Raw genomic sequence first — 57,335 nt, forward strand, 5'->3', positions numbered from 1 at the left:
CGGCCCCGGCGGCCCCGGCGGCGCCGGCGGGCGGCGGGCCGCTCGGCCTGGTCGTCGTCGGAGGCGACGCCGGTGTCGTCGTCCTCGTCCTCGTCGTCCTCCTCGTCGTCGGTGTCCTCGTCACGGGGGAACGTGACGGGTTGCGGCGCGACGAACAGCGGCAGGTAGTCGGCGCGTTCGACGACGGTGGTCTGCACGACCGTGGTCTGCAGCTCGGTCTCGAGGAGGGTCCGCGACTCGGGTTCCTCCTCGCCCGGCGCCTCGTCATCGGCCGGTTCGGCGAAGACCACGGGCTCGGGTTCGGGCTCGGGTTGCGGTTCGGCAGGTGCGGTCACGGCCGGCGCCGGATCGGGCGCGGCGGCGGTTTCGGCATCGCCGTCCCTGGCGGCCAGCGCGTCGCGGACGCGTTCGGCCTCGCTCTTGTCGACCGTCGAGTGGGCACTGCGGGCGCGGCCGTCGAATTCCGCCAGTGCGTCGAGCACCCGCCTGCTGGTGGTGCCGAGCACCCGGGCCAGCGAGTGGACCCTCAGGCGCTCGGGAAAACGCTCCCTGGCCTGCGAGTCTTCTGATGTGTGGGCTTGAGTATCGTCACTGTCGGCCACGTATTCTCCTCAAGCCCCCGGGCGCGTCTTGGTGTCGACGCGGCCACGCGAGGGCTTCCGCTGTTATGCCCGGTAACGACTTCTCCGGGCTTGTTGTGGTCTCGCTCCGAGCGGCCCCAGGTCGCGGAACCCACTCGGTGCCTGGCGAATGATGGCTGGACGGTCGGCGCCGCACCGCGGGTGGCGGTGGTCGCGCACGTCGAAGTCTTCATTCGGGCGACGGACTCCGGTTGAAGTCCGGCTACCCGCGACCAGTATCCCATACGACGCGGCGCCGGCCGACCAGGCGCCGCGAACCGGTCAGCGGCCGGGGAACCAGAGCTCGATTTCGCGGGCCGCGGAGTCCGGCGAGTCCGAGCCGTGCACCAGGTTGTCCTGGGTGACAAGCGCCAGATCACCGCGGATGGTGCCGGGGACGGCCTTCTCCACCGGGTCGGTGCCGCCGGCGATCTGGCGGAACGCCGCCACCGCGCGCGGACCCTCGACGATCGCGGCCACCACGGGGCCCGAGGTGATGAACTCCAGCAGCGAACCGAAGAACGGCTTGTCCTCGTGCTCGGCGTAGTGCGCCCGCGCCAGGTCGTCGCTGACCGTCTTGAGCTCCAGGGCCGCCAGCGTCAGGCCCTTGCGCTCGATCCGGCTCAGTACCTCCCCGACCAGTCGCCGCTGCACGCCGTCGGGCTTGATCAACACCAGAGTCCGCTCAGTCACGGCGCATACAGTACCGGTCAGTCCTGAACGTCCCGCTGCCCCGGCAGCAGGCCCCGATCCTCGCGGCGTTTGACCTCGGCGCGCAGGTAGGCGACCAGCCCCCAGACGGCGGCGAACACCACACCGATGAAGCCGATCGCGGCGTGCAGGAGGAAGCCGGCGATCAGCACCAGCTGCAATCCGAGGTTGACCTTCAGCGCCCACGGCCGGCCCTGCACACCGCACAGCAGGATGAGCACCACCGCGAAACCGATCAGGAATCCCCCGCTGGACGCGGTGAAGCCGCCCTGGGAGTGGGACACCACCGGCAGCGCCAGCAGCACGACGATCGCCTCGAGGATCAACGTGCCTGCCGTCACGCCGCGGAAGCTGCGCCACGGGTCGGGTGCCTGTGGGGTCGCGGGTTCGCTCGTCGGTGGTTCGCTCACTCGGGGTCCCGTCCGAACAGGGTGCGTGCGGCACCGGCGGTGACGACGGAGCCGGTGATGATTATCCCGGCGCCGGAGAAGCCCTCGCCTTCGTGCCCGGAATCCTCGACCAGCGCGGTCGCGGTCTCGATCGCATCCGGCAGGGTGGCCGCCGAGATCACCCGCTCCTGACCGAACCTCTCCTCGGCCCGCAGCTGCAGGGTCTCGACGTCCAGGGCCCGCTGCGAGCCGTTGTGGGTGACCACGAGCTGGTCGAATGCGGGTTCGAGGGCCGCCAGGATGCCGTCGACGTCCTTGTCGGCCATCACCGACACCACGCCGACCAGGTGGTGGAAGTCGAACTCGGTCTGCAGGGCGTCGGCGAGCGCCGCCGCGCCGGCCGGATTGTGCGCGGCGTCGACGAACACCGTCGGCGCGCTGCGCATCCGCTCCAGCCGGCCGGGACCGGTGACCGCCGCGAAACCGGCCCGCACCGCGTCGACGTCGAGCTGGCGCTGCGCCCCCGCCCCGAAGAACGCCTCCACCGCCGCGAGTGCGACCACCGCGTTGTGCGCCTGGTGCTCGCCGTGCAGCGGCAGGAACAGTTCGGGGTAGACGCCGCCGAGGCCCTGCAGCTCCAGCAGCTGACCGCCGACCGCGACCTGGCGCGACAGCACCGCGAACTCGGAGTCCTCGCGGGCGACGGCCGCGTCGGCGCGCACCGCCTCGGCCAGCAGCACCTCCATCGCCTCCGGCGCCTGGCGGCCGATCACCGCGACCGTGTCGGTGGGAACGAGATCATCCGGCTGGCGGGTGATGATGCCGGCCTTCTCGCCGGCGATGGCGGTGAGCGTGTCACCGAGGTAGTCGGCGTGGTCCATCCCGATCGGGGTGATCACCGCGACCGGGGCGTTGACGACGTTGGTGGCGTCCCAGCGCCCGCCCATGCCGACCTCGACCACGGCCACGTCCACCGGCGCGTCGGCGAAGGCCGCGAACGCCATCGCGGTCACCACCTCGAACTTGCTCATCCGCGGGCCCCCGGCGGCCTCGGACTGCCGGTCGACCAGCTCGACGAACGGTTCGATCTCGCGGTAGGTGTCGACATACTGCGCGGGGGTGATCGGTTCACCGTCGATCGCGATCCGCTCGACCGCGGACTGCAGGTGCGGGCTGGTGGTGCGGCCGGTGCGGCGGTGCAGTGCGGTGAGCAGCGCATCGATCATGCGGGTCACCGACGTCTTGCCGTTGGTGCCGGCGACGTGGATCGACGGGTACCCGCGCTGCGGTTCGCCGAGCATCTCGAGCAGCGCGGCGATCCGGGCGGTGCTGGGTTCGATCTTGGTTTCCGGCCACCGCTGATCGAGCAGGTGCTCGACCTGCAGGAGGGCCGCGACCTCGTCCGGCGTGGGGACCGGCCGGGTCATGACCGTCTGCCCTTCGCGCTGACGCTCATCGCTGGGCGGGCAGGGCGTCCAACCGCGCCGTGATCCGCTCGACCTCTTCGCGGGCGAGCTGCTGGCGCTGCCGGATCTTGTCCACCACCTCGGCGGGCGCCTTGGCCAGGAACGCGTCGTTGCCGAGCTTCGCGGTGGTGCCCGACAGTTCCTTCTGCGCCGCGGCCAGGTCCTTCTCCAGCCGGCGGCGTTCGGCCGCGACGTCGACGGTGCCGGAGGTGTCCACCTCCACGACGACGGTGCCTTCCGAGAGCCGCACCTCCACGGACGCCGACGGCGTGAAGCCCTCCTCCGCGTCGGTCAGCCACGCCAGCGCGCGCACCGCGGGCACGTGGTCGTCGAGCCCGGCGGCGCCGACGTCCGACAGCCGCGCAGGCACCCGCTGGCGGTCGGCCAGTCCCTGATCGCTGCGGAACCGGCGAACCTCGGTGATCAGCTTCTGCGTGTCGGAGATCCGGCGGGCCGCGGCGTGATCGGGGGCGAAGCCGGACGCGGCCGGCCAGTCGGCGATCACCAGGGACTCCCCGCCGGTCAGCCGCTTCCACAGCACCTCGGTGACGAACGGCATCACCGGGTGCAGCAGCTTGAGCAGCACGTCGAGCACGGCGGCGAGCACCGCGGTGGTATGCGAAACACCCTCTTGGAGTTGCACTTTGGCGAGTTCGACGTACCAGTCGCAGAACTCGTCCCAGGCGAAGTGATACAGCGCCTCGCACGCCCGGCTGAACTCGTAGGCGTCCAGCGCCGCGTCGACCTCGACGCGCACCTCCTCGAGCCGGCCCAGGATCCAGCGGTCGGCGTCGGTGAGTTGACCCGGCTCGGGCAGCGGCGCGGGTGCGGCGCCGTTCATCAGCGCGAAGCGGGTGGCGTTGAACAGTTTGGTGGCGAAGTTGCGCGACGCCCGGGCGTGGTCCTCACCGATCGCCAGGTCGCCGCCGGGGCTGGCGCCGCGGGCCAGCGTGAAGCGCAGCGCATCGGCGCCGAACTGCTCGACCCAGTCCAGGGGGTCGATACCGTTGCCGCGGGACTTACTCATCTTGCGGCCGTGTTCGTCGCGGATCAGCCCGTGCAGGAAGACGTTCCGGAACGGCACCTGGCTGTCCCGCTGACCGTCGAGGGTGATGGCGGCGTCGTCACCGACGAAGGTGCCGAACATCATCATCCGCGCGACCCAGAAGAACAGGATGTCGTAGCCGGTGACCAGCACGGTGGTCGGGTAGAACTTCGCCAGCTCCGGCGTGTGGTCGGGCCAGCCCATGGTGGAGAACGGCCACAGCGCCGAGGAGAACCAGGTGTCGAGGACGTCGGGATCCTGCTCCCACCCGGCCGGTGGCACCTCGTCGGGGCCGACGCACACCGTCTCGCCGCCCGGACCGTGCCAGATCGGGATGCGGTGGCCCCACCACAGCTGCCGCGAGATGCACCAGTCGTGCATGTTGTCCACCCAGGCGAACCAGCGCGGCTCGAGGCTGGGCGGGTGGATCACGGTGTCGCCGTTGCGGACCGCGTCACCGGCCGCCTTGGCCAGCGCCTCCACCTTGACCCACCACTGCAGGCTCAGCCGCGGTTCGATCGGTTCGCCACTGCGCTCGGAGTGCCCGACGCTGTGCAGGTAGGGCCGCTTCTCGGCGACGATGCGGCCCTGTTCGGCCAGCGCCTCACGCACCTTGACTCGCGCCTCGAAGCGGTCCATCCCGTCGAATTGCGTTCCGGTGTCGGCGATGCGGCCCTTCGTGTCCATGACCGACGGCATCGGCAGCGCGTGCCGCATCCCGATCTCGAAGTCGTTCGGGTCGTGCGCGGGGGTGACCTTCACTGCGCCGGTGCCGAATTCGGGGTCGACGTGATGGTCGGCGACGATGACGATGTGCCGGTCCAGGAACGGGTGCGGCAGGGTCTGGCCGACCAGGTGGCGGTAGCGGTCGTCGTCGGGGTGCACGGCGATCGCGGTGTCGCCGAGCATGGTCTCCATCCGGGTGGTGGCCACCACGATGTACGGTTCGTCGTCGTTCATCGAGCCGTAGCGGAACGAGACCAGCTCACCCTCGACGTCCTCGTATTTCACCTCGAGGTCGCTGATCGCGGTCTCGAGCACCGGCGACCAGTTCACCAGGCGCTCGGCCTGATAGATCAGCCCGGCGTCGTAGAGCCGCTTGAAGATCGTGCGCACGGCGCGCGACAGCCCCTCGTCCATGGTGAACCGGTCCCGGCTCCAGTCGACGCCGTCGCCGAGCCGGCGCATCTGCCCGCCGATGGTGCCGCCGGACTCCTGCTTCCAGTCCCACACCTTGTCGATGAACAGCTCGCGACCGAAGTCCTCTTTGGTCTTGCCGTCGACGGCGAGCTGCTTCTCCACCACGGTCTGGGTGGCGATTCCCGCATGGTCCATGCCGGGCAGCCACAGCACCTCGTGCCCCTGCATCCGCTTACGCCGGGTCAGCGCGTCCATCAGCGTGTGGTCGAGCGCGTGGCCCATGTGCAGGCTGCCGGTCACGTTGGGCGGCGGCAGCACGATCGAGTACGGCGGTTTGTCACTCGCCGGGTCGGCGGTGAAGTACCCGGCGTCAACCCAGCCCTGGTAGATCTCGGCCTCTACCGCCCCGGGCTCCCACGATTTGGGCAGGGTCTCGGCGTGGGCGTCAGGGGTGGCGGTCACCGGTCAATTCTAGGGAGCCGCGGGGTCAGCTCAGCCGCGAGGTCTCCAGTGACACCCCGGCGCCGGGGAAGCGCGCGAGCAGCGCGTCACCCATGGCCGCCGCCGGGGTCAGCACGCCGCGCAGCTCCGACAGTGCGTCGCGGTCCAACGCGAGCGCCAGGCCGCACTCCCCCAGCAGCACCGAGGTCGCCTTGTAGCCGGGGTCGCCGCGCTGCGACATCCGGGCCAGGTAGCGCGCGCCGGTGGTGGTCGTGGTGTAGGTCTCCACGGTGTAGTGGCCCTGCTCGCGGACGCGCTCGCTGGGCCCGGTGCCCGGGGCGGGCAGCAGGCGGTCGACGACCGTGCGCGGCAACCGGTGGAAGTAGCGCGAACCGAGGCCGAGGACGGCCGCGTTGCCTGCGGTGGCCAGCGCCGCGACGGCGGGCGCGACCGGTGACCTGCCGACACTCATCACCTCGGAGTACTCGAGGCGGCGGCCGTAGGCATAGTCGAGCAGCGCGTTGCTGCGCCGGACGATGCGCGTGTTCGGCCCGGCCATCGCGAACGCCGCGGTCCATGAGCCGGCGAGTTCGGGAGCGATCTCACTGCCGCGCCGCCACCGCACATCGGGTTGGGCGCCCAGTTCCGGTTCGGCACCGCGATCGGGGGAAAGCGTGTACGGGTCGGTCATCTGCCGGCGCGCCTCGGGATCCGACGACGAGGTGTTGAGCACCTCCATGATCGAGGCCAGCGTGCCACCGGACACCCCACCGGCGAACGAGCGCACCACGAGGCTGGTGTCCCCGAGCTGCCCGGCGCCGTCCTCAGCGGCGCGGCGGTGCAGTGCGTATACGGTGAGATCCGAAGGGATGGAGTCGAATCCGCAGGAGTGCACGATGCGGGCGCCGGTGTCGAGGGCCTGTTTGTGGTGCGCGTCGATGCTGTCGCGGATGAACATCGTCTCGCCGGTCAGATCGGCGTAGTCGGTGCCCGCGGCGGCACAGGCGGCCACCAGCGGCAGGCCGTACCTGGTGTAGGGGCCGACGGTGGTGATGACCACCCGCGTGCGTGCGGCCAGCTCGTCGAGGGTCGAGGGCTGCGAGGCGTCCGCGGCGATCAGCGGCCAGTCGGCGGCCTTCTCCCCCAGGGATTCGCGAACCTTGAGCAGCTTGTCCTGCGACCGGCCGGCCAGCGCGATCCGCGCGTCACCGCCCGCCGCGGCCAGGTACTGCGCGGTCAACTTACCGACGAATCCGGTGGCTCCGTAGACGACGATGTCGAATTCACGTTCTGCTGCCGGGCTCATGGGCTCGACGCTACCCGAGCAGTTCGGGCCATTCGGTGTCACGTCCGAGCACGTGGTGGGCGAGGAATGCGGTGACGACCTGATACCAGATCTTGGCGTGCTGCGGGGCGAGGACCCAGTGGTTCTCCGACGGGTAGTAGAGGAAGCGGTGCGGCGAGGAGCCGTCCTCGCCGGCCGGCAGCCGGGAGCGGGTGAGCAGTTCGTACCACAACCGCAGCCCTTCGCCGATCGGCACGCGGTAGTCCTTGTCGCCGTGGATCACCAGCATCGGCGTGGCGATCTGCTCGACGAAGAGGTGGGGAGAATTGCGTTCGGCCATCTCCGGTGTCATCTCCCGGGCCCACCAGTAGGCGCCATCGGTGGTGGCGCCGAACTGGTCGAGCGCCCACAGGCTGGCGTGGGTCACGATCGCGTCGAAGCGGTCGGTGTGGCCGGCGATCCAATTGGCCATGTACCCACCGAAGGACCCGCCCATCACCGCGGTGCGCCCACCGTCCACCCGCGGGTCGGCGGCCGCGGCGTCGGTGGCCGCCATCAGGTCGGTGTAGGGCGCCTCGCCCCACGCCCCCCAACCCCGTTGGATGAAGTCCTGGCCGTACCCGGTGGACAGCGCCGGATCGGGCAGCAGCACCGCGTAACCCTGCGCCACCATCAGCCACGGGTTCCACCGCCAGTGCCAGGCGTTCCAGCTGGCCAGCGGTCCGCCGTGCACCCACAGCAGCAGCGGGGCGGGATGTGCCACGTCGGCGCCCGCCGGCAGCGCCAGCCACGTTCGCACCGGCGCACCGTCGGCGGCGGTCGCGGTCAGTTCGGTCAGCGTCCCGGGCAGCGGCGGGGCGTCGACGGTGGGCAGCACGGTCACCGTGCCGTCCGGGTCGAGGCGCACCGGGTGCGGCGGCACGGCGTAGCTGCTGCGCAGCGCGTAGACGACGCCACCGGGCGCGGCGACGACGTCGGTGTAGGTGAAGTCGTCGTCGGTCAGCCTGGTGACGGCGCCGCTGTCGGTGTCGACGCGGAAGATCGGCCCGCGGCCGTGGTCGTCGGCGGTGACCAGTAGCGCCGACCCGTCGCGGGTCCAGGTGACCGAGGTGGGCCAGCGGTCCCACTCTGCGGTCAGTTCGCGGACGGTCGCACCGAAGCTCAGGAGGCACAGCGTGATTCGCGGCGCCTGCATCGGGGTGGACACCGTCTCCCTGGCGAAGGCGACGGCACGGCCGTCCGGGGAGATCGCCGGAATGCCCAGGTCGGCATCGGGGTCGTCGGCGATCGTGACGCGTTCACCGGTACCGACCTCGACCCGCATCAGCGTTCGGCGCAGTGCGGCGCCTGCGGCGGGGTGCTGCCAGGCCACCACCGCGAACCGGCCGTCATCGCTGAGGTCGACGTCGGCTTCGCGCAGTCCGCCGCCGGGACGCGGGGTGAGGTCGCGTCGGTCGGCGGCGTCGAGCAGGTGCGGCTCATCCGGTCCGAGGTCGTGGTCCCAGTAGCGCACCGGGTAGCCGGCGTGCAGGACGGCGGACACCTTGTTGTCCTTACGCAGGCCGCGCAGCCGCTTGTCGTCGTCGAGGTCGGCGGCCGAGGAGAGCAGGGGTGCGCGCACGATCGTCACGTCCGCGCCGCGGGCCGCCCACACCCCGGCCACTCCGCCGGGCGCGGTGCACTCCTGAACCGCCTCCCCGCCCGAGGCGGGCAGCCGCCACAGCGCGGCCGGCGGTGCGTCTCCGTCGCCGGTCGAGTCCTTGGTGGGGCGGGACGCGAGGAACAGCAGATCCCCGCCTGCGGTGAACGCCGGTGCGCGCTCCCCTTTCGCGCCCCGGGTGAGGCGCCGCGCGGGCCGAACGCCGGCCGGGTCGAGCTCCCATACCGCGGTGACGAAGGCGGTGCCGTCGTCGTCGAGTTCGCCGATCGTGGTCACCACTCGGGAGCCGTCCGGGGCGACGGCCAGTCCGGCCACGCGGGGCAGGGCGAGGTAGTCGTCGAGATCGGCGAACGGGGCGGTCGCGTCGGTGGCCATGTCTACAAGTAGGTAGCACACGCTAGGTTTTCCCGGTGGCCGAGCAGATCATGGTCGTGGGCGCGGGAATCGCTGGACTGGCCACCGCGGTGGCATTGCAGCGGCGCGGCCGCGACGTCAGCGTCTTCGAGGAGAAGTCCGACACGTCGGCGGGGGCGGGCATCAGTATCTGGCCCAATGCGCTGGCGGCGCTCGACACGATGGGATTGGGCGACGCCGTGCGCGCCTCGGGTGGGCGGGTGACCGCGGGCGCGGTCCGGTGGCACGACGGTTCGTGGCTGCGCCGGCCCTCGGCCGACCGGATGGTGCGCGCCCTGGGCGAGCCACTGGTCGTGACCCGGCGCAACGCGCTGACCGGGATCCTGCGCGACGCCACCGCGCCCGGCACCGTTCACCTCGGTGTCGGGGTGCGCGATCTCGAGGTGAGCGCTACCGGGGTGCGGGTGGCGCTGTCGGACGGCTCGACGCGCGACGCGGCCGCGGTGATCGGCGCCGACGGTGTCGGCTCGCTGGTGGCGCGGCACCTCAACGGGCCGCTGCGCCACCGCTACGCCGGGTACACCGCGTGGCGCGGGGTGGCGGCGCACCGCCTCGATCCGCAACTGGCCGGACAGACCCTGGCCGCGGGCACCGAGGTGGGACACGTGCCGCTCGGACCCGACCACACCTACTGGTTCGCCACCGAACGGGTGCCGCGCGGCGCGACGGTGCCGGGTGGTGAGCTGGCCTATCTGGAGGAGAAGTACCGCCACTGGGCCGATCCGATCCCGGCCGTGCTGGCCGCCACGCCCGCGGCCGAGGTGCTGCGCAACGACCTCTACGACCGTGAGCAGGCGCGCGTGTGGTCGCGGGGACCGGTCACCCTGGTCGGCGACGCCGCCCATCCCATGCGCCCGCACCTGGGCCAGGGCGGCTGTCAGGGCATCGAGGACGCCGCGGTGCTGGCCCACCTCGTCACCGACAGCGCCGATCTCCCCTCGGCGTTCAGCGCGTACGCCGCGTTCCGCAGGCCGCGGGTGCGGGCGCTGGTGCGGGAGTCCCGGCTGATCGGCCGGGTGGTGAACCTCCGTCCGGCGGTGCTGAGCGCACCGGCCAGCCGGGCGACCGTGCTGCTCCCCGAGGCCGCCGTCAGCCGCCATCTCGGGCAGGTCGCGGCGCGGTCGGCGTTCGCGCTGCCGGGCCGGCCGTGACGACGGCGACGCTCGGGCCGCTGCTGGTCGACGCCGCCGACCCGGCGGGGGTGGCGGCATTCTGGTCGGCCGCCCTGGGCGCCGACGCGCAGCGCCGCCTGATGCGGTTCCGCGCCGAACGCGGCTCCAAGGTGGTGAAGAACCGCGTACACGTCGACGTGGCGGTCCGCGATGTCGGCGCCCTGCTCGCGCTGGGTGCGCGGGAACTGGGCGATCACCGCCCGGGCTGGGTGACGCTCGCCGACGTCGAGGGGAACGAGTTCTGCGCCTTCCCCGACGGGCCGGTGCCGGCCGGAGCCCCCGCCCGGCTGTTCGCGGTGTGCACCGACAGCGACCGGCCGGAGGAGTTGGCGGCGTGGTGGGCGGCCCGGGTGGGGGCGCGGATCGGTCCGGGGCCGGATCAGAGGCCGCGCTGGCTGTACGGCAGCGCCGGGTGGGAGGACGTGATCTGGAAGTTCGTTCGGGTCGGCGACCCGCGGTGCGTCCCGAACCGCTGGCAGCCGACGCTCTTCGCCCCGGTGGACGCCCTCCTCGCCGCGGGGGCGGTGCGCTCGCTAGACGGCGATCTCACCGATCCGCAGGGCAACGAGTTCAGCGTGGCTGACCCAGCACGGCCAGCGGGCTGAGCACGGCTGAGCACAGCTGCTTGAGGTCGACGACGCCCAGGACGCTGCCCGCACGCACCGCGGCGCAACCGGTGGCCGGCCGCGGGGCGGCGGCGGGCGCCGGAGTGGTCCACACCGCGGGGGTGACGGCGGCACCGCGCGGACCGCACTTCGGCCACGCCTTGAGGCCCTGGTTGGCCAGCACCCGCTCGGCCACGCGGATCTGTTCGGCGCGGGAGGCGGTGGCCGGGTTCCCCCGTCCGCCGTGGGCGGCCCACGTGGCGGGCTTGAACTGCAGGCCGCCGAAGTGTCCGTTGCCGGTGTTGGTGGACCAGTTGCCGCCGGATTCGCACTGGGCGATCGCGTCCCAGTTGACCGTGTCGGCGGTCGCGCTCGCCGAGGAGAGGAACATCGGCACCAGGGCCAGCGCCGCGCCGATCAACGTGAGCCAGATTCCTCGCCGGACTGCTGTGCGGATGCTGTTCATGTGCGGTCCTTCCCCGACCGAGTGACCCAAGGCCCGCGGTGGGAGAGCGTGCGCTCTTCCGGTGCGGTTGCCGGGTCTGTCGAGTGACCGACATCACGTGTTACGCACGCGGCGAGAGTTTTAGTCGTTGCTTATCTGACGTAAGAGGCCTCTGAGACGACCGAGGCGGCAGCGGGCTTCGGTGCCCGCTACCGCCCCTGTCGAAGCGTCGTGCCTCAGCCGCGCCCACCGCAGGTCGGCCACGCGCCGATGCCCTGGGTGTTCAGGACGTTCTCGGCCACGCGGATCTGCTCCTCGCGCGACGCGTTGTGCGGCATGCCGGAGCCGCCGTTGGACTGCCAGGTGCCCATCGTGAACTGCAGTCCGCCGTAGTAGCCGTTACCGGTGTTGATGGCCCAGTTGCCACCCGACTCGCACGCCGCGACGGCGTCCCAGTTCACACCGCTGTCCGCATTCGCGGTGCCGGCCCCCAGCGCGATGGGGGCGACGGCGAGTGCCCCGGCGACGGCGGCCAGCCCGAACGTGTTGCGGATGTTCTTCAACTTCTGTCCTTTCGCCAAGCGCGCGCCACCGCCGCCCGCGGATGCGGGCGCAGATGCCTGTGGGTCACAGGCCGGGGAGCTGGTCCACACCGTCTCGGTCAGGTGCGGCAGGGGAGCTGGAACGCTCCACCGGGCATCAGGCCTCGGTGTCCGCTGGGCGATCACGCCGTCCGCGGCCCCACTCACGCGCAGGTTCTCGGTTTGAATTTATTTGCTCCATGTCCGAAGCCGCTCAGGACGCTACAAACTCGATCGCGAGAAGTCATCTCGGCCCGAAGCGCTCGTCTGGCAGATCACGACAAGATCACAACCTCGAAACGGACGGTGAAACTGCTGGTCAGCACGCCGCAGGGAAGAATGGCCGACGCTAAACCCATCGCTGATTTTCGTGAGTCAAATCACGCATAATTCGTGAGCTGGGTCACGGCGTCAATATGTTTGACCTGCCCCGATGCGGTCAAACGCCTCGCCGGGGTGGCGTTCCGGCCCGCTCCGGAGAAGCGGTTCGCTGAGCCGCCGGAACGGCGGCGCGCGTGCACGGAATCTCAATTACATTGCCGTAGAACGTATTTCGCTCACTTGAAGATGCTTCGGGCAGCGTCGCCGCCAGGGAGCGCCGATTGAGCCGATCCACCGATACGCCACGTCACCTGCACAGACGGTGCAGGCCGGCGCGGAGTCGGCGGACGACCCGCCGACTGCGGCGCCGGGGTCGGCACCGCACCGAGGGATCGGCATCAGGAAAGACGTTATTCCACCGGCAATTTCCGCGACGTCGACCGCGGCGGCCCATGGCTGCACCGATATCGACGGTTACGAGATCGCCGCCATGTCAGGCGATTTGAGCCGCCCCGCCTCCTCGGAACATCGAATTCACCGCTGGACAATCGAGTCTCTTCGACCATTGATCAAGGCGAACTCAACTCGGAATTAACCGGGCTATGCCGACATATTGTTATGAAGAGAGCCTAATTGGATGCGGAGCGCAATTTGCTGGATCAATCCAAGGTCGACGGGAGCTCGGCCGGCGTGTTGGCGTTGGTGAGCGCCCGCTGCTCGGGCATGACGATCCGCTGGGTGTCGACGACGTCGATGAGTGCGCGCATGCTGCGCTCCCCCGCTGCCACGAGCGTGGCGATCCGGTCGGCCAGCGAGGTGCGGTAGACCCCGGCCAGATAGTGGTCGCGACCGTCCCAGGGCAGCACGACGTCGACGCCCAGGCGGGACGCGGGCCCGGCGAGCTCGTCGACCAGATCGACGGTCAGGTACGGCAGGTCCACGGCGCAGACGAACGCCCACTGATGACCGGCCTCGGCGGCGGCGCGCAGGCCGCGACCGGTCGCCAGGAGCGGACCGACGCCGCGCACCTCGTCGCGCAGCACGTCGGCGGTCAGCTCGGGAAGCCGCTGGCCGGGTGCGGCGATCACGAACACCGGCGAACAGCGCGGGCTCACCGTGGCGACCACGCGCTCGACCAGAGTGGTCGGCCCCGAGGGACCGTCGATCACCAGGGTCGCCTTGTCGCGGCCCATGCGGCGCGACGCACCGCCCGCCAGCACGACCGCGGCCAGCGGGACAGGTGTGGTCACTCAGGTGACGTTAGCGCACCTAGTCGACAGTCCACGTGTCCTTGCCACGAAGCAGCGATTGCAGCGCGGCCGTGTCGTGTGCTCGGGCGTCGCGGGCCGTGCGCACCTGCTCGCGAGCCGCGTCGTCGTAGGTCGGCCGGCTGACCTGACGGAAGATTCCCATCACCATGTGCTCGAGGTTCTGCTCGGAGAGCCGCGACAGCGCGAACGCGTACGCCGGGTCGTCGACCTGGGCGTTGTGCACGACGATCTCGTCGGCCGACACGTCGGCGGTCTTGGCGACCTCGAGGCCGTAACCGGACTTCACCACGCAGTATTCGGCGTCGGCGCCGAATGTGATCGGCTCACCGTGCTGCAGGTTGATCAGCCGCTCGGCCGCCCCCTCCTTGCGCAGCGCGTCGAACGACCCGTCGTTGAAGATCGGGCAGTCCTGGAGGATCTCGACCAGCGCCGCGCCGCGGTGTGCGGCGGCGGCTCGCAGCACCTCGGACAGCCCCTTGCGGTCGGAGTCCAGCGCGCGGCCGACGAAGGTGGCCTCCGCGCCGAGCGCGAGCGACACCGGGTTGAAGGGATGATCCAGCGAGCCCATCGGGGTGGACTTGGTGACCTTGCCGACCTCGGAGGTGGGCGAGTACTGGCCCTTGGTCAGGCCGTAGATCCGGTTGTTGAACAACAGGATCGTGATGTTGATGTTGCGGCGCAGCGCGTGGATAAGGTGGTTGCCGCCGATCGACAACGCGTCGCCGTCACCGGTCACCACCCAGACCGACAGGTCCTCGCGGGCCAGCGCCAGGCCGGTGGCGATGGTCGGCGCGCGGCCGTGGATCGAGTGGAACCCGTAGGTCTCCAGGTAGTACGGGAAGCGGCTCGAGCAGCCGATCCCGCTGATGAACGCGATGTTCTCGCGGCGCAGGCCCAGCTCGGGCAGGAAGTTGCGGATGGTGTTGAGGATGACGTAATCACCGCAGCCGGGGCACCAGCGGACCTCCTGGTCGCTGGTGAAGTCCTTGCCCTTCTGCGGCTGGTCGGTCGTCGGCACCCCGGCCGTCTTCGACAGCGGCGTCAGGCTGAGGTCCGTTCCAATCAGGTCGGTCATGCGTTGGCCTCCACACCAGCTCCCACGGTGGCCGCAGCCAGCCGCGCGAACGTGGCCTTCTCGTTTTCCTTGTCTGCCAGTGTGCCGTCGATCGCGGCGTCGATGATGCCCTCGACCTCGTCGGCGAGGAACGCCATGCCCTCGACCTTGGTCACCGACTGCACGTCGACCAGGTAGCGGGCCCGCAGCAGCATCGCCAGCTGGCCCATGTTCATCTCCGGTGCGACGACCTTCGGGTACCGCGCGAGCACCTCGCCGAGGTTGGCCGGGAACGGGTTGAGGTGGCGCAGGTGGGCGTGGGCGACCTTGATGCCCTTGCGTCGCGCCCGTCGGCACGCCTCACCGATCGGCCCGTACGAGCTGCCCCATCCCATCAGCAGCAGATCGGCGTCACCGGTCGGGTCGTCGACCTCCAGATCGGGCACCGTGATGCCGTCGATCTTGGCCTGGCGCAGCCGGACCATGAGGTCGTGGTTCTTGGGTTCGTAGCTGATGTTGCCCGAGCCGTTCGCCTTCTCCAGGCCGCCGATGCGGTGCTCGAGCCCGGCGGTGCCGGGCACCGCGAACTGGCGCGCGAGCGTCTCGGGGTCACGCGCGTACGGCGCGAAATCGTCACCGGACTGGGCGAAGGTGTGGTCGATCGGCGGATAGGACGCGATGTCGGGGATCCGCCACGGCTCCGAGCCGTTGGCGATCGCGCCATCGGACAGGATCATCACCGGGGTGCGGTAGGTCAATGCGATTCGCGCCGCCTCCACCGCGATGTCGAAGCAGTCCGACGCCGACCGCGGCGCCAGCACCGCGACGGGCGACTCGCCGTTGCGCCCGTAGAGCGCCTGCAGCAGGTCGGCCTGTTCGGTCTTGGTGGGCAGGCCGGTCGAGGGGCCGCCGCGCTGCACGTCGATGACGATCAGCGGCAGCTCGGTCATCACGGCCAGGCCGATCGCCTCGGCCTTGAGCGCGACACCCGGGCCGGACGTGCTGGTGACGCCGAGGGCGCCGCCGTAGGAGGCGCCGATGGCGGCGCCGATGCCGGCGATCTCGTCCTCGGCCTGGAAGGTCAGCACATTGAAGTTCTTGTGCTTGGACAGCTCGTGAAGGATGTCCGAGGCCGGGGTGATCGGGTAGGTGCCCAACATGACCTGCGTGTCGGCCAGCACGCCGGCGGCCACGATGCCGTAGGCCATCGCGGTGTTGCCGGAGATCTGGCGATACTCGCCGGACCTGAGCTTGGCCGGGGACACCTCGTAGGTGGTGGCGAACGCCTCGGTGGTCTCGCCGAAGTTCCAGCCGGCCTTGAGCGCCAGCACGTTCGCGTCGGCGACGTCGGGCTTGCGGGAGAACTTCTCCCGGATGAACGCCTCGCTGTGCTCGAGTTCGCGGCCGTACATCCAGGACAGCAGCCCGAGCGCGAACATGTTCTTGGCGCGCTGACCGTCCTTCTTGGATGCGCCGATCTCCTCGACGGCGCCGAGCGTCAACGTGGTCATCGGCACGGCCTGCACGACGTAGTCCGAGAGCTCGTCGGTCTCCAACGGGTTGGCGTCGTAGCCGACCTTGGCCAGGTTGCGCTTGGTGAACTCGTCGGAGTTGGCGATGATCAGGCCGCCGCGGGGCAGGTCGCTGACGTTGGCCTTGAGCGCCGCCGGGTTCATCGCCACCAGCACGTCGGGCCGGTCACCGGCGGTGAGGATGTCGTAGTCGGCGATCTGGATCTGGAACGACGAGACGCCCGGCAGCGTGCCCTGGGGGGCGCGGATCTCGGCCGGGTAGTTGGGCTGGGTGGCCAGGTCGTTGCCGAACAGCGCGGCCTCGGAGGTGAAGCGGTCGCCGGTCAGCTGCATACCGTCACCGGAGTCACCCGCGAACCGGATGACGACCTTCTCGAGCTTCTGCCGCGGTGCGGTGCCCGCCGCGTGGCCGTTGCCGTCGAGTCCCATCCCCCTGCCTTTCCCACAGTCCACAACGGGTACACCGAGTCGCAGTCGAACCGACGCGCCTCCGGCAGAGCACAACCCGCTTAAGTTTGATGTCACTCTCAGTACCGATTATTGCACTGTTCTTAGGCGGGGCTTTACCACACCGACCGCCCGCGTGCCGCCACGGGTCGACGAAAGCCGCTGCTCACGGCGGGGTTGACCGGGTCGTCGCCACCGATTCTGTGGTCTTCGTCACGTCCGGAGAACGCGATTCTCCTAAGAGCGTGATTACCGATCGGTAGCTGACAGCTAGCACTACGCGGGCACGTTGAAGGGCGTCACCACCTGGATGGGCGCGGGTCGCGCCGGCTCGCTCGGCAGGGCGCCGCGCTCGGCGAGAATCAGCCGCACCGCCAGCCGCGCGTCGGCGCGCAGGTCGTTGTGCAACACCACCGAGATCCGGCCGTCGCGCAGCAACCGGCGATTGTCGGCGTCCAGGTCGTGGGCGATGAACACCCGGCACTCGCGGTCGCGCCGGTCGAAGGCCGCGACGGTGGCGGCGTTGCCGCCGCCCACCGAATACACCGCGCAGATGCCGGGATGGCGGTCGAGTGCGTCGAGCACCAGCCGCTCGTTGGTGGCGTCGATCCCGTCGCTGTCGCTGACCTCGACGATGTGCCGCCCGGTCGGGCGCAGCGCGGACCGGAATCCCACCTCTCGCTCCCCCTCGCCGCGGAACACCGTCGCGCTGAGCGTGATCAACACGTCGCCGGCGCCCGATCCGAGCCACCGTTCCATCAGATAGGCCGCCGTGACGCCGGCGCCGTGGTTGTCTATGCCGACGTAGGCGCTCCGCCGGCTGGTGGGCACATCGGTGGTGTAGGTGACGACGGGGACGCCGGAGGCGACGAGTGCGTCGACCGCGTCGGCCACCTCGGGTGTGTCCTGCGCCTTGAGGATGACACCGTGACTGCCGCGCAGGCCGGTCAGCGTGTCGACCATCTGCGCGGTGGACCCGGACTCCCAGAGGTGGAACCGGGCGCGCACCATCGCCGGCGCGAACGCGGGCAGTTCGGCCTCGACCGCGGCGCGGAACGCGTCGGAGAACCGCCGCGGTGTCTGCATCACCACGTCGATGAGGTAGCGGCGGCCGTTGAGGCGCAGTTGGGCTCGTTGTTTGTCGAGGTCGGCGATGGCCTGGAGCACCTCGGCGCGGGTGTTCTCCCGCACCCCGGGGCGTTCGTTGAGCACCCGGTCGACCGTGGCCTCGCTCAACCCGCACTGCTGGGCGATCTCGCGGACCTTGTAGCGGTGCGCCATCTGCTGCCGTACCCCCTCCCCGGTGACTGCCGCCGAGCCTACCGTTGATGGGTTTTTGATGGATTTGTGCGGTTGATTGCGGCACCGGTCACAGCAAGACTCATACCCATGGCACTGCCGACCACCACCGGGCCCCGCGCCTGGATCGACGAGGCGGACCTGCGCCTCGAGGACTTCGCCGCCCAGGTCCTGCGCGCCACCGACGCCGCGGACCACCCGCTGGCCGCCGACATCCGGGACAACGTGCCGGTCTATGCGGCGCACACCGTGACCACCGCCGACCGGCGCCGTGTGCAGGCCGAGTTCATCCACGCGCTGGCCGACGGACCCGGCGTCGTGGTCGTCGAAGGCGCGTTCGATGACCACGTGGTCGACGCCGCCACGGCCGCGTTCACCGACCTCATCGCCGCGCAACGGGCCGGGGCCGCGCCCTCCGGTGACCATTTCGGCGCCCCGGGCGCCAACGACCGCGTCTGGAACGCCGCCCAGAAACTCGCGCTGCACTCTCCTGCAGTGTTCGCCGACTACTACGCCAACGACGTCCTGGCCTGCGTGTGCCAGGCCTGGCTCGGGCCGGTGTACCAGGTCACCTCACAGGTCAACGTCGTCAATCCCGGCGGCGCGGCCCAGGTTCCGCACCGCGACTACCACCTCGGGTTCGTGCGGCCGGAGCAGCTCGCGGACTATCCCACCCACGTGCACCGGCTGTCGCCCGCGCTGACGCTGCAGGGTGCGGTCGCGCACTGCGACATGCCGGTCGAGAGCGGTCCCACGATGCTGCTGCCGCACTCGCAGCGCTTCACCGGCGGCTACCTGGCGTTCGGGCGCCCGGAATTCGTGGAGTTCTTCGCCGCCCACCACGTGCAGCTGCCGCTGCGCAAGGGCGATGCGGTGTTCTTCAACCCGGCGCTCTACCACGCCGCGGGCGCCAACCGCTCCGCCGGTATCCGCCGCATGGCCAACCTGCTGCAGATCTCCTCACCGTTCGGTCGGGCCATGGAGGCGCTCGACCGCACCGCGATGGTCCGCGCCGTCTACCCCGCGTTGCGCGCCATGAAGGCCGCCGGACGCCCGGCCGGCGAGCTGCACAACGTCATCGTGGCCACCGCCGAGGGCTATCCGTTCCCCACCGACCTCGACCGCGATCAACCGGTCGGCAGCCTCGCGCCGCCCAGTCAGGTCGACGTGGTGGCCGCGGCACTGGCCCAGGACCTGTCCTGCGAATCACTCGACGTCGCCCTGCGCGACCACAACGATCGGAGAATCCCATGACGACGCTCGGGGTCATCGGCCTGGGCCGCATCGGCGCCTTCCACGTCGACACCCTGTCCGGGCTGGACAGCGTGGACAGCCTGGTGGTCACCGACGAGCGGCCCGATGCGGTGGCCGCGGTCGCCGCCAAACATGGTGCGCGGGCGGTGGATTCGGTGGAGGAGCTGCTCGACGCCGGGGTCGACGGGGTGGTGGTCGCCGCGGCCACGCCCGCGCATGCCGAACTGACCCTGGCCGCCGTGCACCGCGGCCTGCCCACGTTCTGCGAGAAGCCGATCGCCGCGACCGCCGCCGAGAGTGCCCGCGTCGCCGAGGTGATCGCCCGGTCCGGGGTGCCGGTGCAGGTCGGGTATCAGCGGCGGTTCGATGCGGCGTTCGCCGCGGCCAAGCGCGCGGTCGACGACGGCTCGCTGGGTCCGCTGCACACGGTGCGCAGCACCACCATGGATCCCGCTCCACCGCCGATGGAGTACCTTGCCGGGTCCGGCGGCATCTTCCGCGACTGCGCGGTCCACGACTTCGACGTGCTGCGCTGGATCACCGGGCAGCAGGCCGTCGAGGTGTACGCCACCGGCAGCGTGCAGGGCGATCCGCGGTTCCGCGACATCGATGACGTCGACACCGCCGCAGTGCTGGTGACGTTCGAACACGGCACGCTGGGTGTGGTGTCGGCCGCCCGGTACAACGCCCGCGGCTACGACTGCCGGCTGGAGGTGCACGGCTTCCACGACACCGTCGTCGCCGGCTGGGATCAGGGCGCTCCGATGCGGAACACCGACCCCGGCAACGACTTTCCCGCCGGCCCCTACCACCACTTCTTCATGGACCGCTTCACCGCGGCGTTCCGCGCCGAACTCGGCGCATTCGTCGACGTGGTCAACGGCACCGCCGCACCCGCCTGCACCGTCGCCGACGCCGTCGAGGTCGCCTGGCTGGCCGAGGCCGCCGCCGAATCCCTGCGCCGGCACGCGCCGGTCACCATCTCGGAAGTGAGGTCTCGATGAAGATCGCCGGAGCACCCATCTCGTGGGGCGTGTGCGAGGTGCCGGGCTGGGGTCACCAGCTCACCCCCGACCGCGTCCTCGCCGAGATGCGCGACGTCGGCCTGACCGCCACCGAACTGGGCCCCGAAGGGTTCCTTCCGGCCGATCCGGCGACCCTGGCGCGCCTTCTCGACGGCTTCGGGCTGCGCAGCGTCGGCGCCTTCGTCCCGGTCGTGTTGCACACCGCCCACGACCCGGCCGACGACCTGCGGGCGCCGCTCGACTCGGTGATCGCCAGCGGCGCCGACCTGGTCATCCTGGCAGCCGCCACGGGCACCGACGGCTACGACGCGCGGCCCACGCTCGACGACGACCAGTGGGCGACCCTGCTGACCAACCTCGACCGGCTGGCCGCCCTGGCCGCCGACCGCGGCGTGCTCGCGGTGCTGCATCCGCATGTCGGGACCATGGTCGAGACCCGCGACGACGTGGAGCGGGTGCTGGCGGGCACCCGGATCAACCTGTGCCTGGACACCGGGCATCTGCTGATCGGCGGTACCGACCCCGTCGCGCTCGCCCGCGAGGTGCCCGGCCGTGTCGCGCACGCCCACCTCAAGGACGTCGACGCGGCGCTGGCCGCGCGCGTGCGGGCCGGCGAGATCACCTACACCGATGCGGTCCGCGCGGGCATGTACACGCCGCTGGGTGCCGGCGACGTCGACATCGCGGGCATCGTCAGCTCGTTGCGCGCCAACGGCTTCGACGGCTGGTTCGTGCTCGAGCAGGACACCGTCCTCGACGGCGAGCCGACCGGTGAGGGACCGGTCCGCGACGTGCGGGCCAGCATGGCGTACCTGCAGGACGTCTGCCGCGCCGTGTCGGTGTGACGGTCGCCGGATGACGTTGCGCATCGGGGTGCTCGGCGCCTCCCGCATCGCTGAGCTCGCGATCGTCGGACCGGCCCGGGAACTCGGCCACCGGCTGGTCGCGGTGGCCGCCCGGGACCCGCGGCGGGCCGAGGCGTTCGCCGCCACGCACGGCGTGGAGCGGGTGGTGCCCACCTACGCCGAGCTGGTGGCCGACCCGGAGGTCGACGTGGTGTACAACCCGCTGGCCAATGCCCTGCACGCGCCGTGGAACCTGGCGGCCGTCGCCGCAGGCAAGCCGGTGCTCACCGAGAAGCCGTTCGCCCGCAACCGGGCCGAGGCGCAGCGCGTCGCGGACGCGGCGACGGCGGCCGGCGTGCCGGTCCTGGAGGGCTTCCACTACCTGTTCCACCCGGTGACCCGGCGCGCGCTGGACCTCGCAGCGGACGGGACGCTCGGCGAGCTCGTGCACGCCGAGGTGCGGATGGCGATGCCCGCCCCGCAGGACGACGACCCGCGGTGGTCGCTCGACCTGGCCGGCGGTGCCCTGATGGACCTGGGCTGCTACGGTCTGCACCTCCTGCGCCGCCTCGGCCACCCCGCGATCGTGCGGGCCCGGGCCGAACAGCGCGCCCCCGGCGTGGACGCCTGCTGCGACGTCGAGGTGGCCTATCCCGGTGGGGCGACCGGGCTGTCCGCGAATTCGATGGTGGCCGAGGACTTCTCGTTCACGCTGCGGATCGCCGGCACCAGGGGTGAAGTGCTGGTGCACAACTTCATCAAGCCGCACGAAGACGACCGGATCACCATCCGCACCGACGCCGGCGACACGGTGGAACACGGCGGCACCCGGCCGTCGTACACCTACCAACTCGACGCCTTCGCAGCGCATGTCGAGCGGGGCCGTCCGCTGCCCATCGACCTGGTCGACGCGGTCGAGAACATGGACTACATCGACACCGCCTACCAGGCGGCCGGACTCAGCCCGCGCTAGACCCGGCGGCTGAAGGCCGAACGCGCGTCGCGGCGCTCATGCCAGCGCAACCGCAGCATCAGCAGTTGCCGGTGCGCGCGCCACCCCACCGTCAGCGGGTCGCGCCATCCCGGCGTGTTTCCACCGTCCATGAGACCCATTGTGCAGATTTCCGGCCTGATGGCACGCCCACGCGCCCGCCGCGTGGGCGTCGACCCGGTGAATTACCGGCGAACTCGCCGTCAGGCGCCCCGGCCGCCGCGCAGTTCGTGCGACAGCGCCTCGAGTTCGTCGCCGCCGGCCATCTCCTGGGTGAGGTGTTCGAGCGAGATGTCGTCGTAGGTGCAGTCGAGCTTCTGCCTGCCGCGGTTGAGCAGCACGAAGTGGTCACCGACCATGTGCGCGTGGTGCGGATTGTGGGTGATGAACACCACGCCGAACCCGGCCTCCTTGGCCGCGGTGATGTACTTGAGCACCACGCCGGACTGTTTGACGCCCAGCGCCGCGGTCGGCTCGTCGAGGATCAGCACCCGGGCGCCGAAGAACACCGCCCGCGCGATCGCCACGCACTGCTTCTGGCCGCCGGACAGCGATCCGATCGGCACGTCGACGTCGGGCAGGTCGATCCCCATCTTGTGCAGTTCGGACAGCGTGGTGGCCCGCATCGCGTTGGCGTCCAGCGACCAGGGGAACGATTTCCTGCGGATCTCCTGGCCCAGGAAGAAGTTGCGCCACACCGGCATCAGCGGTACGACGGCCAGGTTCTGGTACACCGTCGCGATGCCGCTGCGCAGCGCATCGGCCGGTGACGCGAACCGCGTCGGCTTGCCGTCGACGAGCAGTTCACCGTCGGTCTGCTGATGCAACCCCGAGATGATCTTGATCAGCGTCGACTTGCCCGCCCCGTTGTCGCCCAGGATCCCGGTCACCTCGCCGGCATGCACCCGCAGGCAGATGTCCTTGAGCGCAACGATGTTGCCGTAGGTCTTGCCGACATTGCGCAGTTCGACCAGCGGTGCCTTACCGCCCGACGGTGCGTCGTGTTCTGGACGTTCCACAGTTGCAGTCACTCCGGTCACCTCTTGGCGGCGTAGGAACGGAAGGCGTTGTTGGCGATCACCGCGAACAGCAGCATCGCGCCGAGGAAGAACTTGAACCAGTCGGGGTCCCAGCCGGCGTAGACGATGCCCTGGTTGGTCATACCGAAGATGAACGCGCCGATGGCCGCGCCGATCGCGGTGCCGTACCCGCCGGTGAGCAGGCAACCGCCGATCACCGCGGCGATGATGTAGAAGAACTCGTTGCCGATGCCCTGGCCGGACTGCACGGTGTTGAACGAGAACAACAGGTGCATGCCGACGAACCAGGCACAGAAGCCGACGAACATGAACAGCCCGATCTTGACCTTGGTCACCGGAACACCCACGGCCCGAGCGCTGTCCGCGTCACCGCCGACCGCGAAGATCCAGTTGCCCACCTTGGTCTTGAACAGCACCCACGTCGCCACCGCGGTGAACAGCAGCCACCACACCACGGTGATGCGGACATCGACTCCCAGCACGGTGAACGACGACGCGAACACCGTGCGCGCCGAGTCCCAGCCCTGCATGTCGCTGACGCTCTGGGTGGCGACCTGACCGGCGACCAGTTTGGTGACCGCGAGGTTGATGCCGGCGATCATGAAGAACGTGCTCAGCGTGATGAGGAAGCTCGGGATCTTGGTCTTCATCACCAGGAATCCGTTGAAGAACCCCACCGCCAGGGCCATGATCAGCGCCAGCGCCGCCCCCACCCACAGATTGAGATGCAGGTTGTAGGACAGCATCGAGGCCGCCAGCGAGCTGAACGTCACCGCGACACCGGTCGACAGGTCGAACTCCCCGCCGATCATCAGCACCGCGACGCCGCACGCCATGATGCCGATCGTGGAGCTGGCGTAGAGCACGGTGGCCAGCGACGCCGCCTCCCGGAACGGCCCCGCCACGATGAGGAAGAACACGAAGATCCCGATGGCGCCGATCCCCGCCCCGACCTCGGGGCGGATCAGCAAGCGCTGCAGGCGGTTCCGCTCCTTGACACGTTCGTCGCGGACCACGGTGTGGCCGGCGACGTCGACATTGGTACTCATCAGTGCCGTCCGTTCTTCGCCCGAGCGCTCATCATCGTGTCCCGCCGCGGGCGTATTCGGCGACCGCCTCGATGTTCGAGCTGTCGATGAACGCGGGTCCGGTGAGCGTCGGCGCCCCACCGCCGATGACGTTGCCGTTGCTCAGGTACAGCCACAGCGAGTCGACCGCCAGGTAACCCTGCAGGTACGGCTGCTGGTCGACGGCCCACTGCACGTCGCCGCCCTCGATGGCATCGACCAGCGCGGCGTTGGTGTCGAAGGTGCCGATCTTGGCGGTGCTGCCGGCGTTCTTGGCCGACTGCACGGCGGTCAGCGCGAACGGCGCACCGAGGGTGACGACGTAGTCGATCGCGGGGTCCTGCTGCAGCTTGGCCGTCATCGTCGACTCCACCGACGGCATGTCCTTGCCGTTGACGTTGAGGATCTCGGTGGCCGGGAAGGTGTTCTGCACACCGGCGCAGCGCGCTTCGAGGTCGACGTGACCCTGTTCCTGGATCACGCAGACGGCCTTGGTCGCCCCCTCGGCCCGCAGCCGGTCACCGACGCCCTGCCCGGCGATGTAACCGTCCTGACCGAAGTACTCCTTGACGCCCATCTCCTTCCAGGCGTCCATGCCGGCGTTGAACGCCACGACCGGGATACCCTTGGCCTCGGCGGCTTTCACCGCGCCCTGCATCGCATCCGGCTTCGCGAGGGTGACCGCGATACCGTCCACGCCGCTGTCGACCGCGGTCTGCACCAGGTTCGCCTGGTTCGGCGCCTCCGGGTCGTTGGAGTAGCGCAGTTCGATGTTGTCCTTCTGGGCCGCGGCCTCGGCGCCCTTGCGCACCAGATCCCAGAACGAGTCACCGGGCACTTCGTGCGTGATCATCGCGATGGTCATCCGGGGTGTGTCCACGGTGCCGCCGCCGGACCCCTCCCCCGACTCCTGCGGCGCCCCGCCGGTGCTGGAACACGATGCGAGCCCCAGCGCCACCACGCCCGCCCCGGCGATCGTCACCAACCGGTTGAACCTCATATCTCCTCCATCGCTCAGGACACACTTCTGTCGACGATGTAATACGGCTCACACGCGAAAGTCAACACTTTGTTCGGACATTAGGACTGCAAGTCAAATGTTAGGGTCCGGGCACCGGACGGAAAGGACGGCAATGGACCACTTCGATCTCGCGGTGTGCGCGGAGATGGTGTTCACCGACCTGCCGATCACCGAACGCGCCCGCCGCATCGACGAGCTCGGCATGGCCGTGGAGATCTGGAGCTGGCACGACAAGGACCTGCGGGCGCTGGCGGCCACCGGCGCACGGTTCTCGTCGATGACGGGGTACCTGCACGGCGACCTGATCGATCGCGAGGGCGCCGAGGAGGTGGTGCGCACCGCCGCGCTCAGCATCGAAGCCGCTCGCACACTGGGCGTTCCACGGCTGAACCTGCACACCGCCGAACTGGTCGACGGCCGCGCGGCCCGGCCGCGTCACCGCAGCACCGGCGCGATGTGGACCTCGGCGCTGCGCGCGCTCGAGCGCATCGGCGAACTCGGCGACGCCGCCGGCGTCACGTTCTGCCTGGAGAACCTCAACACCATCGTCGACCACCCCGGAGTCCCGCTGGCTCGCGCGAAGGACACGCTCGCGCTGGTCGAGGGGGTGGGCCATCCTCGCGTCAAGATGATGCTCGACCTCTACCACGCGCAGATCGGCGAGGGGAACCTCGTCGAACTGGTGCGCCGGTGCGGCGACGCGATCGGTGAGATCCAGGTGGCCGACGTGCCGGGGCGGTGCGAACCGGGCACCGGCGAGATCCACTACCCGGCGATCGCGGAAGCTCTGCGCGCCATGGACTATCGCGGCACCATCGGCCTCGAGGCATGGGCCCGTGGCGATTCGGTGGCCGCGGTGGAGGCGTTCCGCGCGGCGTTCCGGTGAGACGCCCCCGCTAACGGTCGACCAGCGTGGTGTCGAAGTAGTAGCGCGACGCCCGGTAGCAGTGCACGCCGAACTCGACCGCGGCACCCGAGTCGTCGAAGGCGACGCGGGACATGGTCAGCAGCGGCGCCCCGGCCTTCTCCTCGAGCAACCGCGCCTCGGCGCGGGTGGCGCCCTTGGCGCCGATGCGCTGGCGCGCCAACCGAATGTGCACGCCGCGCGCGCGCAGTGACTGGTAGAGGCCGTGGCGTTCGAGTTCCTCGGCATCCGGAGCGAGGTCGGCGGGCAGGTGGTTGGTCATCACCGCCAGCGGCTCACCGTTGGCGCACCGCAGCCGGTGGATCGAGACGACCTCGCGGTCGGCCGGGATGGACAGTTCCCGGGCGACGTCCTCGTCGGGATGGCCGCGGCGGTAGTCCAGCAGCTGCGTCGACGGCTCCTGGCCGGCGCGCGCGAGATCGTCGAACAGGCTGGTCAATTCGACCCGCCGGTGCACCGGGTTCTGCACCACCTGGGTGCCCACCCCGCGTTTGCGCACCAGCAGACCCTTGTCCACGAGCTCCTGGATCGCGCGCCGGGTGGTGGGCCGCGACAGCGTCAGCCGCTTGGCCAGCGCCAGCTCGTTCTCGAACCGGTCGCCGGGGGCGAGTTCGCCGTTGCGGATGGCGGCCTCGATCGCCTGGGCCAGCTGGTAGTACAGCGGCACCGGGCTCGACCGGTCGAGCTCCACCGTCAAGGGCACGTCGACTCCGATCTCGCGTTGGACCGAACCTGGGAAGTAGCGGAATACTAACACCGCATGATTGAAAGTTAGAATGTCAGGACAAAGTCTTGACATGGACGACGGCCCAGAGGCACAGTCGATGGCAGTCGTCCCCTACCGCGGAAGAGCGCGCCAGTGACCCCCACCCCCACCTTCGACGTCCTCGCCATCGGGCGATCCGGCGTCGACATCTATCCGCTGCAGATCGGCCGCGGTCTCGAAGACGTCGAATCGTTCGGGAAGTTCCTCGGCGGCAGTGCAGCCAACGTCGCGGTCGCCGCGGCCCGCCTCGGTGAGCGCACCGCGCTGATCTCCGGCGTCGGCGCCGACCCCTTCGGCGTCTTCGTCCGCAACGAGCTGGACCGCCTCGGCGTGGACAACCGGTTCGTCGCGACCGACGACACCTACCCGACGCCGGTCACGTTCTGCGAGATCTTCCCGCCGGACCACTTCCCGCTGTACTTCTACCGCCGGCCGAGTGCCCCGGACCTGCAGGTCCGGCCCGATCAGATCGACGCCGACGCCGTCCGCGGCGCCCGGCTGTACTGGTCGACGGTGACCGGCCTGAGTGAGGAGCCCAGCCGCAGCGCGCATTTCGCGGCGTGGCAGATCCGTGAACGCAGGCCGCTGACCGTGCTCGACCTCGATTACCGGCCGATGTTCTGGTCCTCGCCCGCCGCGGCCACCGAACAGGTCCGCAAGGCGCTGGCCCACGTCACCGTGGCGGTCGGCAACCGGGAGGAGTGTGAGATCGCGGTCGGCGAGACCAATCCGCACCGGGCCGCCGATGCGCTGCTCGACCTCGGCGTCGAGCTCGCGATCGTCAAACAGGGCCCGCGCGGCGTGCTCGGCAAAACCCGGCACTCCTCGGTCACCGTGTCCCCCAACGAGGTGGACGTGGTCAACGGCCTGGGGGCCGGCGACGCGTTCGGCGGTAGTCTGTGCCACGGTCTGCTGCACGACTGGCCGCTGGAGAAGACACTGCGCTACGCCAACGCCGCAGGCGCGATCGTCGCGTCGCGGCTGGAATGCTCGACCGCGATGCCCACCGCCGCCGAGGTGGCGGCACTGGCCGAACAGACCGCGGTGGGAGCGGTCAATGTCTGACATCCGTTGCGGCAGCTACGCCGAGATCACCGAACTGCGCGCCACCGAACCCGCCGCGATCGCCACCGCGTGGCAGCAGCGGGTTCCCCGCCCGACCGTCCGCGGGGACGGCCGGTTGATGATCGTCGCGGCCGACCACCCCGCCCGCGGGGCGCTCGCGGTCGGCGCCAAGCCAACCGCGATGAACAGCCGCACCGATCTGCTCGACCGGCTTCGCGCCGCGCTGGCCGACCCGGGGGTGGACGGGGTGCTGGCCACCTCCGACATCCTCGACGACCTGCTGCTGCTCGGCGCGCTCGACGACAAGGTCGTGTTCTCCTCGATGAACCGCGGCGGCCTGGCCGGCGCCGGCTTCGAGCTCGACGACCGGATGACCGCCGCGACCGCGGAAGCCACCGCCGCCGCGGGGATGAACGGCGGAAAGATGCTGTGCCGCATCGATCTGGGCGATCCCGGCACCGTGGCCACCCTGGAGGCCTGCGCCCGCGCGGTCGACGCGCTGGCCGCGCGCGGACTGATCGCGATGGTCGAGCCGTTCATGTCGGCCCGCGTCAACGGCAAGGTCCGCAACGACCTCACCCCCGACGCGGTGATCAAGTCGATCCACATCGGCCAGGGTCTCGGTTCGACGTCGGCCTACACCTGGATGAAACTGCCGGTGGTCGACGAGATGGACCGCGTGATGGCCGCGACGACGTTGCCCACCCTGCTGCTCGGCGGCGACCCCACCGACCCGGACGCCGCGTTCGCCAGCTGGGAGAAGGCGCTGGCGCTGCCGTCGGTGCGCGGGCTGATCGTCGGCCGCACCCTGCTCTATCCGCCCGACGACGATGTCAGCTCCGCGGTGGCGACCGCCGTGGCGATGGTGAGGTGAGGCAATGAACAGCGAGTACTACATTCCCGCGCGCAGCGCCACGGCCCCCTACACGGTCGACGTCACGCCCGAGTCCGCCGGCTGGAGCGAATCGAGCCTTCGGGTCGTCGAACTCGACGGACCGCTGGAATCACACACCGGCGACACCGAGGTCATGATCCTGCCGCTCGCCGGGGGCGGCGCGGTCGAGTGCGCCGGTGAGAAGTACGACCTGTCCCCCCGGGCCTCGGTGTTCCACGGGCCCGCCGACATGGTCTACGTCGGCGTCGACACCGGATACACACTGCACGGCGAGGGCCGCTTCGCGATCTGCGGCGCCCGCGCCCGGCGTGCGCTGCCGGTGCGGCGGGTGCCCGCCGCGGACGTGCCCGTCGAACTGCGCGGCGCGGGCAACTGCAGCAGGCAGGTGCACAACTTCGGCACTGCAGGAGTTTTCGAGGCCGACTCGCTGATCGCCTGCGAGGTGATCACCCCCGGCGGCAACTGGTCGAGTTATCCGGCGCACAAACACGACGAGGAGTCGCCGGTCGAATCACAGCTCGAGGAGATCTACTACTTCGAAATCCAGGCCGGCCCGGACGGGTCCCGCGGCTTCGGCTACCACCGGGTGTACGGCACCCCGCAGCGGCCGATCGAGGTGCTCGAAGAGGTCCGCACAGGTGATGTCGTGCTGGTGCCGCACGGTTACCACGGCCCCTCGGTCGCCGCGCCCGGATACCACATGTACTACCTCAACGTGATGGCCGGACCGGGCGCCGAACGCGCCTGGCGGATCGTCGACGACCCTGAACACGCCTGGCTGCGCGGCTCCTGGGAATCCCAGGAGGTCGATCCGCGACTGCCCCTACGAGGAGAATGACGGTGGTTTCCAAAGCATCTGCGTTCAAGGCCCCGCACGCCGAACCGACCGTTCGGCTGACCGTCGCGCAGGCCTGCGTGCGGTTCCTGGCCAACCAGTACGTCGAACGTGACGGGCAGCGGCACCGGTTCTTCGCCGGCTGCTTCGGCATCTTCGGCCACGGCAACGTCGCCGGCCTCGGGCAGGCGCTGCTCGAAGCCGAGGTGACCGCCGCCGTACCCGGGCTGCGCTATGTGCTGGGCCGCAACGAGCAGGCCATGGTGCACAGCGCGGTCGCCTACGCCCGGCAGAAGGACCGCCTGCAGGCGTGGGCGGTGACGGCCAGCATCGGCCCCGGCTCGACCAACATGGTCACCGGCGCCGCCCTGGCCACCATCAACCGGCTCCCCGTGCTGCTGCTGCCGTCGGACACGTTCGCCACCCGCGTCGCCGCACCGGTGCTGCAGGAACTCGAACTCCCCCACGACGCCGAGGTCACCGTCAACGACTGCTTCAAACCGGTGTCGCGCTTCTTCGACCGGGTGTGGCGGCCCGAACAGTTGCCGTCGGCGCTGATCGGCGCGATGCGGGTGCTGACCGATCCGGTGGAGACCGGCGCGGCGACCATCGCGCTGCCGCAGGACGTGCAGGCCGAGGCGTTCGACTGGCCGGAAGCCCTGTTCGCCGAACGCACCTGGCACGTCGCCCGCCCACTGCCCGAACCGGCCATGGTGGAACGGGCGGCCGCCATCATCCGCTCCGCCCGCCGGCCCCTCATCGTCGCCGGCGGCGGCGTCATCTACTCCGGCGCCACCGAGGCGCTGGGCACTTTCGCCGAACGCACCGGCATCCCGGTCGGCCAGAGTCAGGCCGGCAAGGGTGCGCTGGCCTACGACCACCCGCAGTCGGTCGGCGCCATCGGTTCCACGGGGACCACCGCGGCCAACGCGCTGGCCGCCGACGCGGATGTCGTGATCGGGATCGGCACCCGCTACGGCGATTTCACCAGCGCCAGCCGCACCGCGTTCAACGACCCCGGTGTCCGGTTCGTGAACATCAACGTCGCCTCGCTCGACTCGGTCAAACAGGGCGGCCTGTCGGTGGTCGCCGACGCCCGCGAGGCCATCGAGGCGCTCGACGCGGCGCTGGCCGGCTACCGGGTCGATGACGACTACCATTCGCGGACACGCGAATTGGCCCGGGAATGGGATGAGACGGTGGCGTCGGCCTACCGGGTCGCCGAGGACGGTTCCGCGCTGAACCAGAACCAGGTCATCGGGCTGGCCAACACGCTGTCCGAGCCGCGTGACGTCGTGGTGTGCGCGGCCGGATCGATGCCCGGCGACCTGCACAAGCTGTGGCGGATCCGCGATCCCAAGGGCTACCACGTCGAGTACGGCTACTCCTGCATGGGCTACGAGATCGCCGGCGGCATCGGGGTGCGGATGGCCGACCCCGACCGCGACGTGTTCGTCATGGTCGGCGACGGTTCGTACCTGATGATGGCCACCGAGCTGGTGACCGCCGTGCAGGAGGGCCTCAAGGTGATCGTGGTGCTGGTGCAGAACCACGGGTTCGCCTCGATCGGGTCGCTGTCGGAATCGCTGGGGTCGCAACGGTTCGGCACGTCCTATCGGTACCGCGGGGAGGACGGCCGCCTCGACGGTGACAAGCTGCCGGTCGACCTGGCCGCCAACGCCGCCAGCCTGGGCGCCGACGTGATCCGCGTCGCGACCGCCGCCGAGTTCACCGACGCGGTGAAGGTGGCCAAGGCCAGTGAACGCACCACGGTGATCCACGTCGAGACCGACCCGACGATCTACGCCCCCGACAGCCAGTCCTGGTGGGACGTGCCGGTCAGCCAGACCTCGGCGCTGGAGTCGACGCGCACCGCGCACGAGACCTACGCGCAGTGGAAGCAGGTGCAGCGCCCACTGCTCGGGCCGGCCGAGTGACCCCGGACCCCGAGCTGCGGATCGCGGTCGTCGGGGTCGGCGTGATGGGTGCCGACCACGTCGCGCGGATCACCGACCGGATCACCGGCGCGCGGGTCAGCGTGGTCAACGACGTCTCGGCCGCGCGCGCCGCGCAGGTCGCGGCCATGGCCCCCGGCGCGCGGGTCGAGCCGGACCCGGTGGCGGCCATCGCCGCCGACGACGTCGACGCGGTGCTGCTGGCCTCCCCCGGCCCGGTGCACGAACCACAGCTGCTGACCTGCCTCGAGCACCGGAAGCCCGTGCTGTGCGAGAAGCCGCTGACCACCGATCCGGCCTCGGCGCTCGAGGTGGTCCGCCGGGAGGCCGCGCGTGCGGCGCCGCTGATCCAGGTCGGCTTCATGCGCCGGTTCGACCCGGAGTACCGGCAGCTCAAGGACCTCCTCGACGCCGGGAAACTCGGCCGTCCGCTGGTGATGCACTGCGTGCACCGCAATCCCTCGGTCCCCCCGAGCTTCGATTCGGCGATGGTGGTCAAGGACTCGTTGGCCCATGAGGTCGACGTGACGCGGTTCCTGTTCGGCGAGGAGATCGCCTCGGTGCAGATCATCGCGCCGACGCCGAATCCCGGTGCCCCGCGCGGCATCCAGGATCCGCAGATCGCGATCTTCGCCACCGCGAGCGGCGCCCACGTCGACGCCGAGGTGTTCGTCACCACCGGCGTCGGGTACGAGGTGCGCACCGAGATCGTCGGCCAGCACGGCAACACGACCATCGGCCGCCGGGTCACCCCCGGCTTCCGGGAACACTTCGCGACCGCCTACGACATCGAGGTGCAGTGCTGGGTCGACGCCGTGCGCCGCGGCGCCGCCGCGGGCTCCTATGTCGACGGGCCCACCGCGTGGGACGGCTACGCCGCCGCCGCGGTCTGCGCGGCCGCCGTCGAGTCCCTCGGCACCGGGCAGCGGGTCAGCGTCGAGCTGGCCGCACGTCCCTGAACCGGCCGGCGAATCCGCGCAGCGGGACGTCGGCGCTGGTGAGCAGCCCGGGCGGGGCGGCCACCACCGACGTGATCACGTTGAGCGCGGGTAGACCCGTGACGGTCATGCCGATGGAGGCGAAGCTCGCCGGATCGGACAGGTCCACACCGGGTTTCGGGAAGATCATGTGCTTGTTGTAGATGCACGGGTCACCCTTGATCTGGGTGATGTAGCAGCCCTTGATGTCCCAGCTGGGATCGGTGTGCGGGGTCATCTGCCATTCCAGGTGCGTCTCGACGCGCGGCACACCGTCGACCATGCCCTGGTACTTGATGTAGTTGCCGCCCAGTGACCCCTTGGGCAGCTGGTACCAGCCGAGGTCGACGTCCTTGGTGCAGGCGCCGAGTTCGTAGCTGAACGCCACCTCGTCGAGGTCGAGGCCGAAGCAGTCGGCCATCATCAGCACGCTGTCGGCGAAGACGCGGGTGTACTTCTCCAGCTTGCCGGGGATGGCAGGATCGTCGACGGGTTGGCCGTAGCCGACCTCGATCCAGGTGTCGCGGCTGTGATGGCAGGACACGTCGACGGACTCGATGGTGGTGACGTTCTCGATCTCGGCGACGTCGGCCGAGCAGACCACGCCGAGGATCTGGTTGACCCCGGGGTTCATCCCGGTGCCGTAGAACGTCGACCCGCCCTTCTCGCAGGCCTCGGCCAGCAGTCGGCTGACCGGCTTCCCCGACGGGTGCGGGTGATTGGTGTCGCGGTGCCAGCCGGTGATCCAGTCCGCCGTGGTGACGATGTCGATGCCGGCCTCGAGCACCGTGACGTAGAGGTCCTCGTCGGGGAACACGCCGTGGAAGGTCACGACGTCAGGGCGGGCGGCGATGATCTCGTCGACCGTGCCCGTGGCGGTCACCCCGATCGGGTCGAGGCCGACGATCTCACCCGCGTCGCGGCCGACCTTCTCCGGTGTGTAGCAGTGCAATCCGATCAGCTCGAGGTCCGGGCGGTGGCGGATGCGCTTGATCATCTCGCTGCCGACGTTGCCGGTCGCGACCTGGAACACCCGGACCGGTTCGTGCGGGGATGTCATATCGCTGCGCCCTTCTTTTGTGTCGAGGCCAGGTCCGCGGCGCTGCCGCCGCGACCGTCGGGGTAGAACTGCATGGCCCACCGGCGGATCGCGGTGAATCCCTCGTACTCCGAGGCCGACAGCGCGGGCGGATCGGAGTAGCGCTGGTGGCTCCAGATGTGGATGTCCTGGCGGAACTGCCGGATCACCTCGCGGCCGAACTCGGCGGCCTTCTCGGCGGCCCGCGGCGTGTCGTTCCCGGGCGTCCTGCCGATGTAGACCATGAACCGCACGTCGGAGGTGCGGTCGTCGACGGGGGTGATCGCCGAGATCGTGCGGTTGTCGATCATTCCCCAGCTCTTGGTCACCGCGATGCCGAGCCCGCCGTTGATGGCCTCGACACCGCTGCGGACATCGTCGATCGACTGCTGGTCGTCGCCCTCGAACGTGATCGTGAAGTCGACGTGCGCCACCGGGTTCGCGAAGTCGTGGCGGGTGAAGATCGGGTTGATCGGCGTTTGGTGCACGTACTTGAAATGCGCGAAGTCGACGCCGTTCTCGAGCACGTACTGCGGGTGCATCTCGTGGCCCTGCTCGAACAGGCGCTGCTGCGGATAGTAGTCGTCCGCACTGCGGCCGTCGTCGAACGAGGCGAACACGTCGGGCGCGTCGAAGAACGGCGCGCGCCCCAGCGTGTCGTGCCAGATGTAGATCGACGAATTGCATTCGACCACCGGATAAGTCGTCATGCGACGGCCGCGGTTGGGCCTGCTCTCATACGGGATGCACACGTTGCGGCCCTCGGCATTCCATTGCCAGCCGTGAAACGGGCACTGGATCACCTCGCCGACCACGTGACCGCCGAAGCCGAGATGAGCCCCGAGATGTTCGCAGTAGGCGTTCATCACCGTCACCCGCCCCGACTTCGACCGCCAGGCGACCATCTCCTCGCCGAAGTACTTCATCGCGTGGACGTCTCCGACGCCGACCTCGTCGGACCACGCGACCTGGAACCAGCCCGTCGGCGTCATGGACAGTGGCGGCTTGGCCATTGCACGAGAATCACAGAGGCCTCTACGATTCGTCAAGTGGTGGAGACGACGCGGCGGCCCAACCGGCGCGGGCAGGCGACGCGCGACGGCATGCTCGACGCGGCGCTGCGTGCGTTGGCCACCGGCGACGCCGCCGCGGCCTCGGCCAACCGGATCGCCAAGGACGCCGGCGCCACGTGGGGAGCCGTGAAGTACCAGTTCGGCGACATCGACGGACTGTGGGCGGCGGTGCTGCGCCGCACCGCCGAACGACGCGGGGAGTTGCCGATGCGCCCCGACCGCGAGGCCCCGCTGCGCACCCGGGTGGCGACGATCATCGACACCCTCTACGAAGGCCTGACCGCGCCCGACTCGCGGGCGATCGAAACCCTGCGCCGGGCGCTGCCCCGCGACAGCGGCGAACTGGAGCGCACGTATCCGAAGACGGCCGCCGAGCTGGCGTCCTGGGGTCGGAGCTGGATCGAGGCCTGTCAACAGGCGTTCGCCGACGTCGACGTGGACCCACAGCGCATCCGCGAGGTCGCCGCCTTCATCCCCGGCGCGATGCGCGGCATCACCTCCGAACGCCAGCTGGGCACCTACTCCGACCTGGACCTGGCGCGCACCGGGCTGACCAACGCGATCGTCACCTATCTGCAGGCCCGGCCTGACTAGTTTCTTACGGTGCGCGCCCACCCGCGTCCCGTCGGAGCGTGCCGGGTAGTCGCCACGCATGAAGCGCTGGCTCGCACCGCTGGTCGCCGTCGCCATGCTGAGCGGCTGCAGCCAGCCCGCCCAGCCATCCGGTCCGGCGCCGGCGGCCACCCCGACCACCACCGGCCTGCTCCCGAGCGGGGTGCCGACCGAAGGGACCCGTCCCCCTGACGCCGACCTGCCCCCACCGGCCGAGCCGCAACGCGCACCGGCACAGACCGATCCGGTGCCCGGCCGCACCGTGCCCGTCGGCCGCGCGCCCGAGGGCATCGTCGTCGACGCCGTCACCCGCACCGTCGCCGTCGCCACGCGCGATCCGAACGAACTGGTGCTGCTCGACGCCGACACCGGCCGGATCACCGGTCGCACGCCCCTGCCCGGTTTCGTGCGCCACCTGCAACTCGCCGCACCCGGCGGACCCGTGCTGGTGCCGGTGGAGAGCGCCAACGCGCTGCTGCGTGTGCAGCTGCCCGGCGGTCGCGCCGAATCGCAGATCATCACCGGCACCGTCCCGCACGATGCGTCGCAGGCGCCCAACGGCACGGTGTTCGTGGCCAACGAACTCGGCGGCACGGTCGCCGCGGTGCGCGGCGACGCCATCGTCAAGGTGTTCACCGACAGCGTGCAGCCGGCCGGGCTGGCGCCGGTGGGCGACGCGATGGGCCTGCTCGACGTCCGCAAGAACGACCTCACCGTCTACGACGCGCAGGCGCTGACCATCGTCGGCGCCACACCCGCCGGTGCGGGACCCACCCACCTGGTCGCCGACCGGCACGGCCGGCTGATCGCCGCCGACACCCGCGGCGACGCGGTGCGGGTGTTCACGGCCCTGCCGGCGCCGCGTGAAGTGGGCTCGGTGGCCCAGCCCGGCGGCCCGTACGGGATCGCCTACGACCCGACCCGCGACCGGCTGTGGGTGGCCTCCTCGGGCACGAACGAGGTGGTGGGGTACGACATGGCCGACACCACGCCGCGGGAGGTGCGGCGGCTGCCCACCGTGCGGAACCCCTACACGGTGGGCGTCGACGCGACCACCGGCCGGCTGTTCGTGGCCGGAGTCACCGACGGGGTCGTGCAGCTCATCGACGTCCCCGCCTAGGCTGGACACATGGGCCGGGTCACCGCACGCAGACGTGTGCACCACGTGACGGCCGCCGACGTGGTCGCGCGCCCGGAGACACTCGCGGTCGAGGAACCACTCGAGCTGCGGGTGGGCGGTGAGCCGCTCACCGTCACGATGCGCACCCCCGGCTCCGATGTCGAACTCGCTCAGGGCTTCCTGCTCACCGAGGGCGTCATCGGCGACCGCGACGACGTGCTGACCGTGCGGTACTGCCGCGGCGAGGGGCCCGACGGCGTCAACACCTACAACGTCCTCGACGTGGCCCTCGCGCCGCACGTGCCGCCGCCGGGCACCGACGTGCGCCGCAACTTCTACACGACCTCGTCGTGCGGGGTGTGCGGCAAGGCGTCACTGGACGCGGTCCGGCTCATCAGCAGGCACGGCCCCGGCGACGATCCCACGGTGGTCGCCGCCGACACGCTGTCGGCACTGCCGGACCGGCTGCGCGCCGCCCAGAAGGTGTTCGCCAGCACCGGGGGGCTGCACGGCGCCGCACTGTTCAGCGTCGACGGCGAGATGCTGGTGGTCCGCGAGGACATCGGCAGACACAACGCGGTCGACAAGGTGATCGGCTGGGCGCTGGAGAACGGCCGCATCCCGCTCACGGGTACCGTACTGCTGGTCAGCGGCCGGGCGTCGTTCGAGCTGACCCAGAAGGCCGTGATGGCCGGTATCCCGGTGCTGGCCGCGGTGTCGGCACCGTCGTCGCTGGCCGTCGACCTCGCCGCGCAATCGGGTCTCACCCTGGTGGCGTTCCTGCGCGGGACGTCGATGAACGTCTACACGCGGCCCGACCGCGTCAGCCGCTGATCTCCACCGGATCTCCACGCAACCTCCAAGCTCCGGGACACACGTACGGCGAGCATTTTCGCCATGCCGGAAATCCTCATCGCCTCCATGTCCCCCATCGGCCACATCGGCCCGCTGCTGCACCTTGCTCGCGGTCTGATCGACCGCGGCGACCGCGTGACCGTGCTGACCTCGGCGGCCCGCGCCGACCTGATCCGGTCGGCCGGGGCACGGCCCCGCGCGCTGCCGCCACAGACCGACATCGACGAAACCCGCTTGAACGCACTGTTTCCCGGCCGGGAAGGCACGTCGGGCATCCGGCGGGTGAACTTCGACATCACCAACATCTTCGTGGCGCCGATGCCCCATCAGGCCGCCGCGCTGGCCGAGGCGTTTGCCGAGACCCGCTACGACGCCGTCATCGCCGACGCGGCGTTCTTCGGGATCCTGCCGTTCCTGCTCGGCGATCCCCACTCGCGACCGCCCATCCTGACCTACACCACCACACCGCTGTTCCTCAGCAGCCGCGACACCGCGCCGGGCGGACTGGGGATGGCGCCGTCGTCGACGCCGCTGGGCCGGGTGCGCAACCGGGTGCTGACCGCGCTCACCCACAAGGTGCTGCTGCGCGGCAGTCAGTCCGCCGCCGACGACCTGCTACACCGGATGAACAGCCCGGCGCTGCCCATGTTCCTCACCGACGCCGGAGTTCTCGCCGACCGCTTCATCGTGCCCACGGTCCCCGACTTCGACTATCCGCGTAGCGATCTGCCGGCGCATGTGCGCTACGTCGGCGCAGTCCACCCGGCGCGCACCCAGTCGTTCCTGGCACCGGACTGGTGGGGCGTGCTCGACAGTGGGCGGCCCGTCGTGCACGTCACCCAGGGCACCATCGACAATGCGGACCTGGGCCGGCTGCTGCTGCCCACCCTCGAGGCGCTCGCCGACGAGGACGTCGTGGTCGTGGCCACCACGGGCGGGCGCGCCGTCACCGAGATCGGCACCGCCCTGCCGCCGAATGCTCATGTGGCGGAGCTCCTTCCGCACGACATCCTGCTGCCGATGGTCGACGTGATGGTCACCAACGGCGGCTACGGGGCCGTGCAGCGCGCCCTGTCGTCGGGGGTGCCGCTGGTCGTCGCCGGCAACACCGAAGACAAACCCGAGGTCGCCGCCCGCGTCGCGTGGGCGGGTGCGGGCATCAACCTCAAGACGGGCACCCCGTCGCCCGCGGCGGTCCGCGCCGCGGTGCGCGCGGTGCTCGACGACGGGCGCTACCTCGCCAACGCCCGACGGTTGGAGGCCGCGTTCGCCCGCCGCGACGGGGTCGCCGAGATCGGCGCGCTCGTCGACGAGGTCGTCGCCGAACGCGTCCGGGTGGTGCACCGATGACCCGCTATTCGTGTGCCGACCCGTTCTGCCTCCCACCCCTACCCGACACCACACCCACCAGGAGCACACCTCATGAAGAACCCCGGCCCGATCCTCACCCTGACCGCGGTGGCCTGCGCCGGCGCTGGCATCTGGCTCGCCAACGTCTCCCACGAATCCGGTGCCGCCGCACCGGCGACCGTAGCGGCAACCACCGCGGTCCCGGCTGCTGCTGAACCAGAAGTCGAGGCACCGCGGAGTTTCCCGCAGCAGGCGCGGTATCTCGCCGACATCCCGACTCGCAACGGAACCCTGGCCGTGGACCTCAGCGTCGACGGGGACCGGGCGCGCGCCTACGCCTGCGACAACCGCGGCACCGAGGTGTGGCTGCGCGGTCAGGTGGCCGCCGGCGCTGTGCACCTGGCCAACACCGACGGCACCAGCACACTCGACGCCCGGCTCACCGACGCGGGCCTGAACGGCACGCTGCAGGTCGCCGACAGCCGGTGGACCTTCTCCGCCGCTCCGGTCGGGAGCAGCTATGGCTCCTGACACGGTGCGACTGCCCGCCCGGCACCGCGGCGATGTCGCGCTGGCGTTCGCCGTCGTCGCCGGTGCCCTGGTCGCCGTCGCCCTCGGCGCGTTCGGGACGCTTCACGAACCGCGGTTCTTCTCGGTCAACGTCGCAGGATTCTCCAGCGGCACCGCCGTCAAATCCTGGCTCGCGACGGTCGCCGTCGCGCTGGCCGTGTTCCAGCTGATCTCCGCTTTCGCGATGTACCGCCTGTGGCCGCGTGGCGCCGCGCCGCGCTGGACAGCCACGGCGCACGTCTGGTCGGGTCGGCTGGCGGTCCTGGTCACGGTTCCGGTCGCCGTGCACTGCCTCTACGCGCTCGGCGTTTCCGGCGCCGACACCCGGGTGCTGTTCCACTCGCTGTTCGGATGCTTCTTCTACGGCGTCTTCGTGACGAAAATGCTGTTGTTGACCCATCGGCGGCTGCGGCCGTGGATCATTCCCCTCGTCGGCGGGGTGCTGTTCTTCAGCCTCGTCTACGTGTGGCTGACGTCCGCGTTGTGGTTCTTCCAGACCAGCGGCCTGACGGTGTGAGAGAAAGGCGACTCGATGCGGATGCATTCGGTGCGGGCGCCCCGGCGCCACGTGGTGATCGGCGCGGGACTCGGCATGGTCACCGCGGTGCTGGCCGCCTGCACCACCTACGGCAAGAAGCCGGAACCGACGGCCGAAGCGCCGGCCGGCGGTGCCGCCCAGCCCGACGCGCTGACCACCACCGCGGACGTCCCGGTGGGGTCGGGGGTGATCGTCGGCGACACCGTGATCACCCAGCCCACCGCAGGCACCTTCACCGGATTGTCGACGACCTGCACGCACGCCGGCTGCACAGTGTCCGAGGTGGTCGACGGCCAGATCGTCTGTCCGTGCCACGGCAGCCGGTTCAACCTCGACGGATCGGTGGCCAAGGGGCCGGCCACCAAGCCCCTGGGGCCGCGGGCGGTCACCGTGCGCGGCGACGAGATCGTCGCGACGTAATCGGGGGACCGCCACGCAGGTAGGCTGGGTGACACCAGCCGACGACCCCAGGGATTCACGTGGCAATCAGAAGGGTCGCGGCCTACGCGCACCTGAGCGACGCAGACGTCGACACGCTGACCGCAGAGCTCGACGCCATCCGTGCCGACGTCGAAGCCTCGCTGGGCGCGCGTGACGCCGCCTACATCCGCCGCACCATCCGCGCGCAGCGGTTGCTCGACGTGGCGGCGCGGATCGTGGTGCACCGCAGCCGTAGCCGTGCGACCTGGCTGCTGGGTACCGTCGCGCTCGCCACCGCCAAGTCGATCGAGAACATGGAGATCGGACACAACGTCGGTCACGGTCAGTGGGATTGGATGAACGATCCCGAGATCCACTCGAACACGTGGGAGTGGGACATGGCCGGGCTGTCGTCGCAGTGGCGGTACTCGCACAACTACACCCACCATGTGTTCAACAACGTCATCGGCGTGGACGACGACCTGGGTTTCGGCGTGTTGCGGGTATCCCCCGACCAGGAGTGGAAACCGGACTATCTGGTGTCGCCGCTGCGGAATCTGTTGCTGGCGCTGATATTCGAGTGGGGAATCGCGCTGCACGGGTTGCACGCGGCGCGCGACCGCGCACTGCTCGCCGGCGGCTCGAAGGGCGGCCGGGAGCTGGCGGCCAAGGTCGGCAGGCAACTGAGCAAGGATTACCTCCTGCTGCCCGCGCTCAGTGGGCGGCGTTTCCGGCGCACGCTCGCGGCCAACGCCACGGCCAATGTGCTGCGCAACCTGTGGGCCTACGTGGTCATCTTCTGCGGGCACTTCCCCGACGGCGCGGAGAAGTTCGACCGCGTCGTCCTCGACGGGGAGACCCGCGGCGAGTGGTACCTACGGCAGATGCTCGGCAGCGCGAACTTCCACGCCGGCGCCGTGCTGGCGTTCCTGAGCGGCAACCTGTGCTACCAGATCGAACACCATCTGTTCCCGGACCTGCCGAGCAACCGGCTGGCCCAGATCGCGCGGCGGGTGCGGGCGCTGTGTGCGGAGTACGACCTGCCCTACACCACGGGCCCGCTACCCCGGCAGTATTTCCAGACGTTCCGGGCCATCCACAAGTACGCGTTGCCGGACCGGTTCCTCAAGGGGACGCCCGACGCCGCGCTTGTGCACTGAACGTCGCGAGAGACCGGGCTAGGCGCTCTTCTCGCGGCGCTCGTTGCGCGGTGGCTTGCGCGGCACGATCGTCGGCAGCACGTTGTCGTCGACGGTCTCCTTGGTCACCACGACCTTGGCGACGTCGTCGCGGCTGGGGATGTCGTACATCACCGGCAGCAGGACTTCCTCCATGATCGCGCGCAGGCCGCGGGCGCCGGTGCCGCGGTGGATGGCCTGGTCGGCGATGGCCTCGAGCGCGTCGTCGGCGAACTCCAGCTCGACGCCGTCCATCTCGAACAGCCGGGTGTACTGCTTGACCAGCGCGTTCTTCGGCTCCGAGAGGATCTTGACCAGCGAGTCCTTGTCCAGATTGGTCACCGAGGCGACGACCGGGAGACGGCCGATGAACTCCGGGATCAGACCGAACTTGATCAGGTCCTCGGGCATGACCTCGGCGAAGTGGTCCTGGGTGTCGATCTCGGCCTTGCTGCGCACCTCGGCGCCGAAGCCCAGGCCGCGCTTGCCGACCCGGTCGGACACGATCTTCTCCAGTCCGGCGAAGGCGCCGGCCACGATGAACAGCACGTTCGTCGTGTCGATCTGGATGAACTCCTGATGCGGGTGTTTGCGACCGCCCTGCGGCGGCACCGAGGCCTGGGTGCCCTCGAGGATCTTCAGCAGCGCCTGCTGCACGCCCTCGCCGGACACGTCGCGGGTGATCGACGGGTTCTCGCTCTTGCGGGCGATCTTGTCGACCTCGTCGATGTAGATGATTCCGGTCTCGGCGCGCTTGACGTCGTAGTCGGCGGCCTGGATCAGCTTGAGCAGGATGTTCTCGACGTCCTCACCGACGTAGCCCGCCTCGGTGAGCGCGGTGGCGTCGGCGATCGCGAACGGGACGTTGAGCATCTTGGCCAGCGTCTGCGCCAGGTAGGTCTTCCCACAACCGGTGGGGCCGAGCATCAGGATGTTGGACTTGGTCAGCTCGACCGGCTCGGAGCGCGAGTCGCGGGACTTCTCGCCGGCCTGGATGCGCTTGTAGTGGTTGTAGACCGCGACGGCCAGCGTGCGTTTGGCGGTGTCCTGTCCGATGACGTAGCTCTCGAGGAACTCGCGGATCTCGGCGGGCTTGGGCAGCTCGTCGAGTTTCACGTCATCGGCGTCGGCCAGTTCCTCTTCGATGATCTCGTTGCAGAGATCGATGCACTCGTCACAGATGTACACGCCGGGACCGGCGATGAGCTTCTTGACCTGCTTCTGACTCTTGCCACAGAACGAGCACTTCAGCAGGTCACCGCCGTCTCCGATACGCGCCATGGTGGTGGGGTCCTACTTTCCTGTCGACGTCGGTCAATCGGATCAGTGGGTTTGCGTGGGGCACTCGAAGAGGCCTTGTTCCCGACGCTACCCGTTCACTCCGGCGCGGTGCGACCGTTAGAGCCGAATCGCGTCGGTGGTATTCAGCTGTGTCGCGTCAACATATCGCCTGACGCGCCCGGTTGCCGCTCGCCACGCGCCGCCGTGTCGCTGGCGTGTCGCCACCGTGACCGGAAACGCAGAACGGCCTGGAGCCAACGATACCGCGCGCGGCACCGTCGGCTTCCGGGCCGAACAGCGAACGTAGCTCGATCAGGACGACTGGGCGGACAGCTTCCGGTACTCGAGCACCGTGTCGATGATCCCGTACTCCTTGGCCGCCTCTGCGGTGAGGATCTTGTCGCGGTCGGTGTCCTTGCGGATCACGTCGGCCGGCTTGCCGGTGTGGCGCGACAGGGTCTCCTCCATCAGCGTGCGCATCCGCTCGATCTCGGCGGCCTGGATCTCCAGGTCGGAGAACTGGCCCTGGATGACGCCGCCCAGTGCGGGCTGATGGATCAGCACGCGGGCGTTGGGCAGCGCGAGGCGCTTGCCCGGGGTGCCCGCGGCCAGCAGCACCGCGGCGGCCGAGGCGGCCTGCCCCAGGCACACCGTCTGGATGTCGGCGCGCACGTACTGCATGGTGTCGTAGATCGCCATCAACGAGGTGAACGAGCCACCGGGCGAGTTGATGTACATGGTGATGTCGCGGTCGGGATCGAGCGACTCCAGGACCAGCAGCTGGGCCATGATGTCGTTCGCCGACGCGTCATCGACCTGCACCCCGAGGAAGATGATGCGTTCCTCGAAGAGCTTGTTGTACGGGTTCGACTCCTTGACGCCGAAGCTCGAGTGCTCGATGAACGACGGCAGGATGTAGCGCGCCTGCGGCTGCACGCGCGGGTCCAGGGCCGGGTGGATTGACGGGTGTTGATTGTCGGTCATTTGTCGAGTCCTGCTCCTGGTCCTGAGCCGTTGATGCTGGCGCTGGTGATGATGTGGTCGACGAAGCCGTACTCGAGGGCTTCCTGCGCGGTGAACCAGCGGTCGCGGTCGGAGTCGGCCTCGATGCGCTCGATGCTCTGCCCGGTGAACTCGGCGTTCAGCCGGAACATCTCCTTCTTGATCACCGCGAACTGCTCGGCCTGGATCGCGATGTCCGCCGCGCCACCGGTGATGCCACCCAGCGGCTGGTGCATCAGGATGCGGGCGTGCGGCAGCGCGTACCGCTTGCCCTTGGTGCCCGCGGCGAGCAGGAACTCACCCATCGAGGCGGCCATGCCCATCGCGTAGGTGGCCACATCGCACGGCGCGAGCACCATCGTGTCGTAGATCGCCATGCCCGCGCTGATCGAGCCGCCGGGCGAGTTGATGTAGAGGTGGATGTCCTTGGTGGGGTCCTCCGCGGACAGCAGCAAGATCTGAGCGCACAGGCGGTTGGCGATGTCGTCGTCAACCTGCGACCCCAGGAAGATGATGCGTTCGGCGAGCAACCGCTCATAGACCGAATCCTGGAGCGTCAGTCCCGGCGCCCCGCCACGCATAACAGTCACGACTGGATACCTGCTTTCTCTTACGTCTCGATCGCCGTCGTCGTCGGTGTCTCGTCTCGATACCGACACTAACCAACACGCGACGGCGTGCACTCCCTGACGGGGGCGCGTTCGCTCACAGCGTCACTTGGTGTCGGTGGATGCCTCGTCGGCGTCATCGTCGGCGACGTCGTCGGCGTCTTCGGGGACCTCGAGCTCAGGGGTCTCCGCCTGCGCGTCACCGGACGGGCCGAAGAACTCGTCGGTGTCGATCTCGTTGCCGTCGGTGTCCTTGACGGTGGCGCCGTGCACCACCGCGGCGATGGTCAGGCCGCGGCGCACGTCGGCGAACATCGCGGGCAGCTGGTTGTTCTGCTGGAGGATCTGCAACAGCTGCTGCGGCTCCAGGCCGTACTGACGCGACATCAGCACCAGCCGCTCGGTGAGGTCCTGCTGGCCCACCTGGACGTCGAGCTCATCGGCCAGCGCGTCCATCAGCAGCTGGGTCTTGATGGCCTTCTCGGCGTTGGTGCGGTTCTCGGTGTCCCACTCCTCGCGGGTGGTGCCCTGCTCGGTGAGCTGCTGGGCGAACCGGTCCTCGTCGTGGTCGAACGGGTGGATCGCGTTGTGCAGGGAGTCGTCGACCTGGGCCTGCACGATCTTCTCGGGCAGCGGCACCTCGGTCTGCTCGAGCAGCAGCTCGAGCGCCTTGTCCCGGATCTGCTCGGCCTGCTGGACGCGCTTGACCCGGCGCACCTGCTCGATGAGGCTCTCCTTGAGCTCGTCGATGGTGTCGAACTCGCTGGCCAGCTGGGCGAACTCGTCGTCGGGCTCGGGGAGTTCGCGCTCCTTGATCGACTTCACCGTGACCGTGACCTGAGCTTCCTTACCGGCGTGCTCGCCGGCGGCCAGCGTGGTGGTGAACTCCTTGCTCTCCCCCTCCGACAGGCCGACGATCGCGTCGTCGAGTCCGTCGATGAGCTGGCCGGAGCCCACCTCGTGGGACAGGCCCTCGGTCGTGGCCTCAGGGACGTCCTTGCCGTCGACGGTGGCCGTCAGGTCGATCGAGACGAAGTCGCCGGTCTGGGCGGGACGCTCGACGCCGGTCAGCGTGCCGAAGCGGGCGCGCAGGTTATCGAGCTCGGCGTCGACCTCGTCGTCGTCGACCGCGATCGGGTCGACGGTGATCTCCAGGGCCGACAGGTCGGGCAGGGTGATCTCGGGGCGGACGTCGACCTCGGCGGTGAAGACCAGGTCCTCGCCGTATTCCTTCTTGGTGATCTCGATCTCGGGCTGGCCGAGCGGCTGCACCTCCGAGCTCGTCACGGCCTCGGTGTAGCGGCCGGGGACGGCCTCGCCGACGACCTGGTCGAGCATGGCCTCACGGCCGACCCGGGCCTCGAGCAGCTTGCGCGGCGCCTTACCGGGCCGGAAGCCGGGCAGCCGGACCTGCTTGGCGAGCTCCTTGAACGCCCTGTCGAAGTCGGGCTCGAGTTCTGTGAAGGGCACCTCCACGTTGATGCGCACCCGGGTGGGGCTCAACTTCTCGACGGTGCTCTTCACTGCGGTCACTCCTCATGTGTGGGTATTCGGTGGTGCGGTTGCGTGTTGTCGGGGTGACAGGATTTGAACCTGCGGCCTTCCGCTCCCAAAGCGGATGCGCTACCAAGCTGCGCTACACCCCGCGCACGTCGCGGTCCGCGCTGCGCTCGCACGCGTCGCTGACCACGCGAGATACTACGGCTTCCACGCGTGGGCTCTGCGCGCGAGGCGACCAATTGGCTTTGATCCGGTGCGCGCCGGTACGATCTGCTGCGCAACATGCGGGCGTAGCTCAATGGTAGAGCCCTAGTCTTCCAAACTAGCTACGCGGGTTCGATTCCCGTCGCCCGCTCCACCGGCTACCAGGGGTAACCCGGTAGCACAAGCGTTCGACTCGCCCGGCGGTCCCTTAACGGTCCCTTGCGCCTGCTTGTCGCAGCGCAGTGCCATACTCCACGCGAATGACGAGTCGGAGGGGTTCTGCGGGATGTTGGACTGGCTGAAAGATGGCCTGACCATCGCCGACTCTGGCTTCGCCGTGCTGGGCGGCCTGATTCTTGCTGCCGGATACAGCATTAGGCCTCTGCGGCGACGGTGGCAACGCAGGCCTTCGCAGGTACATAAGCAGTAGGCCGAAAAACTCGACCAAGTTGGCCTCGGTCGACCCCTGGAAACGATCGAAGCGGTGCTGGGATCACCTCACCTTCTCAACCGGTGGAACACGCCAGAAGGTCGGGGTGAAGAACGGATCTACCGATTGCCAGGTGCCTGAGTGGTGCTGCACCCACGTGAGGACGCAGTGGCGGCCTACTCAATCACCATCACTGACGACGACGCCGCGACGAAAGCCCCGTCGAGCTGATTCATCCGCCCCGATAGCGGCTCTACCAGCGGTTCCACAGTGCCCCGAGTCGGACTCGAACCGACACTGGGCGGATTTTAAAGTCCGCTGCCTCAGCTCGGAGCCCGACGCGTTACAGAGGTCTGCGCGCAGAGCCCGCATTCGTCAGCAGCAAGGCTGCCTCGTTGTAGGGAAACGCTCGGTAGAGCAGCCGGGAACGCGGTATGACGAGGGCCGCGGCCTCGGCCTTGCTCACCACCCGTGGGTTGACGAGCGCGACAGCCCGTCCACGCTTGCGCAGCACCGTCGGTCCGCCGGCCAGCACGTTCTTCAACCAGTCCGTATGCAGACCGTAGCCAATGAGGATGGCGTAGCCATCATGGGTCTCGAATACCAAAAGGGGCGTTCGATATCGCTTACCCGACTTCCGCCCGACGTGCTCGAGCCTCCCGAGGCTCGGAAGCCACGGTGAGATCGTGCGAGCCGCCGGATTGGTGACTCGCTTGTTGAACTCTGCGATTCGTCGAGGCACGCGCATTCTCGGAGTCTAAGTATTGGTCGAAATGAGTGACTGCTGCAGAGCCAAACACTCCGCGCGGTCCCGTTCTGGTCCCGTAGACACGGCCGAACGGCACCCATACCGACGGCGGACCGTAAACGATCCGGATCCGTACTCAAAACCTGCTCAAGGCCGGTTTTCGCCGCCGGTTCACGTCCGCTACCAGCACAGTTCCGAACCCGTGTTCGATGCATCGCCCTGGTCTTCCAAACTAGCTACGCGGGTTCGATTCCCGTCGCCCGCTCCACCGGCTATCAGGGGTAACCCGGTAGCACGCTTGTTCGAACGATTCGGAAACCTTGCCAATACCCCCGACTGTGCCGGGGCGGTGGCGCGTACCGAGTGGGCTCGTGGTGGATCCTCCCGGTCGGGGGTCACAGGTCGAGCACCACCGGTTCGACGGGGCGGCTGCAGCAGATCAGCACGTTGCCCGCGGCGGGTGGTTCCAGCGGTTCGGGGTCGTAGCTGACCGCGCCGCTGAGCAGCGCGGTCTCACAGTTGTGGCACACCCCCGTCCGGCAGGACCACCGTGTCGGCACGTCACACGCCTCGGCGAGTTCGAGCAGGCTCGGGTAGGCCGACCCGAACGGCGCGATCACCGCGCTCCGCGCGAACGACACCTCCGGTCCTGTGCCGGGCGGCCCCTGGGGCGGATGCGGCGCCTTGCCGGTGCGTGCCGCGATGCCGGGCGTCAGGGCGGCGCCCGCACCGAAGGTCTCGACGTGCACGCGCGACGGTGCGTAACCGGCGTCGACCAGCGCGTTGCTCATCTGCCGCATGAAGCTGTCCGGGCCGCACAGGTACGCCTCCGCGTCGCGCGGAACGCCGAGTGCGTCGATGACGTCGGGGCCGATTCGCCCCGCGGCGGTGTAGTCGGCGCCTTCGAGGTCCTCGAGACGGGGCCTGCTGTAGCGGACGTGCCAGTGACCGTGAACGAGTTGATCGACCAGAGCGCGGCTTTCGACGGCGAAGGGGTGTTCGGATCCGTCGCGGGCGCCGTGCACCCACCACACCTCGCGGGTCGACCGCTCGCCGACCAGCGCGTGCAGCATCGCCAGCACCGGTGTCACGCCGACACCGGCGGACAACAACAGGATGGGGTGGTCGCCGGCGCCGAGGTAGAACACCCCACGCGGTGCGGAGACGTCGAGGTGTTGGCCGGCGCGGACGTGCTCACGGATGAAAGTGCTGCCCAGTCCGTGCGGTTCGACCTTGACGCCGATGCGGTAGGACGAGGCACCGGGCTGGTTCGACAGCGAGTAGGTGCGAATCATCGGCGCCGCGCCCGGGGCGGTCGACAACCGCAGCGCGACGGACTGGCCGGGCAGCCACTCGGGCAGGGCTGCGCCATCGGGGTCGGCGAGGGTCAACGCCACGACGCTGCGGCTTTCGTCGTGCACCTCGGTGACGGCCATCCGCCGGAACCCGGCCCACGCCGGTGGCGGCACCTTCGCGGCCTCGGTGAGCCCGGCGTTGCCCTCGCCGTCGCCGTGTGCGACGAGGCTTTCCAGCGACGCCCTCCATCCCGGGCTGAGCGCGTCGATCCGCAGGGCGCGTTCCAGCGCGTCGCGCGGATGGCCCGGCAGGTAGAGCAGCGCGTCGATCTCGGCGACGGTGACGTGTTCGGGCCCGTCGCTGATTTTGTCGATCGACCGGCCGGCCTCGACGAGCCCTTGCTCGATGACACGGCAGTAGAAGCCCGGCCGGCGGTGGGACACCAGCAGCGCGGCCATCCGCGGCTCGCCCAACCGGAGTCCGACGCGGTAGCAGGTGACCCGTGGCTGCGTGACCTCCAGTACCGCGCCGCCGATCCGGTAGCGGTCACCGATGCACACCTCGTCGTCGGGGAGGCCGTCGACGGTGAAGTTCTCGCCGAAGTGGCCGGGCCGCAGATCGTCGCGGCCGAGTATGCGGGCCCAATGACGGTACGAGTCGAGTTGGTAGACCAGCACCGCGCGCTGTTCGCCACCGTGACCGCCCAGATCGCCTTGGCCGTCGCCGTCGATGTTGAGCCGGCCGGCCATGCGCGGGCCGTCGACCGGAGCCTTCCACGCCCCGGTGAAGACAGTGCGCCCCAGCCAGGCAACGTCTTTGGGCAGGCCCACGTTGACGGAAACGAGCGTCGCCACAGGCGCCTCCGAAATATCGTCGATGTAGCCGACCCGCGCGCGAACGTCTGTCCACAGCTGACTTTCGGGGACCGCCACGTCTCCGCGGTGCTTCATCACCCGTGTATCACGTCCCGTGGGTCCGGCACGGCGTAATTCCCGCTCGTTAAGGAAATCTGCTCCCGTCGCACCCGGAGAGTGAGGCCGGCTCAGCGTTCGGCCAGTGCCGACCACTCGATCGGGGATGCCGCCACGGCACGCCCGGTGGGCCGGATGTAGAGGTCGCGGTAGTAGCTCGGTCCGACCTGTTCCACCAGCCGCCAGCCGTATTCGGCAAGCAGTTCACCGACTCTCTCCGGCACCATTCCCGACTTCCACACCTGACGGCGGCTCCGAAACCGGCGGTACACCGGCTCGGCGCCGTAGAGCTCGGCGCCGTCGATGAAGTCCTGTCGGATGTAGGTGAAGACCAGCTTGCTACCGGGCGCGGCCGAGCTGAGTTGCGCGAGCGTGGCGCGCACCGCCTCGGGGGTGAGGTACTGGGTGACATCTTCCCAGATGAAGAACGTGCGCTGGGTGTTGCGGTATCCGGCCGACTCGAGCTTCCCGATCAGGTCGTCGGTCTCGAAGTCGACGGGAACCAGGCGCACCGAGGCCGGGATGCCGCCGAGCACCCGCTCGACGACCTCGGCCTTGCGGTCGATGTTGAGCTGCTGGTCCACCTCGAACACCGGCAGGTCGCTGTGCCGGGCGATACGGCAGGCACGGGTGTCCAAACCCGCGCCGAGGATCACCACCGCATCGGTCTCGTTCAGCGGATCCGAGAGCCGCTCGTCGATGAAGCGTTTCCGGCACGCGATGCTGGCCCATAGTCCCGGCCCCGACCGGTCGGAGGACGCCAGAGCGGCCTTGCGCACCGCGTCCACCCGCATCAGCCCGACCACGAGGCGCAGCCGGGCGGGCAGGAAGGATTCGGCGAGGTCGTCGTCGACCAGCCGGCGGTCCGGCGCCTCATGATGCTCGATGGCCGCGAGTGCCATGGGCCCGAGTGCCGTCTGCGCGGCAGGGTTGCGGTTGCTCATTCGCGTTGCCCGTCGCCGTACTGACCCATGGGCACCGACCCTACGACCGCGGCCGGCTCATCGGCCGTTCCCTCGCCCATGCTCGGGCGAACTCTTCGACATCCCGGTAGTGAGAACATCGTCGATTCCGCGCGCGGTGACCTTCCATCCCCATCACGCGTCGGGGGGTGAGAGATAAGCGCCCTTCCCACGTCGAGCAAGTTTGCTCTTTCAAAGATGTGTCGCCGCAGCTACCCTGTCTCAGGACACTCGTTGACGCGAGTGACAATTGGGGGGATTTCACTGGTGGGTACTCGAGCATGCCGCATGAGCGGCGCGGCGCTGGCCGTCGGGGTCGGGCTGCTCCTGTCGCCGGGCGTCGCGGCAGCAACCCCCGCCGCCGACTCGCCGGACACCGGCGTATCCGCCGACGCCGGCCCGTCGGCCGGCCCGCAGACCACCGAAGAGACCGGTGCCGACGCAGCCGACGACAGCGACGACGAGGCCGACGGCGAACCCGACGAGACCGACGACGGGGATGAGGCGCTCGGCGATGCCGACCCAGGCGACGACCCGTCGGACAATGATGTCGAACCGCCAGCCGAAACCGCCGACGACGAATTCGACCATCACGGCACGGACGACGAGGCGAAACAACCCCCTGCCGAGGACGAGCCTGCCGACGAACCGGTCGAAGAGGACCGGAGCCTCGTCGATATCCCGACAGACGACGTCGTCGAGGAGCCCGCCGCACCCGTCATCGAAGAGCCCGCGGCTGACCTCCCCGCGCCGACGCCGCAGATCGACCTCGAGGCGCCGACACCGGCGTCGGCACCCGCCGAGATGCCCGCGGCACCTCAAGCCTTCGTCGAGAAGCTGGGCAGTGCCTTCGGTTTGGGCGACACTCCGGCACCGGTCGAGTCACCGGTGTTGTGGACCCTGCTGGCATGGGCGCGCCGCCAGTTCGTCGGCACCACGGCGGCGACCACGGCCGTGCGCTCGTCGGCATCGGCCACGTCGTCGACCTCGACACCGATAACGACGATCAACGTCAAGGACTACGGCGCGGTGGGTGACGGCATCACCGACGATTCGGCCGCCATCAAGGCCGCCGAGGCGGCGCTCACGTCGGGTCAGCGCCTCTACTTCCCCGAAGGCACCTACCGCTTCGCACAGCAGCACCCGGCCGGCCACGCCGCGATCCGGCTCGCCGGCCTGTCGGACGTGACGGTGGAGTTCGCGCCGGGCGCCCGGCTGCTGATGGACAATCTCGACGCCGCCGGGCACGGCACGAGCCACGGCATCCGCATCGAAGGCGCTGCCTCCCATGTGACCATCCTCAACGCCACCGTCGAATGGAAGACCCGGCCGTCAGCGCGCAGCTTCGGTGACGGATTCTCGATCCTGGGGTGGCCGTCGGACAGCCCTCCCCCGCCGGGCTGGACCGGATCGACGGGAACGGTGTCGAACGTCTCGCTGGTCAACGCCCGGGTGGTCAACGCCCCTCAGACCGGGGCGGTGTTCATGGGCGCCTCCGACGTGACCGTCACGAACTTCACCGCGGTCGGCACGCTGGGTGACGGTCTGCACTTCAACGCGAACCGACGCGTCACCGTCGACGGCCTGCTCGCACAGAACACCGGTGACGACGGCCTGGCGTTCGTCACCTACTACGACCCGACGCAACCCTGGACATACGGGCCCGGAGACGGCCCGTTCAACCAGTCGGGACTGGGCGAGTGGAACAACGGTGGCTCCGTGGCCTCCCACATCACTGTGACGGGCGGTGCCGCCAGCGGTGTGCGGGTGCAGGGCGGCTATGACATCACGATCACCGACGTCACCGTGACCGGTAAGGAGTTCGGCCTTCAGGTCAACTCCGCCAAGGCCTCCGGTCCGGGCGACTGGACCAGCCTCGCGTCTCGCGACGTCCGCATCTCCGACGTCACCATCAGCGGAACTCAGACCGGGATCGTCCTCGCCACCAACAACATCGACGGCACCGAACCCGCCATGTGGTGGGACTTCGCAGGGCTGACGATCAGCGATGTCACCATTTACAACTCCCGCAACTGGTCGCTCGCCGTCGAGACACCCGCGACCACCACCAGTAGATTCGCCGGCGTCACCCTGCGCAACATCCACGCCGAGGTCGACGCCGACGTCGGGCCGCTCGGTGGCGGCAACGGCGGCATGCTGTTCGCGTCGCTGCGGGACTCGGTCATCGACAACGTGCGTCTGGTGTCGGTGCACGCCAGCGACATCAATGTCCTCGGCGCATCGCAGATCCGCAGTCAGTACAGCGTCGCGGATCTGCCGTCGTCGAATCTGACGATCGACGGCCTCGTTCTCGAGGGTCCGGGCCGAATCCTGATCCAGGACATCGCCGGCCTCGACGTCGGCGATATCGCCTCCTACGGTGCGCACGGCGCCGCCGTCGAGATTTACCGGGTGAGCAGTGCCTCCTTCGACACGATCGGGGCCCACCTCGCCGGTCGTGGCGCCGGTGCGGGCTGGGGCGTGCGACTGCTGCAGGTCCACGACCTCGACGTCGCGAACATCGAGGTGACCACCGACGACCACATCGGATCCTCTTGGTGGGCGGTCGAACTGGGCGGCGGCAATCCCGAGCAGGACATCGCCGGCGAGGGCGTGCGCATCGAGAACGTCACTTACGTCAGCGGGCGCGACGCGGCCGGCTCGGACATCGTGATCCAGGGTGGGCCGTACGGCCCGGTGGACTGGTACATCAACGCGACCTGGCTGCATCAGGGAGAGGCGTCACCGCAGTGGCGCACGGGCGCGTGGGGCGACACGGCTCCCGCCGCTCACATCCTCAACAACCCGGATTCCTGATAGCGCAGATCCGTGTTCACCTGCCACGGGTCGGCGTCGTCGCCGAAGTAGCGCGCGACGCTCTGCATAGCGCTCAGCATCGCGTGGTCCTGGTTGTCGTAGTGGTGCATGCCGTTGCGCCCCATCGGCCGGAGCGACGGATGCTGCCGGCGCAGGAATTCGCGGATCAGCGCGACGCCCCTCTCCCGCGCGAGATCGTAGACCGGGTAGGCGTATTGCGACCGGACGAAGACGACCGGCTCCACGGCCGACACGATCCCGAAGGTTCGAAGATCGCTTTCGACGATCGACGTCAGGGAGTCGTCATCGGCCGCCCACAGGTCGTCCTCGGCATTGGTGAAGTACTCCAGGCCGAGGTAGGTGCCACCGAATCCCGCCGGGGTCAGCTCCGGGGACCACTCGCAGTAGTTCTGGATGCGCCCCACCCGCATGTGCTCACCCGGGGTGTAGATCCAGTTGTACGGCAGGTCTATCCGCTCGTGGACGGCGACTCCGACGGTGATCAGGGCGCGGTGCTTGAGGGCGGCGGCCGCCGCCCGGACGTACTCAGGTGGCTCGGGCTCCAAGGCTTCGATGAGGGTTTTCAGCGGCATGCTCGAGAACACCGCGTCACCGGAGGCGGTATCTCCGTTGCGCAACTCGACGGTCCACATCCCGCCGTCGCGGCGCACCTTCGTCACTGGTGAATTCAGTGACGCCGCCACGCCGTTGTCCGCAAGCGCCGCCGCCGCCGCTTCCCACAGTTGCCCGGGCCCGAGGCGGGGATACTGGAAGACGTCGCGCGCGGTGAAGTCGTCGACCTTCCGCCAGCGGATCGGCCGAATCCGTTGATTCGCCCATTCGCTCGTCAGCTCAGCCGGATCGGCGAGCCAGGTCTTGCGGACGTAACCGTCGAAGAACAGCGTGTACCAATGACGGCCGAATTCCCTGACGCCCCACTCCTCGAAGCTCTCCGAGCCGACCCGGCGACGCCCGCGACGGAGCAGCCTGGCCGTCACCAGATCGCCGAGGCCGCGGGCTCCGCTGCGGACACCCAACTGGACGAGCAGATCACGGCCGATGAGCGGATACCTCACTCGTCGACCGTGCACCAGGATGGCCGAGCGCCGAGCGACCGAGATCCACTGGTCGGCGGGTAGCAGCGACCGCCAAAGGCCGAGGATGGCCTCGTCTTTGGTGAAGAACCGATGCCCACCGGCGTCGACCCGCCAGTCACCCCGGCGCGGCGCGCGGGCCAGCCCGCCGACGTTGCCGGTCGCCTCGTAGAGCCGGGGTGTGACCCCGCGCTTGACGAGTTCGAGTGCGGCCGTGAGCCCGGCGGGCCCGGCGCCGATGATCAGCGGACTTCCCTTGACGCTCATCGCGTTACCGTCCGCGCCGCTGCGGCACGCGTCGGTAATCGGTGATCAGGTCGTCGATGTGCCGCCGCTGCAGATCGTTGAGCGGAGTCGTCAGGAACACCAGGTGCGCGTACTGGCTCTGCAACGGCAGGAACCCGCTGAGCAACGGCTCCGGCGTGGTGCGGACGATCATGTCGACGTCGCCGATCTCGAAGGCCTCGGTGATATCGCAGCCGTCCCGTTGCGCCCGCCGGTGGGCGGCCCGGAGTTCCTCTCCCGCGTCATAGGCGACGAGAACGTTGATGCGAAAGCCGGCACCGGTCAACGTTTGCTCCGCCGTACGGGCGGCGGACGCGAATTCGTGAGGTACCAGGCCGAGATCGCCGTGGATTCGCACGTTACAGGCGGCGCGATCGAAATGAGCTGGAAGGAGTGTGCTGAAGAAGTGCGTGGATGCCGAATACACGGCATCGAGCTCGTCATCCCGTCGGGCCAGGTTCGCGCGACTCAGGTTGTACACCGACACGGTGCCCACGCCGTGGCCCTGGAGAGCGAGAAGAATATCGATGACCTTTTGCGCACCGCGTCGATATGCGTCGACCAGAGTGGTGTTATTCGCATCCGCCCAACGCCGCAGCCCATCGGGAATCAATCCCACATGCGCCGGACCGTCAGACGGCGATAACTGCACTTATTGAGTGTAGCCGAATTTGCGCCGCATCAAACTATTCTTCCGTCGGACGAAGGACCGCCAGAACAGTCAAGATCAGAATTTTGAGATCTAGAAGCAGCGACCAGTTCTCGATGTAGAAATTGTCGAATTCGGCGCGGTCGGCGATCGAGGTCTGCCCGCGCAGACCATGCACCTGCGCCCATCCGGTGATCCCGGCCTTGACCCGGTGCCGCTCGCCGTAGCGCCGCACATGCATCTCGAACAGTTCCACGAACTCCGGACGTTCGGGACGCGGACCCACCAGGGTCATATCCCCCTTGACCACGTTCAGCAGCTGAGGAAGCTCGTCCAGCGACGTCTTGCGCATGAACTTGCCGATGCGGGTGCGCCGGTCCTCTCCCTCCACTCCTCCGGGCGCGGCTCCCTCCTTCAACTCGAAGGTGGCGCCGGCCGGGGCGGGCCGCATGCTGCGGAACTTCAGGCAGTCGAAGACGACACCGTCGCGCCCCACGCGCGGCTGCCGGAAGAAAATCGGCCCCGGTGAGCTCAGCTTCACCGCGATCGCGAGCCCGATGAGCAGCGGCGAGATCAGCAGCACACCGACCCCGGCGAGCGTCCGACCCAGCCCGTACTTGACGGCGAACTGCCAGCCCTTGGGATCCACCGGGCTCAGCACCATCAGCGGAACCCCACCCAGGTGCTCGATCCTCGCGCTCTCGTTGACGACATCCATCAACCGGGGCACGACACGCACCCGCATCCCGCGCTTCTGCGCCAACTGCGCGCAGCGTGACAATTGCTCGCCGGGCACCGACGACGGCGCGACGATGAGGTCCTCAGCACCCGTGGCCTCCGCGGCAGCCTCGAAATCCTCGACGGTGCCCAGATACGGCACGTTGACCAGTTCCGCGTCGGTGGGCGGCACCTCGTCGAGCACGCCGACGGGACGCAGACCGTAGTCCGGCACCTGAGCCATCCGCAGGATGATCTGGTTGGCGATCGGCCCCGAACCCACGATCAGCGCCGGAGCGCCGAAGCGGTACTTGCGCCGCAGGTACCGCTGCACGACCGACCGCAGGAGTCGCACCACCGGGACCAGGACGGCTGCGCACACCCAGATCCGGACCATGACGTCGCTCGGCCGGATGTGTGCGGTGACCTGCTGGCCCTCCGCGAGAGCAGGCACGCGCATCACCATGACGGTCAACGTCGCCAGCACGGACACCGCGACGGCGGTCTCCACCGGCTCCAGTTCGTCCAGGAAACTGCGGTTGAGCTTGCGCTTGTACAGCGACCGGGTGGCCAGAACGATCACCAGTACCGGCACGAACGCCCACGAGTACAGCAGGACATGACGGTCGTCGGTCTTGTCGCCGATCCACCAGTGCGCCAGCAGCACGGCCCACACGGCCGCCCACACGTCGAGCCCGACGGTGATGGCGACGTACCCGGACTCCACGCGCATTCGGTCGAGCAGACCGGGCCGGCTGGTGGCGCCACCGCTGGGGACCGACGCAGCAGCGTCCGTCCGTCTCTGAACTGTCGCCTGACTAGTGGGCGGCATCGCCTGTCGCCTCCGCGTGTGAATGCATCCGTCACTTCCCCCGGGCAAGCCTTTGCACTTTCAACCCTATAGGGGGCAGGCGGGCTACGTGGAGTAATTCGATCGCGCCCCGCTGACCATTAGCTAGCCATACGAATTTCCTCGGCGCGAGGCAGCGTCGGAATTACTGCTGCCCGGCGTCGGAGCCGAACATCTTCTCGGCGGCGAGTTGGGCGAGATCGGTGAGAATGCGGACGTGGCCCGTGCCCCAGAGCCGCGGCTTGACGTCGAATACGCAGATCGTTCCGACGGCGTTGTCCTCCTTATCGGTCAACGGGATTCCGAGGTAGGCGACCACGGTTCCGTCGCGCACTGCCGGATGATTCTTGAACACCGGGTCGGTCCTGGCGTCCTCGAGTAATAACGCCGAGCCGCTTGCCACCGCGTATTGGCAGACGGACCGCTCGAGGGGCGTCTGCCGCACGCCGCCCTCGATACCCACCGAACTCTTGAAGAATTGCCGGTCGACGTCGATCAGTGACATGGCCGCCGACGGGGCGTCCAGCGCGGCGGCCGCCGCCCGGGTGATGCGGTCGTAAGCCTCTTC

Annotated in this window: 51 protein-coding genes, 2 tRNA genes and 1 pseudogene (1 of these 54 running past the window's edge); 22 read left to right on the plus strand and 32 right to left on the minus strand. The window is 69.4% G+C overall.

All coding sequences use genetic code 11. The features are described 5' to 3' along the window. The 7 genes from E4P42_RS06865 to E4P42_RS06895 form a co-directional block, all read right to left on the minus strand. On the minus strand, window positions 1–602 hold a 602-nt coding region (locus E4P42_RS06865), incomplete at its 3' end, for a translation initiation factor IF-2 N-terminal domain-containing protein (protein WP_209305714.1). Between the two features lie 300 nt (window positions 603–902). Then, a complete protein-coding gene (gene ndk, locus E4P42_RS06870) occupies window positions 903–1,313 on the minus strand; it encodes a nucleoside-diphosphate kinase (RefSeq protein WP_135124405.1) in 411 nt (136 codons plus the stop codon). Window positions 1,314–1,330: 17 nt separating this feature from the next. Continuing rightward, entirely contained in the window at window positions 1,331–1,741 is a 411-nt protein-coding gene (locus tag E4P42_RS06875; protein WP_135124407.1) for a DUF4233 domain-containing protein, read from the minus strand. Continuing rightward, entirely contained in the window at window positions 1,738–3,147 is a 1,410-nt protein-coding gene (locus tag E4P42_RS06880; RefSeq protein WP_135124409.1) for a folylpolyglutamate synthase/dihydrofolate synthase family protein, read from the minus strand. Before E4P42_RS06880 ends, E4P42_RS06875 begins: the two co-directional genes overlap by 4 nt. A gap of 25 nt (window positions 3,148–3,172) precedes the next feature. After that, on the minus strand, window positions 3,173–5,833 hold the full coding sequence (locus E4P42_RS06885; RefSeq protein ID WP_135124411.1) for a valine--tRNA ligase: 2,661 nt from the start codon (window positions 5,831–5,833) through the stop codon (window positions 3,173–3,175). Window positions 5,834–5,858: 25 nt separating this feature from the next. Further along, complete coding sequence (locus E4P42_RS06890) at window positions 5,859–7,118, minus strand: trans-acting enoyl reductase family protein (RefSeq protein WP_135124413.1); 1,260 nt, start codon at window positions 7,116–7,118, stop codon at window positions 5,859–5,861. Between the two features lie 10 nt (window positions 7,119–7,128). After that, window positions 7,129–9,132, minus strand: coding sequence for a prolyl oligopeptidase family serine peptidase (locus tag E4P42_RS06895; protein ID WP_135124415.1), 2,004 nt, complete (start codon window positions 9,130–9,132; stop codon window positions 7,129–7,131). 35 nt (window positions 9,133–9,167) lie between these two features. Between E4P42_RS06895 and E4P42_RS06900 the strand changes: the two genes are divergently transcribed. Continuing rightward, complete coding sequence (locus tag E4P42_RS06900; RefSeq protein WP_135124417.1) at window positions 9,168–10,322, plus strand: FAD-dependent oxidoreductase; 1,155 nt, start codon at window positions 9,168–9,170, stop codon at window positions 10,320–10,322. Beyond that, a complete protein-coding gene (locus E4P42_RS06905) occupies window positions 10,319–10,948 on the plus strand; it encodes a VOC family protein (protein WP_135124419.1) in 630 nt (209 codons plus the stop codon). The genes E4P42_RS06900 and E4P42_RS06905 overlap by 4 nt, the downstream gene beginning before the upstream one ends. Here the strand turns inward: E4P42_RS06905 and E4P42_RS06910 are convergent. The 6 genes and pseudogenes from E4P42_RS06910 to E4P42_RS06935 all read right to left on the minus strand — a co-directional run bounded on the left by E4P42_RS06910 (window position 10,914) and on the right by E4P42_RS06935 (window position 17,880). Then, on the minus strand, window positions 10,914–11,414 hold the full coding sequence (locus tag E4P42_RS06910) for a transglycosylase family protein (RefSeq protein ID WP_135124421.1): 501 nt from the start codon (window positions 11,412–11,414) through the stop codon (window positions 10,914–10,916). The two genes, E4P42_RS06905 and E4P42_RS06910, sit on opposite strands and share 35 nt — an antisense overlap. Window positions 11,415–11,629: 215 nt before the next feature. Continuing rightward, window positions 11,630–11,854 (minus strand): annotated as a pseudogene (locus E4P42_RS06915) (transglycosylase family protein); the annotation flags it as partial. Window positions 11,855–12,954: 1,100 nt separating this feature from the next. Then, window positions 12,955–13,545: a molybdenum cofactor guanylyltransferase gene (gene mobA / locus E4P42_RS06920; RefSeq protein ID WP_135124425.1), complete on the minus strand. Its 591-nt coding sequence runs from the start codon at window positions 13,543–13,545 to the stop codon at window positions 12,955–12,957. A gap of 19 nt (window positions 13,546–13,564) precedes the next feature. Further along, on the minus strand, window positions 13,565–14,641 hold the full coding sequence (locus tag E4P42_RS06925; RefSeq protein WP_135124427.1) for a 2-oxoacid:ferredoxin oxidoreductase subunit beta: 1,077 nt from the start codon (window positions 14,639–14,641) through the stop codon (window positions 13,565–13,567). Continuing rightward, a complete protein-coding gene (locus E4P42_RS06930) occupies window positions 14,638–16,581 on the minus strand; it encodes a 2-oxoacid:acceptor oxidoreductase subunit alpha (protein WP_135124429.1) in 1,944 nt (647 codons plus the stop codon). The genes E4P42_RS06925 and E4P42_RS06930 overlap by 4 nt, the downstream gene beginning before the upstream one ends. Before the next feature lie 294 nt (window positions 16,582–16,875). Continuing rightward, window positions 16,876–17,880: a LacI family DNA-binding transcriptional regulator gene (locus E4P42_RS06935; RefSeq protein WP_135124431.1), complete on the minus strand. Its 1,005-nt coding sequence runs from the start codon at window positions 17,878–17,880 to the stop codon at window positions 16,876–16,878. A 108-nt stretch (window positions 17,881–17,988) separates the two neighbouring features. Between E4P42_RS06935 and E4P42_RS06940 the strand changes: the two genes are divergently transcribed. Genes E4P42_RS06940 through E4P42_RS06955 form a run of 4 tightly spaced genes read left to right on the plus strand, consistent with a single transcriptional unit; the run spans window position 17,989 to window position 21,995 of the window. Continuing rightward, the gene (locus E4P42_RS06940) at window positions 17,989–19,152 is read left to right on the plus strand and encodes a phytanoyl-CoA dioxygenase family protein (RefSeq protein WP_135124433.1); all 1,164 of its coding nucleotides are present in this window, start codon (window positions 17,989–17,991) and stop codon (window positions 19,150–19,152) included. After that, window positions 19,149–20,156: a Gfo/Idh/MocA family oxidoreductase gene (locus tag E4P42_RS06945; protein ID WP_135124435.1), complete on the plus strand. Its 1,008-nt coding sequence runs from the start codon at window positions 19,149–19,151 to the stop codon at window positions 20,154–20,156. Before E4P42_RS06940 ends, E4P42_RS06945 begins: the two co-directional genes overlap by 4 nt. Next, entirely contained in the window at window positions 20,153–21,022 is an 870-nt protein-coding gene (locus E4P42_RS06950) for a sugar phosphate isomerase/epimerase (protein WP_135124437.1), read from the plus strand. The genes E4P42_RS06945 and E4P42_RS06950 overlap by 4 nt, the downstream gene beginning before the upstream one ends. A gap of 10 nt (window positions 21,023–21,032) precedes the next feature. After that, entirely contained in the window at window positions 21,033–21,995 is a 963-nt protein-coding gene (locus E4P42_RS06955; RefSeq protein WP_135124439.1) for a Gfo/Idh/MocA family protein, read from the plus strand. Here the strand turns inward: E4P42_RS06955 and E4P42_RS27570 are convergent. From E4P42_RS27570 to E4P42_RS06970, 4 genes are all read right to left on the minus strand, one after another. Beyond that, the gene (locus E4P42_RS27570) at window positions 21,992–22,126 is read right to left on the minus strand and encodes a hypothetical protein (RefSeq protein WP_256371145.1); all 135 of its coding nucleotides are present in this window, start codon (window positions 22,124–22,126) and stop codon (window positions 21,992–21,994) included. The two genes, E4P42_RS06955 and E4P42_RS27570, sit on opposite strands and share 4 nt — an antisense overlap. A 90-nt stretch (window positions 22,127–22,216) precedes the next feature. After that, the gene (locus tag E4P42_RS06960; protein ID WP_135124441.1) at window positions 22,217–23,044 is read right to left on the minus strand and encodes an ATP-binding cassette domain-containing protein; all 828 of its coding nucleotides are present in this window, start codon (window positions 23,042–23,044) and stop codon (window positions 22,217–22,219) included. A gap of 5 nt (window positions 23,045–23,049) precedes the next feature. After that, a complete protein-coding gene (locus E4P42_RS06965; protein ID WP_135124443.1) occupies window positions 23,050–24,102 on the minus strand; it encodes an ABC transporter permease in 1,053 nt (350 codons plus the stop codon). Between the two features lie 31 nt (window positions 24,103–24,133). Continuing rightward, entirely contained in the window at window positions 24,134–25,120 is a 987-nt protein-coding gene (locus E4P42_RS06970; protein ID WP_135124445.1) for a substrate-binding domain-containing protein, read from the minus strand. Window positions 25,121–25,253: 133 nt separating this feature from the next. Here E4P42_RS06970 and E4P42_RS06975 point away from each other — a divergent pair, with 133 nt between their 5' ends. Further along, window positions 25,254–26,027 (plus strand): TIM barrel protein, encoded by a 774-nt coding sequence (locus tag E4P42_RS06975; RefSeq protein WP_135124447.1) that lies wholly within the window; start codon window positions 25,254–25,256, stop codon window positions 26,025–26,027. A gap of 10 nt (window positions 26,028–26,037) precedes the next feature. Here the strand turns inward: E4P42_RS06975 and E4P42_RS06980 are convergent, their stop codons facing one another. After that, window positions 26,038–26,769, minus strand: coding sequence for a GntR family transcriptional regulator (locus E4P42_RS06980; protein WP_135124449.1), 732 nt, complete (start codon window positions 26,767–26,769; stop codon window positions 26,038–26,040). A 156-nt stretch (window positions 26,770–26,925) separates the two neighbouring features. Between E4P42_RS06980 and iolC the strand changes: the two genes are divergently transcribed. From iolC to E4P42_RS07005, 5 genes are read left to right on the plus strand one after another with little or no spacing between them, the layout of a single operon-like run. After that, window positions 26,926–27,897, plus strand: coding sequence for a 5-dehydro-2-deoxygluconokinase (gene iolC / locus E4P42_RS06985; protein ID WP_135124451.1), 972 nt, complete (start codon window positions 26,926–26,928; stop codon window positions 27,895–27,897). After that, window positions 27,890–28,771 (plus strand): aldolase, encoded by an 882-nt coding sequence (locus tag E4P42_RS06990; protein WP_135124453.1) that lies wholly within the window; start codon window positions 27,890–27,892, stop codon window positions 28,769–28,771. Before iolC ends, E4P42_RS06990 begins: the two co-directional genes overlap by 8 nt. 4 nt (window positions 28,772–28,775) lie before the next feature. Then, a complete protein-coding gene (gene iolB, locus E4P42_RS06995) occupies window positions 28,776–29,630 on the plus strand; it encodes a 5-deoxy-glucuronate isomerase (RefSeq protein ID WP_135124455.1) in 855 nt (284 codons plus the stop codon). Further along, on the plus strand, window positions 29,627–31,564 hold the full coding sequence (iolD, locus tag E4P42_RS07000) for a 3D-(3,5/4)-trihydroxycyclohexane-1,2-dione acylhydrolase (decyclizing) (protein WP_135124457.1): 1,938 nt from the start codon (window positions 29,627–29,629) through the stop codon (window positions 31,562–31,564). Before iolB ends, iolD begins: the two co-directional genes overlap by 4 nt. A gap of 44 nt (window positions 31,565–31,608) precedes the next feature. Continuing rightward, window positions 31,609–32,541, plus strand: coding sequence for a Gfo/Idh/MocA family protein (locus E4P42_RS07005; protein ID WP_371286996.1), 933 nt, complete (start codon window positions 31,609–31,611; stop codon window positions 32,539–32,541). Here E4P42_RS07005 and E4P42_RS07010 read toward each other — a convergent pair. Then, on the minus strand, window positions 32,513–33,619 hold the full coding sequence (locus E4P42_RS07010; RefSeq protein ID WP_135124461.1) for a dihydrodipicolinate reductase: 1,107 nt from the start codon (window positions 33,617–33,619) through the stop codon (window positions 32,513–32,515). The two genes, E4P42_RS07005 and E4P42_RS07010, sit on opposite strands and share 29 nt — an antisense overlap. Next, on the minus strand, window positions 33,616–34,650 hold the full coding sequence (locus tag E4P42_RS07015) for a Rieske 2Fe-2S domain-containing protein (RefSeq protein WP_135124463.1): 1,035 nt from the start codon (window positions 34,648–34,650) through the stop codon (window positions 33,616–33,618). The genes E4P42_RS07010 and E4P42_RS07015 overlap by 4 nt, the downstream gene beginning before the upstream one ends. 90 nt (window positions 34,651–34,740) lie before the next feature. On the opposite strand from E4P42_RS07015, the gene E4P42_RS07020 reads away from it, so the two are divergent. The 8 genes from E4P42_RS07020 (at window position 34,741) to E4P42_RS07055 (ending at window position 41,335) form a co-directional block, all read left to right on the plus strand. After that, on the plus strand, window positions 34,741–35,304 hold the full coding sequence (locus E4P42_RS07020; protein ID WP_167759398.1) for a TetR family transcriptional regulator: 564 nt from the start codon (window positions 34,741–34,743) through the stop codon (window positions 35,302–35,304). A 58-nt stretch (window positions 35,305–35,362) separates the two neighbouring features. Next, a complete protein-coding gene (locus tag E4P42_RS07025; RefSeq protein WP_135124465.1) occupies window positions 35,363–36,442 on the plus strand; it encodes a YncE family protein in 1,080 nt (359 codons plus the stop codon). A gap of 9 nt (window positions 36,443–36,451) precedes the next feature. Further along, entirely contained in the window at window positions 36,452–37,276 is an 825-nt protein-coding gene (fdhD, locus tag E4P42_RS07030; protein WP_135124468.1) for a formate dehydrogenase accessory sulfurtransferase FdhD, read from the plus strand. Between the two features lie 63 nt (window positions 37,277–37,339). After that, window positions 37,340–38,647 (plus strand): nucleotide disphospho-sugar-binding domain-containing protein, encoded by a 1,308-nt coding sequence (locus E4P42_RS07035; RefSeq protein ID WP_135124470.1) that lies wholly within the window; start codon window positions 37,340–37,342, stop codon window positions 38,645–38,647. Window positions 38,648–38,719: 72 nt separating this feature from the next. After that, window positions 38,720–39,178 (plus strand): hypothetical protein, encoded by a 459-nt coding sequence (locus E4P42_RS07040; RefSeq protein WP_135124472.1) that lies wholly within the window; start codon window positions 38,720–38,722, stop codon window positions 39,176–39,178. Further along, on the plus strand, window positions 39,168–39,734 hold the full coding sequence (locus E4P42_RS07045; RefSeq protein ID WP_135124474.1) for a DUF6529 family protein: 567 nt from the start codon (window positions 39,168–39,170) through the stop codon (window positions 39,732–39,734). Before E4P42_RS07040 ends, E4P42_RS07045 begins: the two co-directional genes overlap by 11 nt. Before the next feature lie 15 nt (window positions 39,735–39,749). Continuing rightward, on the plus strand, window positions 39,750–40,175 hold the full coding sequence (locus E4P42_RS07050) for a ubiquinol-cytochrome c reductase iron-sulfur subunit (RefSeq protein ID WP_245233915.1): 426 nt from the start codon (window positions 39,750–39,752) through the stop codon (window positions 40,173–40,175). 59 nt (window positions 40,176–40,234) lie between these two features. Continuing rightward, the gene (locus tag E4P42_RS07055; protein ID WP_135124476.1) at window positions 40,235–41,335 is read left to right on the plus strand and encodes a fatty acid desaturase; all 1,101 of its coding nucleotides are present in this window, start codon (window positions 40,235–40,237) and stop codon (window positions 41,333–41,335) included. A gap of 18 nt (window positions 41,336–41,353) precedes the next feature. On the opposite strand, the gene clpX is transcribed toward E4P42_RS07055, so the two are convergent. From clpX to E4P42_RS07080, 5 genes are all read right to left on the minus strand, one after another. Beyond that, window positions 41,354–42,634 (minus strand): ATP-dependent Clp protease ATP-binding subunit ClpX, encoded by a 1,281-nt coding sequence (clpX, locus tag E4P42_RS07060; RefSeq protein WP_135124478.1) that lies wholly within the window; start codon window positions 42,632–42,634, stop codon window positions 41,354–41,356. A 312-nt stretch (window positions 42,635–42,946) separates the two neighbouring features. Continuing rightward, the gene (locus tag E4P42_RS07065) at window positions 42,947–43,618 is read right to left on the minus strand and encodes an ATP-dependent Clp protease proteolytic subunit (RefSeq protein WP_135124480.1); all 672 of its coding nucleotides are present in this window, start codon (window positions 43,616–43,618) and stop codon (window positions 42,947–42,949) included. Further along, window positions 43,615–44,217 (minus strand): ATP-dependent Clp protease proteolytic subunit, encoded by a 603-nt coding sequence (locus E4P42_RS07070; protein WP_135124761.1) that lies wholly within the window; start codon window positions 44,215–44,217, stop codon window positions 43,615–43,617. The genes E4P42_RS07065 and E4P42_RS07070 overlap by 4 nt, the downstream gene beginning before the upstream one ends. Before the next feature lie 132 nt (window positions 44,218–44,349). Continuing rightward, window positions 44,350–45,768, minus strand: a complete 1,419-nt coding sequence (gene tig, locus E4P42_RS07075; protein WP_135124482.1) for a trigger factor — start codon at window positions 45,766–45,768, stop codon at window positions 44,350–44,352. A 48-nt stretch (window positions 45,769–45,816) separates the two neighbouring features. Continuing rightward, window positions 45,817–45,890 (minus strand) — tRNA-Pro (locus E4P42_RS07080). A 138-nt stretch (window positions 45,891–46,028) separates the two neighbouring features. Between E4P42_RS07080 and E4P42_RS07085 the strand changes: the two genes are divergently transcribed. Continuing rightward, window positions 46,029–46,102, plus strand: a tRNA-Gly gene (locus E4P42_RS07085). A gap of 619 nt (window positions 46,103–46,721) precedes the next feature. Here the strand turns inward: E4P42_RS07085 and E4P42_RS07090 are convergent. From E4P42_RS07090 to E4P42_RS07100, 3 genes are all read right to left on the minus strand, one after another. Beyond that, complete coding sequence (locus tag E4P42_RS07090) at window positions 46,722–47,126, minus strand: nitroreductase family deazaflavin-dependent oxidoreductase (protein ID WP_135124483.1); 405 nt, start codon at window positions 47,124–47,126, stop codon at window positions 46,722–46,724. Between the two features lie 395 nt (window positions 47,127–47,521). Next, entirely contained in the window at window positions 47,522–49,276 is a 1,755-nt protein-coding gene (locus E4P42_RS07095; RefSeq protein ID WP_135124485.1) for an MOSC and FAD-binding oxidoreductase domain-containing protein, read from the minus strand. A 188-nt stretch (window positions 49,277–49,464) separates the two neighbouring features. Next, window positions 49,465–50,337 carry an SAM-dependent methyltransferase gene (locus tag E4P42_RS07100; RefSeq protein WP_135124487.1) on the minus strand — a complete coding sequence of 291 codons (873 nt, stop codon included), beginning with the start codon at window positions 50,335–50,337 and terminating at the stop codon, window positions 49,465–49,467. Window positions 50,338–50,643: 306 nt separating this feature from the next. Here E4P42_RS07100 and E4P42_RS07105 point away from each other — a divergent pair, with 306 nt between their 5' ends. Further along, window positions 50,644–53,172 (plus strand): glycosyl hydrolase family 28-related protein, encoded by a 2,529-nt coding sequence (locus tag E4P42_RS07105; protein WP_245233916.1) that lies wholly within the window; start codon window positions 50,644–50,646, stop codon window positions 53,170–53,172. On the opposite strand, the gene E4P42_RS07110 is transcribed toward E4P42_RS07105, so the two are convergent. From E4P42_RS07110 to E4P42_RS07125, 4 genes are all read right to left on the minus strand, one after another. Continuing rightward, window positions 53,145–54,533 (minus strand): FAD-dependent oxidoreductase, encoded by a 1,389-nt coding sequence (locus E4P42_RS07110; RefSeq protein WP_135124491.1) that lies wholly within the window; start codon window positions 54,531–54,533, stop codon window positions 53,145–53,147. The genes E4P42_RS07105 and E4P42_RS07110 overlap by 28 nt on opposite strands. Before the next feature lie 4 nt (window positions 54,534–54,537). Further along, window positions 54,538–55,170, minus strand: coding sequence for an undecaprenyl diphosphate synthase family protein (locus E4P42_RS07115; protein WP_135124763.1), 633 nt, complete (start codon window positions 55,168–55,170; stop codon window positions 54,538–54,540). 67 nt (window positions 55,171–55,237) lie between these two features. Continuing rightward, window positions 55,238–56,749 carry a sugar transferase gene (locus E4P42_RS07120; RefSeq protein ID WP_135124493.1) on the minus strand — a complete coding sequence of 504 codons (1,512 nt, stop codon included), beginning with the start codon at window positions 56,747–56,749 and terminating at the stop codon, window positions 55,238–55,240. Between the two features lie 163 nt (window positions 56,750–56,912). Next, window positions 56,913–57,335 carry the 3' portion of a GAF domain-containing protein gene (locus tag E4P42_RS07125; protein ID WP_135124765.1) on the minus strand. The gene runs 273 nt beyond the window's last position, so the window shows 423 of its 696 coding nt (coding positions 274–696); its start codon lies off the right edge, out of view; it ends in the stop codon at window positions 56,913–56,915.

Source organism: Mycobacterium sp. PS03-16 (assembly GCF_004570325.1).
Classification (GTDB): Bacteria; Actinomycetota; Actinomycetes; order Mycobacteriales; family Mycobacteriaceae; genus Mycobacterium.

Excerpts from the sequence above, each read along its gene's own strand:
- E4P42_RS06880 (WP_135124409.1), bottom strand. The coding sequence starts at position 3,147 with ATGACCCGGCCGGTCCCCACGCCGGACGAGGTCGCGGCCCTCCTGCAG.
- E4P42_RS06890 (WP_135124413.1), bottom strand. The coding sequence starts at position 7,118 with ATGAGCCCGGCAGCAGAACGTGAATTCGACATCGTCGTCTACGGAGCC.
- E4P42_RS06895 (WP_135124415.1), bottom strand. The coding sequence starts at position 9,132 with ATGGCCACCGACGCGACCGCCCCGTTCGCCGATCTCGACGACTACCTC.
- E4P42_RS06910 (WP_135124421.1), bottom strand. The coding sequence starts at position 11,414 with ATGAACAGCATCCGCACAGCAGTCCGGCGAGGAATCTGGCTCACGTTG.
- E4P42_RS06925 (WP_135124427.1), bottom strand. The coding sequence starts at position 14,641 with ATGACCGACCTGATTGGAACGGACCTCAGCCTGACGCCGCTGTCGAAG.
- E4P42_RS06930 (WP_135124429.1), bottom strand. The coding sequence starts at position 16,581 with ATGGGACTCGACGGCAACGGCCACGCGGCGGGCACCGCACCGCGGCAG.
- E4P42_RS06935 (WP_135124431.1), bottom strand. The coding sequence starts at position 17,880 with ATGGCGCACCGCTACAAGGTCCGCGAGATCGCCCAGCAGTGCGGGTTG.
- E4P42_RS06940 (WP_135124433.1), top strand. The coding sequence starts at position 17,989 with ATGGCACTGCCGACCACCACCGGGCCCCGCGCCTGGATCGACGAGGCG.
- E4P42_RS06945 (WP_135124435.1), top strand. The coding sequence starts at position 19,149 with ATGACGACGCTCGGGGTCATCGGCCTGGGCCGCATCGGCGCCTTCCAC.
- E4P42_RS06950 (WP_135124437.1), top strand. The coding sequence starts at position 20,153 with ATGAAGATCGCCGGAGCACCCATCTCGTGGGGCGTGTGCGAGGTGCCG.
- E4P42_RS06955 (WP_135124439.1), top strand. The coding sequence starts at position 21,033 with ATGACGTTGCGCATCGGGGTGCTCGGCGCCTCCCGCATCGCTGAGCTC.
- E4P42_RS27570 (WP_256371145.1), bottom strand. The coding sequence starts at position 22,126 with ATGGACGGTGGAAACACGCCGGGATGGCGCGACCCGCTGACGGTGGGG.
- E4P42_RS06965 (WP_135124443.1), bottom strand. The coding sequence starts at position 24,102 with ATGAGTACCAATGTCGACGTCGCCGGCCACACCGTGGTCCGCGACGAA.
- E4P42_RS06970 (WP_135124445.1), bottom strand. The coding sequence starts at position 25,120 with ATGAGGTTCAACCGGTTGGTGACGATCGCCGGGGCGGGCGTGGTGGCG.
- E4P42_RS06975 (WP_135124447.1), top strand. The coding sequence starts at position 25,254 with ATGGACCACTTCGATCTCGCGGTGTGCGCGGAGATGGTGTTCACCGAC.
- E4P42_RS06990 (WP_135124453.1), top strand. The coding sequence starts at position 27,890 with ATGTCTGACATCCGTTGCGGCAGCTACGCCGAGATCACCGAACTGCGC.
- iolB (WP_135124455.1), top strand. The coding sequence starts at position 28,776 with ATGAACAGCGAGTACTACATTCCCGCGCGCAGCGCCACGGCCCCCTAC.
- iolD (WP_135124457.1), top strand. The coding sequence starts at position 29,627 with ATGACGGTGGTTTCCAAAGCATCTGCGTTCAAGGCCCCGCACGCCGAA.
- E4P42_RS07005 (WP_371286996.1), top strand. The coding sequence starts at position 31,609 with ATGGGTGCCGACCACGTCGCGCGGATCACCGACCGGATCACCGGCGCG.
- E4P42_RS07010 (WP_135124461.1), bottom strand. The coding sequence starts at position 33,619 with ATGACATCCCCGCACGAACCGGTCCGGGTGTTCCAGGTCGCGACCGGC.
- E4P42_RS07015 (WP_135124463.1), bottom strand. The coding sequence starts at position 34,650 with ATGGCCAAGCCGCCACTGTCCATGACGCCGACGGGCTGGTTCCAGGTC.
- E4P42_RS07020 (WP_167759398.1), top strand. The coding sequence starts at position 34,741 with ATGCTCGACGCGGCGCTGCGTGCGTTGGCCACCGGCGACGCCGCCGCG.
- E4P42_RS07025 (WP_135124465.1), top strand. The coding sequence starts at position 35,363 with ATGAAGCGCTGGCTCGCACCGCTGGTCGCCGTCGCCATGCTGAGCGGC.
- fdhD (WP_135124468.1), top strand. The coding sequence starts at position 36,452 with ATGGGCCGGGTCACCGCACGCAGACGTGTGCACCACGTGACGGCCGCC.
- E4P42_RS07035 (WP_135124470.1), top strand. The coding sequence starts at position 37,340 with ATGCCGGAAATCCTCATCGCCTCCATGTCCCCCATCGGCCACATCGGC.
- E4P42_RS07040 (WP_135124472.1), top strand. The coding sequence starts at position 38,720 with ATGAAGAACCCCGGCCCGATCCTCACCCTGACCGCGGTGGCCTGCGCC.
- E4P42_RS07045 (WP_135124474.1), top strand. The coding sequence starts at position 39,168 with ATGGCTCCTGACACGGTGCGACTGCCCGCCCGGCACCGCGGCGATGTC.
- E4P42_RS07050 (WP_245233915.1), top strand. The coding sequence starts at position 39,750 with ATGCGGATGCATTCGGTGCGGGCGCCCCGGCGCCACGTGGTGATCGGC.
- clpX (WP_135124478.1), bottom strand. The coding sequence starts at position 42,634 with ATGGCGCGTATCGGAGACGGCGGTGACCTGCTGAAGTGCTCGTTCTGT.
- E4P42_RS07065 (WP_135124480.1), bottom strand. The coding sequence starts at position 43,618 with ATGACCGACAATCAACACCCGTCAATCCACCCGGCCCTGGACCCGCGC.
- E4P42_RS07070 (WP_135124761.1), bottom strand. The coding sequence starts at position 44,217 with ATGCGTGGCGGGGCGCCGGGACTGACGCTCCAGGATTCGGTCTATGAG.
- E4P42_RS07090 (WP_135124483.1), bottom strand. The coding sequence starts at position 47,126 with ATGCGCGTGCCTCGACGAATCGCAGAGTTCAACAAGCGAGTCACCAAT.
- E4P42_RS07100 (WP_135124487.1), bottom strand. The coding sequence starts at position 50,337 with ATGAGCAACCGCAACCCTGCCGCGCAGACGGCACTCGGGCCCATGGCA.
- E4P42_RS07105 (WP_245233916.1), top strand. The coding sequence starts at position 50,644 with ATGAGCGGCGCGGCGCTGGCCGTCGGGGTCGGGCTGCTCCTGTCGCCG.
- E4P42_RS07110 (WP_135124491.1), bottom strand. The coding sequence starts at position 54,533 with ATGAGCGTCAAGGGAAGTCCGCTGATCATCGGCGCCGGGCCCGCCGGG.
- E4P42_RS07120 (WP_135124493.1), bottom strand. The coding sequence starts at position 56,749 with ATGCCGCCCACTAGTCAGGCGACAGTTCAGAGACGGACGGACGCTGCT.